The sequence below is a fragment of the Nodosilinea sp. AN01ver1 genome, from assembly GCF_050565655.1.
Classification (GTDB): domain Bacteria; phylum Cyanobacteriota; class Cyanobacteriia; order Phormidesmidales; family Phormidesmidaceae; genus Nodosilinea.
In genome coordinates this window covers 1-57,177 of the sequence record NZ_JBNXVS010000004.1, presented here as the reverse complement: position 1 = coordinate 57,177, position 57,177 = coordinate 1, and the positions used below count along the sequence as shown (strand labels likewise).

Sequence of the window (57,177 nt, the reverse complement as noted above, 5' to 3'; positions counted from 1 at the left end):
GAGCTCGAAAAGCTGATCCACGAACTCGACAAGCAGCAGCGCCGATTTGAGGCCCTGGGCGGCTACGGGCTAGAGTCGCAGATCGAAAAGATTTTGCCTGAGATGGGGTTTGAGGCTAGCGATGGCGATCGCTACGTCAGCGAGTTTAGCGGCGGCTGGCAGATGCGCATGGGCCTGGGCAAAATTTTGCTGCAGGCTCCCGACGTGCTGCTGCTCGACGAGCCCACCAACCACCTCGACCTCGACACTATTGAGTGGCTGGAGGGCTACCTCAAAAAGCTCACCACCCCCATGGTGATCGTCTCCCACGACCGCGAGTTTCTCGATCGCCTCTGCACCCAAATTGTGGAAACCGAGCGAGGGGTCTCCACCACCTACCTGGGCAACTACACTGCCTATCTGACCCAAAAAGAAGAGAATCTGTCTGCCCAGCTCAGCACCTACGAGCGCCAGCAAAAGGAAATTGCCAAGCAGCAGGCCTTTGTCGATCGCTTTCGGGCCAGCGCCACCCGCAGCACCCAGGCCAAAAGCCGCGAAAAGCAGCTCGACAAGGTAGAGCGCATTGAGGCCCCCACGGGCAGCGTGCGCACCCTGCACTTTCGCTTTCCGCCCGCTCCCCGCAGCGGTCGTGAGGTGGTTACCATTAGCGATCTCACCCACAGCTACGACGACAAGATCTTGTTTTTAGGGGCCAACCTGCTGATTGAGCGGGGCGATCGCATTGCCTTTTTGGGCCACAACGGCTCAGGCAAATCGACCCTGCTGCGGCTGATTACCGGCCTCGAAACCCCCACCGATGGCCAGGTCGAGCTGGGCCACCACAACGTGATCCCCAGCTATTTTGAGCAGAACCAGGCCGAAGCCCTCGACCTGGAGAAAACCGTGATTGATACCATCCACGACGAAGTGCCCGACTGGACCAACGAAGAGGTGCGTACCCTGCTGGGGCGGTTCCTCTTTACGGGCGATATGGCCTTCAAGCAGGTCAAGGCCCTCAGCGGTGGCGAAAAGGCCCGCCTGGCCCTGGCTAAAATGCTGCTGCGCCCGGCCAACCTGATGATGCTCGACGAGCCCACCAACCACCTTGATATTCCCGCTAAGGAGATGCTGGAAGAAGCCCTACAGCACTACGACGGCACCGTGCTGCTGGTCTCCCACGATCGCTACTTTATCTCCCGCGTGGCTACCAAAATAGTAGAAATCCGCGACGGCGAGCTGCGGCTGTACCGAGGTGACTACCATTACTACCTTGACAAGGTGGCTGAAGAAGCTGAAGCTGAACAGCAAGCCGCTTTAGCCGCCGAGAAAAAGGCTAAAGCTGAGGCCAAGCGCAAACAGCAGCAGGCCAAACGCAAAACTGGCGCTACAAAATAACGCCTTTGTGGAGTAATATGCCTTTTATAAAAAAACTTTCTTAAGTTAATCCCATACTCAACCATAGGGTCGATGAGCGGGTTTAGATTGTGAGAGTCCGGCTCTCAGGTGAGGCTACACCCTCATCGGTAAGGTTTTAAACTATTCCTCCAGCGCGGTTTTCAATCTGCGCAATTTTTGGATTTGCCATTCCAACTCTGCCCTGGCTCAGAATCGGGGCTAATTTTCTGGATGGTATGATTGCTGAGACGTTAGTCCAAATCCCAAGGATTTTTACCCATGAGTCAAGCGTCAATCCCGCCGATGGTGTTAGTTATTCTCGACGGTTGGGGATATCGGGAAAATGCCGACGGCAATGCTGTCGCTGCCGCAAAGACTCCGGTTATGGATAGTCTGTGGGCTGCCTATCCCCACACGTTAATTCGCACGTCGGGTAAAGATGTAGGGCTACCCGAGGGCCAAATGGGCAACTCTGAGGTGGGCCATTTAAACATTGGGGCCGGCCGCATTGTGCCCCAAGAATTAGTGCGAATTTCAGATGCGGTAGAAGACGGTACTCTGCAAGAAAATGAGGCTTTTCTGGACGTGTGTCAGTCGGTGCGCTACCGCAGCAGCAAGCTCCATTTAATTGGGCTTTGCTCTGAAGGTGGGGTGCATTCTCATCTGTCGCACCTGTTTGGGCTGCTAGAGATGGCCAAAGCCCAGGATATTGAAGATGTCTGTATTCACGTCATCACCGATGGTCGCGACACCAAGCCCACCGAGGGTAAAATAGCGGTGCAAAAAATTCAGGACTACGTCGATCAGCTGGGGTTAGGTCGCCTGGTGACCCTCAGCGGTCGCTACTACGCCATGGACCGCGACAACCGCTGGGATCGGGTTGAAAAGGCCTACCGCGTGCTCACCGACCCAGGTGAAGGCAATGGCCAGACGGCGATGGAAGCGCTGCTGAACTCCTACGATCAGGACATCAACGATGAGTTTGTAGAGCCGGTGCGGCTGGCCCCCGGCGCGATCGCTCCCGAGGATGGCGTGATCTTCTTTAACTTTCGTCCCGACCGGGCGCGGCAGCTGACCCAGGCGCTGGTCGATCCCAACTTTAAGGGCTTTGGGCGGGAGATGATTACTCCCCTGAGCTTTGTCACCATGACCCAGTACGACCCCGATCTGCCGGTGCAGGTGGCCTTTGCGCCCCAAAACTTGAGCAACATTCTGGGCGAAGTGGTGGCTAACCACGGCCTCAGGCAGTTTCGCACCGCCGAAACCGAAAAGTACGCCCACGTCACCTACTTCTTTAATGGCGGCCTAGAAGAACCGCTAGAGGGTGAAGACCGAGAACTGGTGTCGAGCCCCATGGTAGCCACCTACGACAAGGCTCCGGCGATGTCGGCAGAGGCGGTCACCAAGACGGCGATCGCCGCCATTAAAAAGGGCATTTACTCGCTGGTGGTCATCAATTATGCCAACCCCGACATGGTGGGCCACACCGGCCAAATGGACGCGACCGTGACCGCCCTGCAGGCCGTTGACCATCAGCTGGGTCTGTTGATTGACAGTATTGGCCAGGCGGGAGGCACCGCCATTATCATTGCCGATCACGGCAACGCGGAGCTGATGTGGGACGAAAACCACAAGCCCTGGACCGCTCACACCACCAACCCCGTTCCCTTTATTTTGGTGGAAGGGGAGCGGCTCAAGGTGCCCGCCTACGGTGGCGACGTCAATCTTAGAGAAGACGGGCGGCTGTCTGACATTGCCCCCACCATTCTGCAAATTTTGGGATTGCCCCAGCCCCAGGAGATGACGGGGCGATCGATGTTTCTCCCGGCCGACGTGGAGGTTCGCAATAACCGGACGCCGGTAAAACTCTCTCGCTAGGCCTTCAGCAGTCTGTCGGAGGGCCGCCTCACTGGTGCTCTGACCCTTAGGGTATAGTGAGGATTGGGATGTAAGTTTGTGCCAACCCAATGAGTGCTCAAATCAGCGATCGCCCGCTGATGTTATATCACCGCCCACACCGTTTTTTGCGCAGGTTAGTCTGAGAACGCGATGCTAGTTATCACAATTTTGAAGGTTATCTGGATGGTTTCTGCCGTTGGTCTGACGGCGTTGGTGCTGCTGCACAGCCCCAAGGGCGACGGCTTGGGAGGGCTAGGAGGCCAGGCCCAGCTGTTTACCAGCACCAAAAGCGCTGAAACGACCCTTAACCGTGTAACCTGGACGCTGACCGTGCTCTTTATGGGGCTGACGGTGGTGCTGAGCGCTGGCTGGCTCAACGTGGCGGCAGCCCCTGCGGCCCTTTAGGTAATTCCCATTCGGCTTTAGGTGTTGCTTAGTCAGACTTTTGCTGAGTTTGGGTTGTGTCAATAGGTATCTGCCTGAGTGCAGAAAGCTGAGTCGGCCATTCCACAAAGCTTAAATTCTTGAACCCAGGCTTAAACAAAGCCCCTGGTTGCTACAACCAGGGGCTTTGTCATGGGGTTCTAGCTGATGTCGCCCTACCAATCGCCTGACATGACCGCTAAGGCCTGACCGGTGGTGGTAACGATGTTAAGCGGCAAACCCTGGCCGCTTTCTCGCCGGGGAAACTGCACTAGCTGAAGCCCGGTATCGGTGGGTTCAACGGTGGCGAGGTACTGGTCATTCTGCCATACCAGCCCCACTAAGCGGTGGTGCAGCAGCCATATTTCCGCCAGTTCACCCTGGTTAATTTGCTCAGGCTGGTTGCCGCTGTAGCAATCCCAGGTATTGTCTATGGCGGTCCAAACTCCAGACAGGTAGAGGGGATCGGTGCGGGCGCTGAGGCCGTAGGTCGTGAACGAAAAGATCTCGTGGTTCCACCAGGTTTTGACCATCTCCGCCAGGGGATCGCTCTGGATTGCTGCGCCGTAGGTGGGCATAGCCTCTAGCTGCTTCATCTGAGCCAGGTCTGAGGGACGCTGCCAGTCGGGTAGATTGACGCAAATATCGGCCGCAATGGCTTCGCCTGCCTGGGTCTGTCGGGTTGAATCTGAGGGCGACTCGACCTGAGCCAGATAATTGGTCAGGGCAGACTCAGCCGCACCAGAGTTCAAAAGGCCTGCTCGAATTGGGCTGGCGCTAGAAGAACTGGCTAGGGTGGGCTGGTGGGCCGCCATCAAGAGCCCTACAGAGCCAGCACCGAGGGTAAGTAGCAGGGTCGTGGCAAACAGGTGATCCATGCAAGAAGACGAAGGGCGTGAACATTGGGAAGGGCAGGCGAGGGGCGATCGCCAGAGGCCTAGATTAGCCCGAGCGCGATCGTCGAGCGATATGCCCGACGATCAACTCGATCGGTTTGCGATCGCCAGTTAGAAGCTAGAGCGTTGGCGAGCTGTGGGGGGAAAGCTCGCGATCGATAACCGGGTCTTGGACGGCAAATTAAGCGCCCGATTTTGGGTCACTACGCTAGCGCCGCTAACCTTGTTCTGGCAAGACTTTAGCCTATTACTAAGATAGCGGCTGAGGCCGTTTCTGAACCAGAAAATTGCCACTTCTTTGGGATCACTACAACTGTCCTAAGGCCTATTCAGGGGTACAGCCTATGGGGGTAGTTCGCTGTCGGGTGGCGGTGCTTCAGCCGCCCTAGGCACGGAGGGTAGGGGATCATCGCCGTAGACTGGTTTGACCGACACCAGCTCCAGCTGATGGGGGCGCTGAGACGAAGGCTGCACCCCCTGACGGCGACGGCTGGAAATCGCTTCTTCGGTGGTTTCTTCGGCTACCACCTCATAGAGTACGGCCTGCTTATTGCCGCTGCCCTTACGCAAGATGCGCCCCAACCGCTGCACGTACTCGCGAATTGAACCGCTGCCCGAGAGCAAAATTGCCACTCTGGCCTCAGGGACATCTACCCCTTCGTTGAGTACGTGGCTGACTACCAGGGTAGGGTACTCGCCGCTGCGAAACCCCTGGAGTACCGCATGGCGCTCTTTAACCGGCGTTTGATGAGTAATAGCGGGGATCAGGAACGTCTCGGAGATTTGGTAGACGGTGGCGTTGTCGTTGGTAAAGACGATGGTGCGATCGGGGTAGTGCTGAGCCAGCAGATCGGCCAGCACTCGCAGCTTGCCCTCGGTGCCCAGGGCGATCGCCCGTGCCTCCCGGTGGGCCAGCATGGCTCGCCGCCCCCCAGCCGACTGGGCGCTGGCCCGCACAAACCGCTGCCATCCCTGGGCTGAGCTGAGCCAGATGTTGGCCTCCTGCAAAAAGCGATTGCGCTGGGCGATTAGCTGGGTGTAGCGCGATCGCTCCTGGGCTGAGAGCTTGACCTTAATCGGCACAATCTGAAACGGGGCCAGGGCATCGCCAGACAGATCCGCTGCCGATTTGGCATAGACCACTGGCCCCAGCAGGTGGGTGAGGTCGTCGTGGCGACCGTCGGCGCGGTCGGGGGTGGCGGTCAGCCCCAGCCGGTAGGGCGCGATCGAGTATTCGGCAATCACCCGGTTGAAGTCGCTGGGCAGGTGGTGGCACTCGTCGCAAATTAGCAAAGCGTACTGGTTGCCCAGGCTCTCGGCATTAATAGCGGCGCTGTCGTAGGTGGCCACCAGAATGGGGGTGCGATCTTTTGATCCCCCGCCCAGCAGCCCCACCTCCACATCGGGGAAGGCGGCGGTCAGGTGAGCGTACCACTGGTGCATGAGGTCGAGGGTAGGCACCGTGATCAGCGTCGATCGCGGCGTGGTCTGCATCGCCAGCTGGGCCAGGTAGGTCTTACCGCTGGCGGTGGGCAGCACCACCACGCCACGCCAGCGCTGGGCCGTCCAGGCCTGAAGCGCCTCCCGCTGGTGGGGGTAGGGCTCCAAACTGACCTGGGGATCGAGGTCGAGGGGAGCAAAGGTTTGGGCCTGATCGTTGAAGGGCACCTGCTCGGCCCGCAGGGTTTCGACCAGATCTCGATACTGCTGGGCCGGAATGCGAAATTTCTCGATGCGATCGTCCCAGTGGGCAAAGTCAACCCAGCATTTACCGCGCGGCGGCGGGTGCAGGATGAGCGTGCCGCGATCGTAGGTCAGCGTTGGCGTGCGCCCCATAGTGGTCCATGGTTACTGGGGGTATTGTAGCGAGCCTCACCCTCTCATTTCCTCGGCCACCGAGGCGGAGGTGTACTGTAGGCAATCGAGCCGACTGGCGGGCATGGTGAGGTAGAGCACATCGCCATCGGCCAGGGTGACGTCGAGCAGGTCGTAGCCGTGCAGCGTGCGGTGTTGACTCTCAATGTATAAAGGCACGAGCTGGGCCGTTTGGGCCACGGTCTGAATCGGCTGGTTGTAGAACGGATGGTGGGGCGTGATCAGCGTGGCGATCGCTACCCACAGCAGATCGCCAGCCATACCGTTGCCGAGAATGCGCCCGCCCAGGGCAGCGGCGGCAAAGGTGGGAGCCGCCAGATCCATCGGGCTGAGCACCTGGTCAAACTCGAAGACCTGCTGCACCTGCTGGGCAAACTCGGCATCGTAGATGCGCACCACGGCGGGCACCTGGGGGCTAATGCTGCGGGCGGTAAGGGCAATTTCTAGATTGACGGTGTCGTCGCTGGTGACCACCAGCAGGGCCTGGGCCGAGGCCAGGTTCACGGTTTCGAGGGTAGAGGTCAAATTGGCATCGGCAATCATGACCGGAATTTTGAGCGCCTTGACCGCCGGCAGAAAGCGGTTGTTGACATCCTGCTCAATGACCGCAACCTTGTGCCCGGTTTGGTGCAGATGGATGGCCGTACGATAGCCCACGCCCCCCAGCCCGCAGACAATATAGTGGTGCTGGCGAGGCATGCGGGCTACGCTCCACAGGCTTTGGAAGTGGGATCCTAGAATAAAGTCGTTCAGGAGGGCATAGCAGATGCCAATCACCCCAGCCCCCACCAGCATCATCACGGCGGTAAAGACTTTAATCGCAGCAGAGGACTCTTCAGCCACCTGTTCCTGACCGCCAGCCCCGGTGATCATGCCCACGGAAAAATAAAGGGCATCGACCCAGCTGGTGTTGAGGTTGTGCCAGAGGTAGGTAAAGGTGGCCAGGCCAATGGTAATCAGCAGCGCCAAAATTACCATCAGGGTGGCGCGGGCGCGGCGGCGACCGTGGTCGAGGGTGACCAGCAGCCGCTGCCAAAACTGAGCCACATGGCGAGACTTGAGCATGGGCTGCTGGGGCTGGGTAGCCACAACAATGCGATCGCCCACCTGCAAGACCTCGCCCGTTACCACCGCCGTCACCAGATCGATCGGTCGGCGGGCCGAGTGGTAGTGAATCAACAGCTGCGATCGGTTGTCCCACAGGGCCTTAATCGGCTTGCCGTACCAGGGGTGAGCGGCATCGATCACCTCTTCGTACATGGGCCAGGTCTGCTCAAACAGGCGCAGCTGACCGATCGCCCGATTGCCCCGCGCCGCAAAGGCAAACAGCGGGGCCGCCAGCGCCGCCGAGCTAAGGCTGACGTGGTGGGGCAGGGTGTGGTCGAGGCGCTCGCCCAGGCTGATGTTAAACAGCCGGTTAATGATGCGAATGTTGGGGTTGAGAATGCGCGCCTGGGTGAGAATCGCCAGGTTGAGGGCGTCATCGGAGGTGGCCAGCACCAGAGTTTGGGCCTGGTAAATACCGGCCTGAATGAGGGTTGTGGGCGATCGCAGCTCCCCCACAACCACATCACCGCCCGCCTCGGGCATCGGGTGGTAGCTCACCCCCACCACCCGCGCCCCCTGCTGCCGCAGCAGGCTAAAAATGCGCAGCCCGGTGCGGCCCAAGCCGCAAACAATAATCTGGGGCTGCTGGGGCGAGGGTAAATTCTGAGGCGTTAAGGATGTTACGGCCATAGCCAGCAACCACAGAGACTATGCTCTGTTGTCGAGGCTGTAGCCTAGAAACGCTGTAGCCTGAGGCACGTTGTCGTAAAAGTTTGAGCAATGGGGAAATCAAAGTAAAGTTCAAAATTTTGAACTTTGAACTTTGATTTTTCACCCCCCTCACCCTCCCCTTCGACTCCGCTCAGGAACCGGCTCATCTTCCTCACCCGCTCAATCACTGCCCCGGCGGATCCCCAATCTCCTCACTCTTGCCGCGCACCGGGGGCAGCTTTTCGACCAGGCCCATTTCAAAGGCGGTGTCGGGCAGATCGCCTGCGATGTACTTGCCCGGCTCAAACACGCGACCGGGGGTAAAGCACATCTGCCGCAGCTCCACAATTTCGGTATTCAAGAACATATCGCGCGATAAACGTCGTTCCAGGCCCATAGCGGTCTCCTATTCGTCTAGCTGCCAGAGTTCACGGTTGTAGTTTTCGTCGAGAATACGCTTGGGCCGCAAAATCAGGATGATTTTGCCCAGAATGGGGGTCTCAATTGGGCTGGGCGACCAGACCAGGATGAGCCGATCGCCCTCGGCAGTGAGAAAGTAGCCGTCGTCTTCCCAGGTGCGATCGCTGCGATCGACCACCACCAGCACCGTCTCATCGGCGGCATCGGCGGGATAGTTGGGCAACTGGCGAGACTGGGTCAGCAGGCCCACCGGGTCTTCGGCCCGAAAAATCACCTGCCAGCCGGGCACCGCAATCCAGGCGCTGGCACCATTGGCGCTGACCATGCTGAAGGGTTCTTCGGGCACCACCACTGGCACGGCCTTGAGGTCATCCATGGTTAACGGCATCTGCCCCACCACGGGGATCACGCGCGGCAGCTCGCTTTCGGTTTCGAGCCGGTAGAGGGGCAGCCGGGGAGCGGGGCGGCTTTTGACCACGGTAAAGTCGGTCAGCAGCTTCTCGATCTGCTGACGGGCGGTGGGGCTGTCGGCAAAGCGCAGCCCCTGGGCAATCAGTCGAGAGCGGTCTTGCAGGTCGTCTTTTTGGCGGGCCAGCTTCCAGAAGTGGTAGGCGATCGCATCTCCCGGCCCATCGCCAAAGCCCGGTGGTTTTTCCTTGCGGTAGGAATATTCTTTAACGGGCTTCACCAGATCGCGCACCTCGTCGGAGTCGAGCCCGTGCTGCACCGCAAAATCGGCCATAGCGGCGCGATCGCCCTGGGAGAGCACCCGCAGTTCGTAGAGCGAATCGCTGCCCTGCCGCGTGAAGTGGGCTTGGGTAGCGTCTTTTACCCCGGCTTTGAGCGCTGACTGGTAGACCTGCTCGGCCACCACAATCTGGTTTTGCTGAATCGGCTCAAACCCGGTTTCTTCAAAAATTTGCTGGGGGGTAAAGCGCGCCTTTTGCAGCGCCTGGCAGCCCTGGGCCCAGTTGACCCAGGTACCTTCCTTGCGCCGCAGCGACCGCAGAATGTCCTGCACGGCAGCGGCATCGGGGGGAGAAGAAGAACCGGGAAAAACCATTGCGATCGCCACGTCAACACTACATTCTCCCTGACTCTATCGCGGATGGCCGCCCTTCACCGCTACCCGGAGACAAAACTTGGGCCGAACCAGAAGCAAGACTTGCGCTAAAAAATAGGGGTTGACGATAGTACCCCCCTTACGTCACTATTATTGATGCGCTCAACGCTAAGATTGATGCGCTCGGGTAACTCACTCGGGGCTATAGCTCAGCTGGTAGAGCACTTGCATGGCATGCAAGGGGTCAGCGGTTCGAACCCGCTTAGCTCCATACAACGTCTCCACATACAAAAGAAAAGGGATCGGTGGACAGGCCGCCGATCCCTCAATTGCTGGTTTAGTGCCGCTGGTTTAGAGCGGCTGGCTGACAGGCGGTCTAGGGCCTAGAAGGTGTAGCCCAGACCAACAGAGCCGTTGACTTCGGTGTTGTCGTAGAACGACACGTTGACAGCACCATTGGCGACGATGCGCTCGGTGATGCGGTAGTCAACCCCACCGGTCAGCATAGGGCCGACGGAGGTAGAGCCTTCGGTCGAGACCGACAGGCCACCGCCCAGGTAGGGCAGCAGACGACCGTTGTCGGTAACGGCGTTGAAGTCGTAGGTCACGGGCAGCAGAAAGACGGTTTCGCCATCGTCGCCATTAAAATCGAGGTCGCTGATGACGCCGGGGCGCACCGAGACGTTGTCGGCGACAGTCACCTTGCTGTTAATAGAGAGGCCGACATCGTCACCGATGCCGACGCCTGCGCCGACGTAGTTGTAGTCGGTGCTAGCGTCTTGGGCGTTAGCGGCCATAGGCAGAGCAGCCATAGAAGCGGCGGTGATACCCAGGGCGATCGCGGCGATAGAACGGATTTTCATAGTCATTCTCCAATGCAAACTGTGTGTTGTTGACTGTGTTGTTGAACGGCCCACCCAAACGGCCAACGCGATGTGAGAGTCAATCCATTCGGTCAGGATGGGGATGGCGGTGAAGCAGTTGTCTTCGCTTTCGCCATGACACTGTTGTAGCGCTGGGGCCTAGGTACCCTTTAGCAAGGCCATGACACTTTGTGTAGTGGGTGATACGAGCTAAACAGTTTGGGAAATGCTACAAGTTTCTCAAGCCCTTAACCAGCAAGGGTTTAAGAGGTTAAAGCGGGAGGTGAGACTGCGATCGCCGCTGCTCCAAAAGTCGGCAACAGGGCCGTTTTTGGCAGGCAGCACCCCAACTGGCACATTCAACTGGCATAGGCTTCGGCCAAGGCGCTGCCCTGCTGTTCGGGCAAATAGAGTTTAGGCCGACAGGGGATGAGGCGAACAGGGTAATACCAAGTCCGAATCGCATAACCCCGACTTTAAACAGGCAACTGGCGTAGGGGCAGAGGCGCAGCCAGGCCGCTACGGTGTTTGCCCAGCCCATCCTGGGGTAGCCAAAGCAGATGCAGTAGTAGGTATCGAAACCGCGCAACCGGTTGAATCGTTTCTTCCCTGGTCCCAAGCTGGAATGCGTAGCGAGAGCCAATAAAACGGTTGGGTTGAGGTCTGTTAGCCAGTCTGTGCGGTTTGAGGGCCTAGCGGTGCTGCTTTTAGCCGGTAACTTAATGAGACGGCCGCAAGCTTCAGGTTTACTTCCAATTTGCCCCTATTGGTCGCTGCATAAAGGACTCATAAAGTGGGAACTATCACCTTAGACAACGCGATGTTGTCAAATTTTTGAGAAACGGTCATTTGCTGTGCACTTAAGCCAAATTCAAGTCTAGATGTGACCTGTTGTCAGCAGGAACTCCCCCATCTCGATCTGGACTTGGCACTGTAGGCCACCAGCCGCGATCGCAAACCTAGGTGACTTCACAGTTTTACTCCCAGCAGGAGCCCTGCTACAGCTAAAAAACAAGACTATTGCACCGGCAGCTTTCTAGCTAAAACCTCTTAGGCTCAATAGTCGCGTGCATTTAATAGCCTGTCCGTCTCACGTTTGTTGACAGAGCCTGGGCTACAGGTCTTACTCTTTTGCCTTCTTCATCTCAAAGCTGAATGTTATGCGGCGATTTTTTCCATCCTGGGTCAATATCAGCTTGGGGATACGCTTAGGCATTGCCTTCAGCAGTATTACGCTTTTCTTTTCCCTGGTTTTAGGGGTGGTAACCGGTGTTGTCGCCCAAAAACAAATAGTGCACGACATGGGCCAACGCCTGGCGCTCATGGCTGAACAGCTGACTAACGAAGTCGATCGCAGCTTATTTGAGCGCTACCGCGAGATTCAGATCATTGCCGAATTTGAGATAGTGCACGGGTTTGCCCAGGCCAGCGTTAACCAGCGGGCTCTGCTTGAACGCCTTCAGAATACCTACTCTGCGTATACCTGGATTGGCTTTGCCGACGAGCAGGGTGTGGTTCAAGTCAGCACCCGGGGTTTGCTCGAAGGGGTGAGCGTAGCTGAGCGAGACTGGTTTGTGAAAGCCAAAGACCAGCCCTTTGTTGGCGATGTGCACGAGGCACTGCTGCTGAGTAAGGTGCTATCCCGCCAGCCCGATCAGCCCCCGCTGCGCCTGCTCGACATAGCGGCTCCTGTTTACAGTGCCCAGGGTGACCGTCTGGGCGTCTTGGGCGCTCACATCACCTGGGATTGGGTGGAGGGCGTGGCGGCCTCGCTGCTCGATCGCTCTGCCAGCAGCAGTCGGGAGATCTTTGTTGTCGATGCCCTGGGGCAGGTGCTGCTGGGGCCTGGGGCTTGGCAGGGGCAGCACTTAGACTTGGCAAGCCTGCGCCAGGCCCAAACCCAGCCGGAGGGCTACACCATTGAGCGCTGGCCCGATGGTCGGCGCTACCTGATTGGCTTTGTCAACAGCCAGGGGTACAACAGCTATCCCGGTCTGGGCTGGACCATTTTGGTGAGCGAGCCCGTGGCCACGGCCTTTCGCCCTGCTCAAGCCCTATTCTGGAAAATTTTGCTGGGCGGTATGGGCTTAGGGAGTGGGTTTGTCGCTATTGGCTGGATTGCGGCCCAGCGCATTACCAAGCCGCTGCTGCAAATCTCAGCGGTCGCCGACCAAATTCGGGAGGGCAACCGTAGCGTGGTGCTGCCCTCGCCCAGAGGTCATAACGAGGTGACTCGGCTAACCGAGGCATTTTCGCAGCTCATGGCTAACCTGTTTGCCCAGGAGACCCAGCTGCGCCAGAGCAACGCCGAGCTGCAGTGTCAGCTAGAGGAGCGACGGCGGATGGGGCAGTCGCTGTGGCGCGGTGAAGAACAGCTGCGCCAGATTGTAGACGGGATTGAAGACTCGCTGCTGCTACGAGAAATCAGCACGGGCGAGCTGATTTACTCTAACCACCGCTTTGCCGAACTCTACCAGGATGTGGTGGCCGACAACCACCTGCCAGGAGCCTGGCTGCAGTACGTTCACCCCGACGATCGCGATTGGGTAGCCGAAAAGTTTGCGGCAGAGCTGCAGGGCAAAGCCTTTTTTGATGATGAGTACCGGTTTGTTGGTGCCGATGGAGACATTCGCTGGATCTGGAACCGCTCGTTTCCCATTCGCGATGAGCGTGGAGATATTTATCGCTACGTTGTCATTGAGCGAGACATTACTGAATTTAAGCAGGCCACGGCTGCCCTACAGCAGCTCATGGCTGGCACGGCTGCCGTCGTTGGGGAGGCATTTTTTCAGCAGCTGGTCGGGCATCTGGCCTCTGCCCTGGATGCCGACTGCGTCTATATATCCGAACGCGGGGCTGAGGAGATGCGGACCCTGGCTTTTTGGTGTGAGGGCGAGCTACAGCCCAACATCGCGATCGCGTTGACGGAGTTGCCCTGTGCTCTAGTGTTTGAGCAGGGTGTTCACCGCTGCCCCAAACAAGTGGCCCAGGCATTCCCGAGCAATCCCTTCCTGCAGCAGCTGGGGTTAGAGGGCTACGCAGGGGTGACGATGACGAATGGCGCGGGTCAGGTGCTGGGGCTGCTCTGCATTATGAGTAAGCGCCCCCTGCGCGATCGCATCGACTACATCACCATTCTGCAAATTTTTGCTAACCGGGCCGCCGCCGAGCTAGAACGCCAGCGGGCTGAATCGGCGCTGCAAAAGAGCGAGTCTCGCTTTCGGCTGCTGGCCGAAAATGTCAAAGACCTGGTCTGTCTGCACGACCTGACCGGTCGGTTTCTCTACCTCAGTCCTTCCTGTCGGTCGCTGTTGGGCTTTGAGCCCGAAGAGCTGATCGGCAGCAACCCCTACCGCCAGTGCCATCCAGAAGATCGGCCCCTGATTCGGCCTCAGTTTCAGCAGGCAGTTGAGGACCCCGCCTCGGGGCCAATTACCTACCGGGCGCGGCGCAAAGGGGGTGGCTATGTCTGGCTCGAAAGTTTGGTTAAAGTCGTCTACGAGCAGGGGGTAGCCACGTACCTGCAGGTCAGCTCCAGAGATATCACCGACCAGATGCGGGTGCAGCAGCAGCTAGAGCATGACGCCACCCACGACGGCCTGACCGGGTTGCCCAACCGCAGCCTGCTCTTAGAGCGCCTAAATCTGGCCATCAGGCGGGTGCAGCGGGATGATGAGGTCAGCTTTGCGGTGCTGCTCATCGATCTCGATCGCTTTAAGGTGATCAACGACAGTCTGGGTCATGAGGCGGGCGATCGCCTGCTCAAGCTGATTACCCAGCGGCTGGGGACGGCGATCCGGGGGATTGACCTGGCGGCGCGGCTGGGCGGCGACGAGTTTGTGCTGCTGCTGGAAGACACCGATGGCCTGGCGGCAGCGGTGCGAGTAGCCGAGCGCATCTTAGCGAGCTTTCAAACGGCGTTTGCCCTGGGTTCTGAGGCGGTGGTGGTGGGGGCCAGCATTGGCATTGTGCTGGGCGATCGCAGCTATAGCGACGGCATGGATATCCTGCGCGACGCCGAGATCGCCATGTATTCAGCTAAGCAAAACCACCACTCGGGCTACGTTATTTTTAACCAGGCCATGCACCAGCAAGCCCTGCAGCGCCTAACGCTAGAAAACGCGCTGCGCGTGGCCCTAGAGCAGCAGGAGTTGGCCCTGCGCTACCAGCCCATTGTCGATCTAGCCACCGGCCACCTGGTGGGGTTTGAGGCGCTGGTGCGCTGGCAGCACCCCGAGAAAGGCATGATCTCTCCGGCCGATTTCATCCCCATCGCTGAAGCCACGGGGCTGGTGGTGCCTCTGGGGGCGTGGGTGCTCAAAACCGCCTGTCAGCAGTTAGCCGACTGGCAGCGCCGCTTTCCCGGCACGGCGGCCCTCAAAATGAGCGTTAACCTATCTGTTCAACAGCTGCAAGAGGCCAACCTGGTGGCCCAGGTACAGCAGGTTCTCGCCGACACAGGGCTGGCGGGGCAGTGCCTGGCGCTCGAAATTACCGAGAGCATGTTTATGGCCGATATTGAAGCCATCAACGGTCGGCTGCAGCAGCTCAATGACCTGAATGTGCAAATCAGCATAGACGACTTTGGCACCGGCTTTTCATCGCTTAGCTACCTGCATCGCCTGTCGGTCAACAACCTCAAGATCGATCGCTCCTTTGTCAGCAACTTGTTCGAGAGCCAGCGCAATCTCAACGTCGCCAGAACCATTGTCAACCTGTCTCAGCACCTGGGGTTGACCACCATTGCTGAAGGCATCGAAACCCCCGAGCAACTGCAGCAGCTGCAGGCGCTAGGCTGCCAGCTGGGCCAGGGATATTTGTTTAATGCCCCGGTCACTCAGGCGGTGGCAGAAAGCCTGCTAGCTGAGCTAACCGTGGTTCAAGTGGCCGAAGCCTAAGACTTGTTGGGCTTGCCGGTTAGGTGAAACGAAGCGGAACTCAACAGCAGTCAGCCTTGTTGGGTTCTGCTATCGCGCCACCCAACCTGCGGACTACCGACCCCTAAGGTCTGCCCTGGCTGTTGATGGCGGCGTTGATCTGGGTAAAGATTTCCTCAAACAGCTGAGGCGGTGCGCCGCCCGGAATCAGCAGGTCATTCATGATGAAGGAGGGGGTGCCCTGGAGCTGAAGCTGTTCGGCCAGGGCCAGGTCTTGCTGAATGGCGGCTTCGGCTTCGGCGCTGGCGCGATCGCGGTTAAACTGCCCCATATCTAGCCCCATCGCTTCGGCCAGCTCAAGGTAGAGGTCTTCGCCCAGGCGGTTTTGGTTCACAAACAGGCCGTCGTGGTAAAGCCAAAACTGCCCCTGCTGCCCCGCCGCCCAGGCCGCCCTGGCCGACGGCATCGCCTCTGGGTGAATTTGGGTGAGCGGAAAATGCTTGTAGACGTAGAGAATGTCGTTTTCGTGGTTGCCGACAAACTCCTTCATGTGGCCCGCCGCCACGGCGCAGTAGGGGCACTGAAAGTCTGAGAACTTAAACAGCACAATCGGCGCGTTGGGGTTGCCCTTGGTGGGCGAAGACCCAATCAGGCTGGCCCGATCTTTCGACATAATCACGTCGGTAACGATAGCCTGGTGGGCTTCAGGGCTATCGGGGGGGCTGGCCTGGTTGCGGCGAGGTACCAGCAGCAGCAGCGGAATCAGCAGACCGACCACCAGAACCCCAGCGATGCCCCACATCAGCCGCTTGGAGTTACGCATCCGCGTCAGAAGGTTGTCCATGGCCGGTGTCCCCGTGCTAGCGCCACCCCTATCATGCCGCTCTGGGGAACACCCTGCCACTGCTAACCGCGCTACCGCCCTCGCTGGCTCAGCGGTGACGGTTTGCCCTGGGTAGAGGGTGCACTCAGTCGGGGCACCTCCTGGCAGATACTCTGCCAAAAAATATCTCGCAGGCGGCGTCTCGCCCGCGAAGCCCGCTGGCGCAAAGCAGCTTCTGTGGCGGCGGCGTGCCCCTGGGCAAGGAGCCACTGGCTGATTTCGCTCCACGACCAGTCGCGCACGGTGCGCAGATAGAGCAGACAGGTGCCTTCGGGGTCTTCCTGATGGAGCAGATGCAGGGCCTGATAGAGCAGATCCAGCTCTTCGACGATGATCTGCTGCTGCATCAGGTTGAGGCGCAGGTCGGGCAGGGCCGCCTCCATCACCTGGGGGTCGGTGGCGCTAGCCCGGTGCTTGCGCTTGCGTTCGTAGATGACGTGAAACGCGGTTGCCTTGAGCCAGGCGTAGGGGTTGCGAATCACCTCCCCCGCCTGGAGCTTTTTTTTGCCCCGCAGGTAGGCCTCGTGCAGGATCTCGTAGGCCTCGTACTGGGTGCTGAGGTGATACTGGTTGAGGGTTCTCTGAATCGCGCTTAGGATGGTGTAAGTATAGGGATTGTCTTGGCCGAGAATGTCACTCAGCGCCTGATCGAAAACGTCTTGGGCTGGAGCATCGGCGGGCAAGCGGAACTCATTAAAACCACTAGTGTCGTCGGATTGGCTCATATTCCCTTTGGCGTTAGGTGAGGCATCACTCACTTAATAGGTGATATGAGCTGCTCCAATGTGACAGCGCAAATTACGAAAACTGCCGCCAAAAAAGGTTTTAAGAAACGTAACGCTCCCCTGTCACAACCCTGAGCCTCAGATCACTAACACACTAGCGCGGCGATCGCTGGGCCTGGTTCATTAAACCGGTTTGGCTGGCTGGCGCTCTGAGCTTCTAAACGGGTTTACCCTGGCTAGGTGCTCGGTGGGTTTGTGCTTTCTGCTTTCCCTAACCAAAGGCACGCGAGGAGTAATGAACACAGAACGCGCAACGGCACTCTCAACAGCACCCCTAGACGATCCGCTGATGGTAGACGATTCTGCGGATCCGGGTTCTACGCTGGCGGCTTTGCTGCAGGCCCAGGGAGAGAGCCCTTTCGACAGGCTGGGGCAGGCGTTGCGGCAGCACCGCTCTACCCTAATCGACTACTGCACCCTGGCGCTGCAGCCCACCCTCTCCACCGACGATGAAACCCGTTTGGGCCAGATTTTGGCCCAGGCGGTAGATGACTCCCTGCTCAGCTTTTGGCTCGATGAGGCCGACGGCTGGGTGGGCGAGCAGCTCAAGCTGCTGCCTGAAGACGCGGTTAAGCAGCAGCAGGGTAAGCTGCGGCGAATGATTGGTCAAACCTGGGTCGATACGCTCTGGCACGATTTGCAGCACCGAACCAAGGCGCTACAGGCCTACCTCAAACGGGTGGGGGTCTACAGCGGGGCCATCGACGGCATTCTGGGACCCAGGACCCAGCACGCGATAGAATCTCTCAAGATGGAACCCTTCAAAACAGAATCTCTCCAGGCAATATACTCCGACGATTTGCCGTTGGAATACCTTTAGACCCTGGCTATTGGCAGCAACAGGAGCAGCATGAATCAGGTAGCGGTAGAGGCGGGCAGGCTGCGGCAGGCGCTGATGGGGCTGGTGCTGGGTCTGGTTATGGTTTTGGCCGTTACTCTGGGCGGTGGTGGGATGGGCGGTGGTGGGGCGATCGCCGCCGCTGCCCCAGCCGACTCCCTCACCGTTCACCTCGGCACCGCTGACGGTGGCCTGCGCTTTGAGCCCAGCCAGCTGCAGTTTGTGGTCGGCCAGCGCTACAGGCTGGTGCTCGATAACCCCAGCCCTGAGAAGCATTACTTCACCGCCAAAGACTTTGCCGACGGCATCTGGACCCAGAAGGTGCAGGCCGCTGGGGTAGAGGTCAAAGGCGCAGTCCACGAGCTAGAGCTAAAGCCAGGGGCGATCGCCGAGTGGGTATTTGTGCCCGAGCGCCCCGGTCGGTACGAGCTGCACTGCGCGATCGCAGGCCACGCCGAGGCCGGTATGGTTGGTCAGCTCGACATTGTGGCCGCCAGCCCTTAACGAGGCTCGACCCAATTGCTCGACCCAGGGCAGCGTTTTGAGGCAGCTTGAGGCAGCCTTCAGATCCAGGCCAGACAGTGGGGCGGCCCTGGGTGCCCGTGTTTTAATAGAAGCAGGCCTGGGTTATGGTTGACAGCCCTCGCCGCCACAACAATCAGGGACACCGCATCGCTACTGTGTCGCCCCTACCCCTGCCTGGAGATGACCTTTTCAAGCCCTTCTGGCGCTCCTTTGCTCAATACTTCCAGCCGTCGCCTTACCCTGCAAGCGGCGCTCAACCAGGTGGTGTCGCAGGAGGCGCACCGCAATGAGCTACTGCTGGCCTACGTGCGGGCTGGGGTGCTGTTTATTTCGCTGCTGCTGGATGTAGCGGTATTTTTGTTTCCGCAGGTGCTGCTGGGCAAAGACTCCGTGCCCCCCACGGTGGTCATCATCAGCATCTGTGCCAACCTCTTTGCCCTGGGGCTGGTGGCCATCTTGCGCCAAGGCCTCTCTATGGAAGCCCTGCAGCGCTGGCAGGTAATCATTCCCATTTTTGACAACCTGCTGCTGTGGGCGTTTATCACCAACATTTGGCGAGTGCTGGGGGCAACCCAGCCGCTGATTGTGACCAACGTGGTGGCTTTTTGCAGCCTGGTAGCCGTGTCTGGGGGGCTGCGGCTCAGCCGTCGCGCCGCCTTGCTCACCTCACTCTTGGCCCTGGCTAACTTTGGCTATGCGGCGGCGCTGTTTGAGCTCAATCTGGCGCTGGCGCTGTTTGCCGGCATTACTGTTTTTGGCACGGGCTTTTTGGGTATGCGGATAGCGGTGATCGTGCGCCGCCACGTCAAAAACGAGTCGGGGCGGGTGCTAATGGCCCAGTTTTTGCCCAAAGCCGTAGTGGAAGCCGCCTTTGAGTCGCCGCTAGATTTGCTACAGCAGCCCCAGAAATGCAGCGTGACCGTCGTGGTGACCGACCTGCGCGAGTTTACCCGCTTTGCTGAAGCCCTAGAGCCCCAGGCCGCGCTCGATTTTCTCAATCGCTACCAGGGGGTGCTGGCTACCATCGTCGAGCGCCACGGCGGCTGGGTTGATAAATTTATGGGTGACGGCATGCTGGCGGTATTCGGTGCCCCCGACCCGCTAGAGAACCACGCCCGCAGTGCCCTCACCGCCGCCACGGCTATGGTGCGAGAGGTGAAGCAAATTTCACCGTTGGCTATGGGAGTAGGGGTACATTCGGGGCCGGTAGTGGCGGGCTGTCTGGGGGCTGTCGGGCGGCTAGAGTTTACGGTGATTGGCGATACGGTCAATGTGGCGGCCCGGCTAGAAGCGTTGACTAAAACCCTGGGCCATTCCCTACTGGTCAGCGAAACAACTCAGCAGCAGGCGGGCTCGTTCCCGCTGCGGTCAATTGGGCGGCATGCCCTGCGCGGTCGGGCCCAGACCCTGGAGCTATTTACGATGAAATAAATTGCTGGACGCTGACCAGTTTGCTCAGGCCAGTTCTGACCGTCTGTCGCCAAGCCTAGGGCCGAAAATTGGCGTATAGCCGTTGCCCATAAGCTGCTGGCGCAGCCGTTTTACCGTTGTGGCAATGGCTATGCTAATACTGGTGCACTAAGCTAGAGAGCTGAAGCTATTCCCTCAGATAGAGGTTCGTGGTCGGCTGCTGTGGCATTTCTAAGATTAGGTTCCGTCTCCCTAACCGTTTACTCCTTACTTGCCGTTGCGTCTCGGCTGTACCGCTGGGTTTCGGTATCTGGAGTTCTCGGTACTATAGCGATAGAGCACCGCACCGATAGTCCTAAACTAAAGAATGCCTCCGGATCCTTCCCATGAACCTTTCGCTATTCTGGCTGTAGACGACTCTTCAGACAACCTGTTTCTGATCGAGTCCATTTTAGATGACCCTGAGTACCGCATCACCTGCGTACAGAGTGGTCAGGCGGCTCTAGAGGTCGTGGTACAAACGCCACCCGACGTAATTTTGCTCGATGTGATGATGCCGGGGCTCGATGGCTATGCTGTCACCCAGCGTATTCGAGACAATTCTAGCCTGCCCTATATTCCCATTTTGCTGATTACGGCCCACGACCAGTCGAGCCTGGTGCAGGGCCTAGATGCCGGAGCCGATGATTTTATTCGCAAGCCGGTGGATGTCAACGAGCTGCGGGCTCGGGTGCGATCGCTGCTTCGCCTCAAGCGCAGTATCGATGCCCAGTCGAATATGATTCGCCAGCGCGACGACTTTGTGGCTCGCCTTACCCACGACCTGCGTACGCCGCTGGTGGCCGCCAACCGCATGCTGAAGCTGTGCGAGGGCGATGCCTTTGGCCCCATGCCTGAGGACGGCAAGCATGCGATCGCCACCGTGGTTGACAGCAACCGCCACCTGCTCAGCATGGTAAACACTCTGCTGGAGGTGTACCGCCACGAGGCGGGGCACAAAGCGCTAACGCTGTCGCCGGTTGACCTGTTTAAGCTGACCGAAACGGTAGTCATGGAGCTAGCTCCGATGGCGGCTGAAAAAGGGCTGACCTGCCTGCTCTGCCGCTCCGACTGGGTTGATGCCGTACCGCCCATTGCCCATAGTGACCTGCGATCGCCCGGTGCTGGCTCAGGGGTGACATCCCCTGAGGCGACAACATCCCTAGACAACGCTGCGGGGACGGCGACGCTGGAAAGCGACGCTTTTGTGGTGATGGGTGACCATTTAGAGCTGCGCCGAGTGATTACCAACCTGATCGGCAACGCGATCAAATTTACCGACTCCGGCAGTGTGACGGCCACCCTGGGCACCACCTCACGCCCCCCGGATGGGGTAGATCTGCCTGACTCCGACAGTCTGGCCTGGGTTTGGGTCAGCGTCGCCGATACCGGCATTGGCGTGCCTGAGGCCGAACAGCAGGCCGTGTTTGAGTGGTTCCGCCAGGGTAATCAGGCTCGCTCAGGCCACGGCCTGGGTCTGCACCTGTCGCAGCGAATTGCTCGGCTCCACGGCGGTATCATCACGCTAGTCTCTGAGGTTGACCACGGCAGCTGTTTTACCCTTTATCTGCCGAAGTCGTCGGAGAGTTGAACCGTCGGGGGCCAGGTATCTGTACTCAGCATAAAACGTAGGCCAACTGCGCCCTCAGCCCAGGTTTAGTAGCATAGGGGAAGATCCCGTCATCTATGCAGAGCAACACTATGCGCATTGGCCTGCCCAAGGAAATCAAAGATCAGGAGTTTCGCGTTGGGTTGACCCCGGCAGCGGTGCAGAGCCTTGCTCAGCAGGGGCATCAGGTGATGGTTGAGACAGGGGCCGGGGCCGGTTCTGGCTTTAGCGATACTGACTATCAGCAGGCGGGGGCTAAGCTAGTCGCCGATGCCGCCACCGCCTGGGGGCAGGAGATGGTGGTCAAGGTCAAAGAGCCCCAGCCTTCGGAGTACGGGTTCTTTCGCTCCGATCTGATTTTGTTTACCTACCTGCACCTGGCGGCAGAGCGATCGCTGACGGAGGCGCTGATGCAGAGCGGTATCGAGGCGATCGCCTACGAAACCGTGGTCGGCCCCGACGGCAGACTGCCCCTGCTTACCCCCATGAGCATTATTGCCGGTCGCCTCTCGGTCCAGTTTGGGGCCCGCTACCTGGAGCGGCAGCAGGGTGGGCGAGGGGTGCTGCTGGGCGGTATCCCTGGTGTGGCCCCTGGCACCGTGGTGATTTTGGGCGGCGGCGTGGTGGGCACCGAAGCCGCCAAGATGGCCGTCGGCCTGGGGGCCAGGGTGCAAATTATCGACCTCAACGTCGAGCGGCTGGCCTACCTCGAAACCCTATTTGGCTCCCGAGTCGAGCTGCTCTACAGCAGTTCTGCCCAGATCGCTACTTCGGTGCCCCAGGCCGACCTGCTGATTGGGGCGGTGCTGGTGCCCGGTCGCAAAGCCCCCACCCTGGTTTCTAGAGACCTGGTAGCCACCATGCGCCCCGGCTCCGTAATTATCGATGTCGCGGTCGATCAGGGCGGCTGCATCGAAACCCTGCGTCCCACCTCCCACAGCCAGCCTACCTATGTCGAAGCGGGCGTGGTGCACTTTGGTGTACCCAACATGCCCGGTGCCGTGCCCTGGACGGCCACCCAGGCGCTCAACAACGCTACCCTGCCCTACGTGCTCAAGCTGGCGCACCAGGGGATGGCTGCCCTGGCCACCGACAGCGGTTTGCACGGCGGCCTCAATGTGTCGGCGGGGAAACTCGTTCATCCCGCCGTGCGCGATGTTTTCCCCGATCTGGCTGCCCAACCTGCTGAGCTGGCTGCCCTTTAGAGGTCGCCTGCATGAACCCTGTATAAACAATGTTGATGTGATTCGCGAACTCTAAAGGGCCTTTCGCGATCGCGACTACGACGCCTCTCTCAGCATCACCACGCCAGATCTGGAGTGGATTCAAAAGACGGGACTCGATGACCTGATTCGGCGTTTGAGGCCTCATGTAGGCTCAGTTCACCACCGCGCTGCCGTGGGCGCGAGGGTCATCATTGACCGCGCTTCTAGATACAACATCGCCCTCGATCGCCGACAGGCGGCCAAAGTTTTGCTGGTGGGGCAGCGGAGCCTCGGCAATCAGGGCGTCGAGATTGTCGCTGAGAATCTCGCGGGGCTGCTCACCGATGGCTACCGCGATCGGGCTACCGTCAGCCCTGGAGTAAACAAAGTGGGGAATGCCCTCGACCCGGTAGGTCAGCATTTCGGGCAGCCACTTGTTGTTGTCGATGTTGAGCATGACAAAGTTGACGCGATCGCCGTAGCTGTCGCGCAGTTCGGCCATGTCGGCGGCCATGGCCTGGCAGCTGGTGCACCAGTTGGCGTAGAACTCCAGCAGCGTCGGTTTGCCGTTGGTCTGGGCCTCTTCAAAGGGCACCGCGCTAGCCGCCAGCGCGCTCAGCGAGGGCACCGCCGACTGGGTGCGAATGCCCAGGAACATAGCGGCGGCCAGCACCACGGCGGCCACCGCCACAATCAGGTTGCGAGCGCGGCTGGGGGCAACATCTGACGTTACAGGCAGGTTGTCTGGCATAGGACGAAAACTTTAGTTGGCTAAGACTGGGGGTTAGAACTGGGCTGCAGAATGACGTGGCTAACCGAACTCTCCGGTTAGGATAGAAACAGCCCGCTAGTTTTAGTGTAAAAGAATCGCGGTGTTGAGTCGGCGATGAAAAAAAGAGTCAAGCTGATTTTCCCCAAGCGATCGGTGCATATGCCGATCACCTATCGGCTGGCCAAAGACTTTAACATCGCCGCCAACATCATTCGGGCCCAGGTTGCGCCCAACCAGGTGGGCACCCTGGTGGTCGAGCTGTCGGGCGATATTGACCAGCTCAACGACGCCATTGACTGGCTCGAAGTGCAGGGTATTGAGGTGTCTGGGGCCAGCGGCGAAATTGTGGTCGATGAAGACCTGTGTGTGCACTGCGGTCTGTGTACGGGGGTATGCCCAACCAAAGCCCTCACCCTCGACAGCGAAACCTACCGGCTCACCTTCTCGCGATCGCGCTGTATTGTCTGCGAGCAGTGCGTGCCCACCTGCCCCGTGCAGGCTATTTCCACCAATCTGTAGCCCGGCTGAGGCGCGATCGCCATGCAACAAGACCGCTCACTCCGCACGCTGATCAAGGTTCACTGGCTCTCCTGGACGCTGATGGTCCTGGCCCACGTCACCTACGGCGGGTTTTTGCACGATCGAAACGCCGGACCCACGGCCTGGGCCGTCAGCGCAGTGCTAGCCATCTGTGGAGCCGGTGCGATCACTCTATTCTGGCCGCTGATTCGCCGCGTCATTTTGCTGGGGTTTCAGTCAGATATGGGCTACTTTGTGATGGCTCTGAGCGTGGCCTCCCTGGCGGTGGTGGCCGTGACGCAGTTTCAGGTGTTTGCCTATTTCGCCATGCTGTTGGCCGTATCGCTGCTCGCCCGGGTCGACAATCTGATTTTGGGCCTAAAAGATACCGCGGCTTTTTTCCTGCTGGCGGGGCTGGCCCTGCTGGGGCTGGCCCTGAGCTGGCTGCCTCAGCTGCTGTGGGTGGCTGACTAGGGGAGCGATACCGCTGGAATCGGTTCAGGCCTATTGCCGCCCTCCAGAATCGCAATGGTGTGCTTCGTTGCCCTGCCCCCGTCCCTGTGTAGGATGGTTAACAGGTCTTGTCTTTGTATACAGCGCCAATGGTATACAGCGCTAAAGCGAGAGGGCTAAGCCAGGGCTTGATGCCCAAACTGATGTAGGGCTAAGACCGTTTTATTGACGCTAGTTAAGGGGTTTACGCATGACGGCTGCCAGCACGCAATCGATTCCGGCCTTTTGTGAGGGCATTCAACATTTCGGGGAACTGCCCCCCGAGTTCGCCGCCTATGGGCAGGCGGCGGCGATCGCGCCCGAGCAAACCGCCATCACCTCATCCAGCGACCCCGCTGCCGTCTATCAAACCCTGCTGGCCGCCGATGCCCTGCGCTACCTCACCCTGCAGGTGACCGCCAGCAAAGAGTCGGGCCACCCCGGCGGGTTTGCCAGCATTGCCGATGCGATCGCATCCCTGGTCATGCTGGGCCACAAGAATATCGTCACCGAAGTTGGCCACCACGCCCCCGGCTTTTACAGCAACGTGTTCTTAGACCGCTCCCTAGAGGCTATGGGCATTGAAACTGTGCAGCAGTTATGCGATCGCTTCCGCGAAACCCACGGCCTGCTGGGCCACCTGTCGGGTCAAATCCCCGGGCTGCTGGCCCCGGCTGGCCCCCTGGGTCAGGGGCAGCACTTTGCCATGGCGGGGGCCAAGCTCCACCCCGGTGTGCTCTTCCCTGTCACCATTGGCGACGGCGGCCTGGGTGAGCCCTACATCATGAGCAGCTTTGGCCACTTCAACACCGCCTACCCCAGCGTCACCAACTTCCTGCCCATCCTGGTCTGGAATGGCTTCTCCCAGGAGCACCACAGCATGGTGTCTACCAAATCAAATCAGGCCATGATCGACTACTGGCGCGGCAATGGCTTTCAAGAAGTGGTGCTGGTCGATGCCAAAGACTACGACGACGCCAACCAGCCCGGCGACTACGTCGACAGCACCGCCTTTTCGTTTCCCCAGCGGTTTGCCTTTACCCAGGCGGTGCTAGAGGCCACCGACAAGGCCGCCACGCTAGCCCTAGGCGGCACCCTCACCGTGCTCATCGTGAAGCAGCTCAAGGGCGCAGGTGTCCACAAGCGGGGAGCCCAGTCCCACAACCTCTACCCCGGCGACTCGCTGCAGCGCGACTACATCGTCAGTGCCCTGACCAGCCGCGCCCTGCACCCCGACGCCTGGCACCTGGTGCGCACCAATTACGAGCGCTCTGGGGGTGGCCCCGGAGCTAAAACAGCGGTGACAGAAGCGGTCTTACCCCTGGCCGACCTGGGCACCCTGCCCCTCAACGAGTTTCCGGTCGGGGGCGATAAGCAGGTGGCCACCACCGCTATGGGCGCGCTGGTCGGCTATGTGGGTCAAAAAGACGCCCAGTTTGTGGTGACCAACGCCGATGGCAACGCCGCCTCTGGCATCAACAACATCAACCAGGCGCTCAAAATCATTCACCCGACCGCCGATGACACCTACTTTCAGCAGCCCCACGGCCAGGTCTACGAGCCCCTCAGCGAAGACGCCTGCGCTGGCTTAGCGGCAGCCCAGGCCCTCTTTGGGGGCCGCACCCTGTGGTGCTCCTACGAATCGTTTGCCGTCAATGGTCTACCCATTTGGCAAACCGTCACCCAGGCGATGGCCGAACTGCGCCGCCCCACCCCCTCGACCATCACCCTGTTTACCGCTGGTGCCCTTGAACAGGGCCGCAATGGCTGGACCCACCAGCGCCCTGAAATCGAAAACTACTTTGCCGGTATGATGCGCAACGGCAACGTGTATCCCCTATTTCCCACCGATGCCAATAGCATCCAGGTCTGCTACGACTGGGCTCTGGGCACCCGCAATAAAGGCGTTACCATTACCGCCAGCAAGTCGCCCCTGCCGGTACGCACCACCTTTGAGCAAACCCGTCAGGCGCTGGCCGAAGGAGCTGTTGAACTAGCCACCTGGCCCGGCGACAAAACTGTGGTGTTTGCCGTCGTCGGCGACATGACTCTGCTGCCGGTGTTTGAAGCCGCCGAGCAGCTAGCCGCCAGCGGCATCGGCAGCCGCATTGTGTCGGTTGTTAACCCCCGCCAGCTCTACCGCCCCACCGATGTCGCCTGGGACCTGTGTGCTGAGCCCGACGACACCTTCCTGAGCGATGCCGGGTTTACGCGCCTGTTTGGCGGCGACGCGCTGATGGGGGTAACCGGCGGCTCCAGCGCCGTGCTAGAGCCCGTCATGCTGCGCAGCACCGCCCCCCGCGATACCTTTGCCTGGAAGCGAGGCGAAACTACCGCCAGCGCTGGGCAGATTATGGCGCTCAACGGGCTGACGGCCGCTAATTTTGTCGCCAGGGCTAAGGCGCTGCTGCCCTAACTTCATAGATTAATCGCTACTTGAGCCCAAGAGTCAAGAAAGCGGGGAGGCATATGCCTCCCCGCTTTCTAAGTAGCGCATCTACCGTGATGCTTTAAACGCGATGCTGAACCCCTGACTCAAACGTCTGGATGGACCATTAGGGTTGAGGAGGTGCTTCGGCTTCCTGGGCGCGAATGTAGTTCAATACCTCTGTGGACGGAAACAGCCGCACCTGATCTAGCTGAGCGTCGAGTTCTGGGTCGTCGTTGCTGGTCATGGTAGCCAGCAGCCACTCTAAAGAGAGCACCTGAACCACCACGTTGTCGGCTGCCTCAGCGTTGGTCTCTTGATAGCGATCGAGCAGGGTCTGCAAATCGTTGCGCGAGAAGAACATGGGTAACGAGGCTTCACCGTCTTGATTGATAGTCAGATAAGGACCATCGGCACCCTGGCGGGCAATAAACAGTGGCACCCCCTGAAAATCAGACTGCAGCTGGGTTGCCGTCTCTAGCTCACCGCCAATGGGCAGATACAGTAGGGGCACTTCCTCACTATCGCTGAGCACGGTTTCCTGGTAGAGCGTACCCAGGTCAACCAGAGCCACTTCAGCGCTAGGGTCTTCTTCTTGAGCGCGGGCTAAAAATTCTTCAGCGGCGGCCCCGTCGATAAATACAACTGGCACTTTCACTTCTTGGTCATTGACCTCAGCGGCCGCCGTGAGGGGTTGGCCATCGGAGTTCAAAATAATGAAGACTGGCACCTGTTCGAGCTTGTCGACAATGGCCTCTTCACCTAGGGCAACGGCGGGCAGGGGCATTACCAGGCCACCCCCTAGCAGGCTGCCGCTAACCAAGGCGGTAATCAGGGGGAGAGGCCGTAAAAGGGAGGAAAATAGCTGTTGCATAGGGATTTCGTCGCAGTTAACGGTAAGGGGGGGTGGGCGGATGAGCGTCAATATGACTGAATTACTGACTATAGATACTACAGACTAGAGGCTGTTTGCATAGCGATCTGTGCCAGTCGTGCTAACCGCCCAGGCCAAACCCCTATATTCAAAATCGGGATGACAGGATTTGAACCTGCGACATCCTGCTCCCAAAGCAGGCGCGCTACCAAGCTGCGCTACATCCCGTAGTTCACGTCACCAGTATAGCCTGCTTTTTTGCTCAACCGTCATCGCCGATAGCTGTTCCCGCTGACGCTGCTCTGTTTGTTACGATGGGCCTATGGCTATTTCTGCTTACCGCTTAGATCAACTGCCTGGCCTGAGCCCCACCCATGCCCACAACATGGCTCAGCTGGGCTTAACCAGCACTGATCATCTCCGTCGCTATGGAGCTTCTGTGACGCGTCGCCAAAACCTGGCGCAAAAGATGCAGGTGCCGCTGCGCTATGTCACGAAGTGGGTGATTTTGGCTGACTTAGCCCAGGTGCCGGGGGTGGGTTGTCAGTTCAACGGGTTGCTGCTACATGCCGGTATCATGTCTGTGGCTCAGCTGGCAGACTGTACCGCTCAGGGGCTCTACACACGGCTGCGGCGACTACATGTGGCTACCCTACAGCGCAATGACCTTTGCCCCAGTGCCGACCAGGTCAGTCTGTGGATTCAGCAGGCCAGGGCCATTGCTAGAGTGTCTTGAGCGCTAGTCCGGGTACCAGAACATACCTTTAATGCCTTCGGGATCGGGCATAAAGCCAAGCCCTTTGTAAAACTCGACGACCTGAGGGTCGGCAAACAGCGTTACGTTGCTGATGTCTTCGCTGCGCAACTTTTTGATCAGCTGGCGCATGAGTTCTTTGCCCAGGCCGCGCCCTTGAAAATCAGGGTGCACCACCACATCCCAAATGGTGGCGTTGAAGGCGTGGTCAGAGGTGGCGCGAGAAAAGCCCACCAGACGGCGGCGTGAGCCCCGCTGCTCCCACATGGTAACGACGAGATAGCTGTGCTGAATCGCTTTTTTGACCTTGCGGATAGGACGCCGGGCCCAGCCCACGGCATTGCACAGCTCTTCAAGCTCGTAGAGGTCGAGGTCGCGATCGGTGCTAAATACAATAGCGGACCCTTCCCCTTGCTCGGGTAGGGCCTCTAAAACGGTACTCGCCGACCTTGTCTCTCCAGCCGAAGCGTCATCAGACCCGACAAAAAGACTTTTCCAAAAACCCATGCAGGCCCTTTCTGATAGTGAAATGGGACAGCGTTCGTTGGCACCAGCTTAAGCCTCTAAATAACGCCGCACAAAAGCTACAGCTAAGGCTAAACTTAGGGCTGAACACCGTTTCTCATAGTATATCTCCATAAAAACCCGATGCCTTCGATGAGATCGAGATTTGTGCAGACCGGCTTGGGGAAGGGTCCTTCTGTTCACTCTAGGGTGCGATCGCCCCAACGACTGACGGGTTAGAGATGCTCGGCCCCTGAGTGGATTGACGGGTAGAGTCAGACCTTAGAAATCCCTGAGGATCAAGTAGATAGGGCGATCAGCCTGGGCGTTTTCTCTGTCGACAGCGGCTGCTAAAAGCGTTACGACGGGGGTATGTTATTGCTTGGCTAGGGTTTCCTGATGCGGCAGATGCTAACGTTACCTCCATGGAGTTCCGTCCTTCCAACCATGGCCGCTGGCTTAAACCCCTCTACGGTTGAGCTACTGAAGCGTTTCAACCGCGCCTTTCCGCAATTCTATGAGCAGTTTGTCAGCAGCGAGATTCAGCTGCAGAATCTGCGCTTGGCCTACCAGCTTTACAAGCAGCGCAAGGCTGTTCTTGACATCAAGCCCGAGGGCAGCAAGAGCGCGCTGCACTTTGTCTACCGCAACCAGTCGTTTTTGCTCAGCGATATTTTTGGCGTATTGGCCGCCTACGGCCTGACAATTCATAACCTCAGTCTCTATGGGCAAATCTATCCGCCCATGCTGGTGTTTATCAAGCTGGTGGTATCGCGGGGTGGCCAGGCGCTGAGTCCTAAAACGACTGAAAATGTCTGTCGGGCGATTCAAGAAACTCTGGCGGGGCATTTCGAAGTCGAAGAAATGCTGACCGTAGAATTTAATTTGGATGCGGGCCTGGAGCGAGTAGAAACTGAGTTTTACGTCGATCCAGTCTTTCATTTGCCAGCTCTGCTGATTGAGGCCGATAACCAACCAGGCCTCTTCTATAAGGTGATGTACGCCATTTGGCAGGAAGATTTGCTGGTGGTCAACGCCAACCTGCTGGTATGGCGGGGGCGTACTCGCCTGATTCTGTATCTGCTGGGCCCTAACGAGAGTCTAATTCCAGACTATCTGGGCCAAAAAATTGCTGAGGGCATGCGCTACCGCCTCATGGGCTAGGGTACGATGGTCAAAGACCGGCCTCAGAGGGCATTGGCCCATGGCTACTACTACAGTTTTTGGCGTACCCCACTATTACGAGCTCACTGCCGCCAGGAAAACTCCGGCACTGGTCTTCATTCATGGCTGGCTGCTGAGTCATCGGTACTGGCAGCCTGTCATCGAGCGGCTAGCACCTGACCACACCTGCTTGGCCTACGACCTGCGCGGGTTCGGCGAATCGCGCTACGGGCTCGACCAGTACAGACCTGGATTACCTGCTGAGGTTAAAGCTCTGGGGGCTTCGGCCTCGCCCTACGGGCTAGGGGCCTATGCTCGTGATCTGGCGGCGCTGCTAGAGCAGCTCGATCTTGGTCCGGTATGGCTGGTGGGCCATTCGCTGGGAGGCAGCATTGCGCTCTGGATGGCTCACTGCTACCCGCAGCAGGTGCAGGGGGTGGTTTGCCTCAATGCCGGCGGCGGTATTTATCTGGAGCGCGAGTTCCAGCAGTTTCGCCAGGCGGGCCAGTACATTGTCGGCTGGCGGCGTGCCTGGTTGCGCTACACCCTGCTACCGCTGCTGCTGACCCGGATGATGGTGCATCGGCCTTTAGACTACAGCTGGGGCCGCGATCGCTGCCTTGACATGCTGCAGGCCGATACCGCCGCGGCCTTGGGCACCTTGCTAGAGTCAACTACCGAGGCGGAGGTTCACCTCCTGCCCAGACTCGTAGCGGCCCTTCAGCCGCCAGTGTATTTTGTGGCCGGTCGCCAAGACCAGGTGATGAATTTACGCTATGTGCAGCACCTAGCAGGCTATTTGCCGACCAGGCCGGGCCATAGCCCAGTGATTGAGATTGAAAACTGCGGCCACCTGGCAATGGTAGAACAGCCTCAGGTCGTGGCCAAGGTGCTGCAAGATCTGCTGCACACCGCTTCATTGTTGTCTTTAACCTAATCCTTAATCTCAGCTGTAGTAATCCAGGCTGTAGCTCAGCACATAGATTTGCGGAGCAGTTGGCGTTAACTTAACTACGCTTGGGCAGCTATGAAGCGGGCTACCCGACCAACAGGAATAATCTAAAACTTAGCTACAAAACAAAAGAGATGCCGACGACTGGCCGTGTTTCGTCTCGGCATCTCTTCTGGTTCGCTCCTCACACAATTGAATTATATGATCAGGGTGAGGGAATGTCACCCCTAAAAACTACTTTGAATGAACAGTATTTCTTATGAGAGACGGGCTTCAATTGGGGCCAGGGCTACACTGGTCTAAACCGGGCGCTTTAGCTAAGGTCTTCAATCCGCTGCGGTGATCACTGAAGCGGATCACTGTCACTTTAAGGATCCAAAGTTGACTCTGGTTCCTGAGAAGGGCTCCAAAAAATACGGGATCTCTGTATTAGTATTGGATGGTTTACGTAGCTTTCACGATGACAAATCTCTGAAAACCAAGTAGATAAGCTTTCTTTGGTCGTGGCGGGAGTCCTGCTTTGGGGCTGAACTCTGGTCTCAAAGGGTGAGTCGATAAAGGCTACAGGGTCGTCTTTGACTGAACGAGGGGTATGTCTACCTGGTCTGCGCGGCTGATTTGGTTTATGATGCTGCGATTCTGTGCGATCGCGCCTTCTCCCTAGCGTTTACCCCATGGTCATGGTCTGTACCGTCTAACCCAGCTATTGCTATGCAATCATCCCAACGCCCCGATCATGCCCGACCGTTCTTGACCTGGCAACGCATTACCGACTGGGCCCACGCCCACTACCGGGCCAGAACCTTCAATAAAGACGAGCGTATTCCCACTCGGTCTGGGCTGTTGTATTTGGTAGAACGCGGTGCCGTACGCCTAGTCGGTACGGCTCAAGGAGCCACTCCAGATTTGGTCAGCCCCGACCTCGACGACGTGACCGATGAAGAGGGGGCTACCTCCCTAGCTTTGGGACTGAGCGAAGAGGCTTTCTTGGGTTTTGTTGGAGCGGGTCAGCCCTTCGAAATCGTGGCTCAGTCGCCTTTCCTGTTGCAGAGCTTTGCCCACGTCGATCAAACTACAGTTCTCTGGCTCTACTGGAGTGACTTAGACAACTGGCCGCACTTTCGGCGCGAGGTGCTTGACGCCTTTCGCTACCAGCATCAGCGTAAGCTGCTGTGGCTCAGCACCCTGGGGCAGCGCCGCACCATCGATCGCCTGCTGGGCTTTCTAACCCTGCTGATTGAAGAGTTTGGCGAACCCTGCGAGTCGGGCTACTACCTGCCCTGGTCGCTCACCCACGCTCAGATCGGCAGCGCCATCGGCTCTACTCGGGTCACCGTGACTCGCCTGATGGGCAAACTCCGCCAGCGCAAGCTCATTCATATCTACAAAGATGGGCTGATCGCCATTCCCAGCGATCAGAGTACAGCCCGTGAGGCTTTGGGCTAGGGGGTAGGGTACAGGGGCTCGGGAGGCAGCGACGTCGGCTTGACCCCGTTCTTGTCGGCCCCATTCTTGTCAGCGCCGATGGGCTTGAAGTTGAGGGGCAGATTGGTAAACTGCGGCAAAATTTCGGCGGTAAAGGCGGCAGCGGCCTTGGAGCGGTAGCGGTTGGGGTTGAAAATGACCGAGAGGGTGCGGTTGACCACCACCGAATCAATCTTAGCCCGGTGCAGTACGCCCATCTGTAGCTCTTTCTCGATCGCAGAGTTAGACACAAAGGCCACCCCCAGCCCCGACTGCACTGCCGTTTTGATCGCTTCAATGGAGTTCAGCTCCATCTCAATTTTGAGGCGACGGGTTTCGATGCCGCAGCGGGTCAACACCTGGTCAATTACTTTACGAATGGTCGACTGGGAGTCGAGGGCAATGAAGTGCAGCTTGTAGAGGTCTTCGCGCTGAATCACCGCCTGACTGGCCAGCGGGTGAAACATCGGCATAATCAGTGCGAGTTCGTCCTCGGCGTAGGGCACTCTCTCTAAAGAGTCCTGTAGCTCGGGAGGAAGCTCACCACCAATAATGGCCAGGTCAACCTGACCATTGGCCACGCTCCAGGCGGTGCGGCGAGTGGAGTGTACGTGCAGCTGCACTGCCACGTCGGCGTACTTTTGCCGAAACATACCAATCATGCGGGGCAGAAGGTAGGTGCCTGTGGTCTGGCTAGCACCAATAATCAGGGTGCCGCCCTGTAGGTTCTGGAGGTCTTCAATGGCTCGGCAGGTCTCCTGGCATAAGCTGAGAATGCGATCGCCGTAACTCAGCAGCAAATGCCCCGCTTCGGTGAGCTGTGCCCGCCTGCCACCTCGGTCAAACAGCGGTACATCCAGCTGGCGCTCCAGGTTTTGCACCTGCAGGCTAACCGCTGGCTGAGAGACATACAAACTGTCTGCCGCTCGTTTGAAACTGCCCTCCGCTGCAATGGCCTTGAGAATGCGCAGTTGGTCGAGCGTAAAAGGAAGGTCAGACATGGGCATTAACCCTAACGTACGATAATCCTGGGATGCCAACAAACCATGATAGTAGTGCAGGCCAGCCCCTGGCTGTCATCGCAACAGATGTCGCCGTAACAACCCTAGATAGACTCATGGCCTCAAGCCTAGTGTCGAATGAAGTCTGCCATCCTTAGATTACTTGGTTCAGGACATTCGACAACAAAAATTAGAGCGAGACCCCAAGGATTTATGAAACGTCAGGTGATCCAGAATGTCCTAAACTTACCCGGCATCTCTGGGATGGCGCTGATTGATGGGCGCAACCGACCCTTCTTTTTTGGGCCAGACATCAGCCTCAACTCCCATCAGCAGGATGCTCTCGCCCAGGGTATTCAGCAGGTGGTCGACACGACTCCGGCCCATTTCGATACCTTTTCGTTTCGGTTTGCCAACCAGCTCACCCACATCTATAAGCTTGAGCAGGGGTTGATTCTGCTGGTGCTGGTCACCGATCAAATGCCCCTCACCGACTACCGCACCGCCATCGGTCAGCTGAAGGCTACCCTGATCGAAGCTCCCCACAACGCTGTACCTACCTTTCGGCTGCTGGCTGGCTGCGTTACCCTGGGCAGCAGCGCTAGCACCACCGACCCCGCTGCGGCGCTTTCTCCGTCCCTCTCCCCTGCTGAGGGAGCTCAGCCTGAGCCAGCGGGCTCTAAACCGGGTACCCTAGCTCCAGGCCTACAGGAGGTGATAGCGGCCCTCAATCATCTCAGCAATGGGGCTACTCAGTATCTGGGCAAAACCATTGTCATCAACACCTGGAAGCAGTCTCGCCCGGCCCACCCCTGGCTAGAGCAGTTTGAGGTTCAGCGAGATGGCTACTTCGCCGCTGCCGCCCAGGGCCAGCTGCCGCTAACGGCGGAACAGCACCAGTGGATTAAGGACTGGGTTGCGGCCTTTATGGGGCGTGGTGGCAGAACCATCCGCAATTTTCAGGCCCTGGCGAGTAGTCGGCTTACTTCCCAGGAACAGGCCCTTTTGCTCGATCTCCCGTCTTCCCAGGACGGCTGAGCTTCAGGTGAGCCAGTGGCTCCGAGGTGGTGCTACCGCAGCCTGCCCAGGTGTTTCGTCTAGTCCTTATAACCCCCTTCTACCCCATGGCTAAAACCGTTCGCCTAGAGCCCATCGCCCAAGAAACCTCCGTTGAAACCAACGGCAACCTGCTATCGGTCTTGCTCAACAAAGATCTAGATGTGTTGAAAGAGTGTGGCGGTCGGGGCATGTGCGCCACCTGCCATATCTATGTGCAGTCGGGTATGGAGGCGTTGACCCCCATTAACCGCCGTGAGCAGCGGACGCTGGAAGTGATTACCTCCTGCAAGCCCAACTCGCGGCTGGCCTGCCAGGCCCGGGTGGTCGCCAACGGGGTGGTGGTCGAGCTGCCGCCGGGTATGTACGTTAACTCGCTGCAGGACATCGAGGCGTTGATTGGTCGGCGGGCCGATCAAGATCTGCTGCACCCGATTACAGGCGAGGTGCTGGTTGAGCAGGGCAAGCTGATTACGCGATCGGTGATTAGTCAGCTAGAGAAAACGGCTAGCTTTAAAGTGGGTGAGTTCTTTAGCCAGAGCAAAGATTTATAGGTCTACAGTTCATGGCCGAACCCCATAGAACATCTGTTATGGTAGGGCAATGCCGTAGTTGAGTTTTATACCAACCCCCTATGGACTCTGCTCTTTCCCTGAGTGCTCGCCACGAGCAGGTGCTACAGGCCACGATTCGTCACTATATTGCTACAGCAGAGCCGGTTGGGTCGCGGGCCTTGGCCCAGGAGTACGACCTGAAGGTAAGCCCAGCGACGGTGCGCAACACCATGGGCCTGCTGGAGAAATACGGCCTCCTTTACCAGCCCCACACCTCGGCGGGGCGAGTGCCTTCGGATTTTGGCTATCGGCTGTACGTTGATCGGCTGATGTCGCCCTCCACGCGGGTGGGGCGGCGGGTGGATGCTGCCCTGTCGGAGGAGCTGGACTGGGTGGGGCGCAGCCTGGAGTCGCTGCTGCGATCGGCCACCCAAATTTTGGCCCAAATCAGCGGCTATTTGGCCCTGATTACGGTGCCCCAGTCGAGTAGCGCGATTATTCGCCACATTCAGCTGGTGGCGGTAGATGGGGAGCAGGTGCTGATGGTGGTGCTGCTCGACTCGCTGGCGACCCAATCGGTGGTAGTGCAGCTGCCGGCGTTGCTGGGAGAACCGACTCAGCCGACGGAGGAACTGGGCCGTCGTCACCTCGAAATTTTGTCGAATTTTCTGAGTCACCACCTGCGGGGAAGGCCGCTGGCCGATGTGGCTACGCTGAACTGGGGCGATCTCGATGCTGATTTTCAGCACTACGGAGCGCTACTCTGCCAGGCGCTGGACAATCTGGCGCGGCGATCGCGGGCACCAGAAACGCCCCAGCTGGTGATTAGCGGTCTGTCGGAGGTGCTGCGCCAGCCCGAGTTTTCCGATGCCCAGCGAATTCAGTCGATTGTGCGGCTGCTGGAAGAAGGCCAGTCGCAGCTGTGGCCCCTGTTTTTTGACACTCCGCCCGTGGCAAGCCAAACGCTCAACGGCGTGGATGTGAAGGTTTGGATTGGGGCTGAGAACCCGCTAGAGCCCATGCAGGGCTGTGCGCTGGTCGTGTCGAACTACACTCGCTGCGACGCTTCTGTGGGCAGTGTGGGTGTACTGGGCCCCACCCGCATGGTCTACGAAAACGCTGTGGCCGTGGTCAAGGCGGCGGCAGACTACCTATCGACTGCCCTCAGCGCGTAGGGGTATCCCGAGTATGGCCCCAGTTGGGCAGGGAATGCCGTGATTATCACTGAACTGCTGGCAATTTTGTCGATCGCGGCGGCGACGGGGCTACGGTTGGCCCTGCCCCTGCTGCTGATTGGGCTGATGTCTGGCCCGCAGCTCTGGTCTAACGTGCCGCTGCTGTCGCGTCTGCCCCCAGCCCTGGTGTTGGGGATACTGGCCATCTGGTCTATGGCCGAGCTGATGCTGTCAAAAGATCGCTACAGCCAGCGTTTCTTTCAGATTCTTGAGCTGTTTTTGAGTCCTGGGGTAGGTGCCCTGGCCGGTTTGGCCGTAGCTAGAACCTTTGGCCTAGACGGCTGGATTAACCTGCTGATTGGCCTGATTAGCGGTCTATTAGCCCTGGTCATTCAGCTGCTGCAGGTGGGCTGGTTCTACCGCCCCCGCCGCCCGCCGCTGTGGCTTTTCTTTGTGGTAGATGGGCTTTGTATTGTGCTGGCGGTGCTGGCCTTTGATGCTCCTAACCAGGGGGGGATTATTGCGCTGCTGCTGCTGTGGCTGGTGATTCGAACGTCGTACCTGTGGCGGCACTGGCCGCGACGCTCAAAGCCGAAGCCCTAATACGGCTAGGGCATCAGGGCCTGGGGTTAAACGGCATGAGATGTAATGGTCCGGGGCACAAACCTTAGGGCGTACCACAATTGTGGCTAAAAGCTCGGTACATCAAGCCTTGCCACGCCCGACCAAAACGACAAGCTAGGGGCTGTAACCCTTGATTTTGGAACGTTTAGCAGCCATTTGATGACAGTCCTTAGAGAATGCCCACGAAGTGCAGGGGGCCGCGACCGCTGACCAGCTCCAGCAGTAGGGCTAAAAAGCCCACCATAGCCAGACGCCCGTTCCACACCTCGGCGACGGGGGTGAGGCCCCAGGCCGATCGCTCCTGGGGGTAAATCTTGACCTTTTTGTCGGGGTGCACCACATCGGAGAAAAGCTGGCGGGGGGCGGCCAGGGCTTCATTGACCATATCGGCCATATCGGTGATAAATCGGGGATGGGTGTTGAGGGCCGGCACCCGATGGAAGCCCGGGATCCCGGCCTCGTGGGCAATCTCCCGGTACTCCATGTCGATTTCTTGCAGGGTTTCGATGTGCTCGGAGACGAAACTGATGGGCACCACGACCAGGTCTTTAACGCCCTGCTGGGCCAGCTGCTCGATCGCATCTTCGGTGTAGGGCTGGAGCCATTCCACTGGTCCCACCCGGCTTTGATAGGCCAGGGTGTAGGGGTTGGGGCGATCGAGCGCCTGCATGATCAGCTCGGTGCAGTGCTGAATTTCGCGCTGGTAGGGGTCGCCCGCCTCTTCGACGTAACTCACGGGTACACCGTGGGCGCTAAAGAAAATGTGGGCCTGGTCGGGATTGTCGAGCTTGTCGAGCTCTTTGGCAATCAGGTCGGCCATGGCCTCGGTATAGCCGGGGCGATCGTACCAGGAGGGGATGGCGGTGTAGACAATGCGCTGCAGGGCCGGATCTTCGAGCCAGAGCCGCTCTAGCAGGCGAAAGCTGGAGCCGCTGGTGCTGATCGAAAACTGTGGGTATAGGGGCAGCACCACCAGCTTCTCGATGCCGTCGCGCTTGATCTGGGCAACGGCCTCTTCGGTGAAAGGGTACCAGTAGCGCATGCCGATGTAGATATTGGCCTCGGTGCCCTGGTCGGCTAGCACCTGCTTGAGGGCCTCGGCCTGTTCTTCGGTAATGCGGCGCAGGGGTGACCCACCCCCGATCTGCTGGTAATTTTCTTGGGACTGCTTGGCCCGCGAGCTAGAAATCAACCAGGCCAGGGGCCGCTGTAACCAGGGGAAGGGCAGGCGAATAATCTCTGGATCGGCAAACAGGTTGAACAGAAAGGGACGAACATCGTCGAGCTGTTCTGGCCCCCCTAGATTTAGCAATAAGACCCCGACACGACCCATGGCACTGTTGTGGTTTTAAAGTAGGTACTCATATCTGACAATATTCTACAAGCTGGATGAACGGTTTCCGACCCCGATGGCTGTCTCTGCCTCTCTCGATCGCGCGATCGCAGCGCTAAACGCCCGTTTTAAAGCGGCTCGCCTGGGGCTACAGGTGGAGTGCCGGGGCGATCGCCTCAGCCTGCGGGGCACCCTGCCGCCCCGCCCCGACAGCACCAAGACCCGCCCCTACCAGCAGCGCATTCCCCTCAAGCTGCCCGCTACCGCCGCCGGGCTGAAGCAGATTGAGCGCGAGGCCAAGGTGATTGCTGCCCAGCTGATCGAGCGGCGGTTCAGCTGGGCTGATTATCTGCCTCAGACCGCAGCACTTCAGCTCGACCAGCTGCCCCTAGACGAGCGGATCACTCGGTTTGAGGCCCATATGCTGGCCCAGTCTGACCCCGGTGCCGCCGCCCTGGCCTCGCGCAAGACCACCTGGGAGAAGGCCTATGCTCCCTACCTCAAAAAGCTGCTGGCCCAGGTCGAACAGCAGCCGCGACAGGCTCTAGACGCCGCAATTGTCGCCACGCTCGCAGCTCTGCCGTCCCACTCGCGCAGCCGCCAGGTGGCCTGTACGGCCCTGAAAGCCTTTGCTGAGTTTCAGGGGATAGCGCTGCCTGAAGATATTGATAAGCTGGGCGGCCAGTACGGCAGCAGCAAGGCCCAGCGACGGTTGCTGCCCTCCGACGAGGTGATTGTCGAGTGGTGCGATCGCATCCCTAACCCGGCCTGGCGCTATGTGTATGGGGTGATGGCCACCTATGGCCTGCGTAACCACGAGGTGTTTTTCTGCGACTATCAGGAACTGCGTCAGGGCGACCCTGAGGGCCGTATTACCGTACTCGAAACCACTAAAACAGGCCTCCATGATGTCTGGCCTTTTTACCCCGAATGGATCGATCGCTTTGGCCTGCGCCAGGGCCAACTGCCGCCTATCAATACCGATTTGACCACGACGACGCTTCAGCGGGTGGGCCAGCAGGTGGCGATTCAGTTTAAGCGCTACGGAGTGCCTTTTGCGCCCTACGACCTGCGCCACGCCTGGGCGGTGCGCACCATCCATTTTGGTCTGCCCGATACAGTCGCGGCCCGCATGATGGGTCACTCGGTTGCTATTCACAACCGCACCTACCACCGCTGGATTACTCACCGCGATCAGCGCCAGGCCGTGCAGACGGCCCTGCGAAACCGCCCTTGATAGCGGTAAATGTGCCCTGGCAACCGCCAGTTGAGCTGGGCATACACCGCCAAGCGACCTGGCTGCTAGCACTCTTGCCGCAGATGCAAGCCACTTTGGGTAGAGAAGATGGAAGCTTAACGATATGCTAAGAAACATCACAGGGTAGTTTGCGCCTAGGGCAAGGCCTAGGCAGGCCGACGCGTTGGCTCTGTTGAGGAACTCTGCGCCATCCTAGGCCCACGATGCCATCGACACCTTAGGGATGTGCCTCACCATGAAAATTTTGCTTGTTGAGGATGACCTAGCCACTCGGGATCTGCTGGTGTTTCACCTGACGGCGGCCCGCTACACCGTTGAACAGGCTGCTGATGGCATTACTGCTCAGGAGCTGGCGGCGCTGTGGAACTACGACCTGATTTTGCTCGATGTCAATATTCCGCGCCTGGATGGCCTTAGCCTGTGCCGCCAGCTGCGGAAGCAGGGTGTCTCGACACCTATCTTGATGATCACGGCCCAGGCTGGGGACGAGGACGTGATTACCGGGCTGGATGCTGGCGCTGACGACTACGTGACCAAGCCCTTTGAGGTGTCGCAGGTGCTGGCCCGCATTCGCGCTCTGCTGCGACGAGGGGCACGGGCCGCGATGATTCCATCGCTGGTGTGGGGCCAGCTGTGCCTCGACCCTACCCTGGCCCAGGTTACTTATGGTGGCCAGGTGGTGCCCCTAACCCCCAAAGAGTACAGCCTGCTGGAGCTGTTTTTGCGCCATCCGCAGCGGGTGTTTAGTCGTAGCACTATTCTCGACCACCTGTGGACCATTGACGACTCGCCTACCGAGGGGGCGGTCACTAACCTGGTCAAAGACCTGCGCAACCGCCTCAAGCGCAGCGGCGTGGTTGAAAACGTGATTCAGACCGTGTACGGCTTAGGCTATCGCCTGCGTGACGTGCCCCCAACGCTGGTGGCGGCAGCTTTACCGTCCCAGAGCAATGACGTCGGTGGGCTCAACGGAGACCATGGGCCTAACCGATCTTCTGCCTCTGCTCAAGCTGAACAGATACAGGGGCTAGCGTCGGTGGCGGTAGCGGCCGAGAGGGCTGCGGTACCCCAGGCGTTAGAGGCGATCGCGGCTCGGTTTCAGGCCTCGCTACAGGCGCGGCTGACGCTGGTGGAGGCGGCGGTGCGATCGCTGCAAGCGGGCAACTTGCCCCCTCAACAGCGCGTCATTGCTCAGGACGAAGCCCACCGCCTGGCCGGCGGGCTGGGCACCTTTGGCTACGAGGACGGATCGACCCATGCTCGCCAGATTGAGCGCCTGTTAGGCGATTGCGATCTGCAGGCGGAACAGAGTGACCAGCTCTCGCGATCGCTGCTGGCCCTGAAACAAACCCTGACGTTGACTTCTAACCCCCTAGAACGGGTGCCAGAGCAAACGCCCAATTTGGTCGCCAATAGCGCGGCCAGTACTGCCCCAGCGCCCCGCCATTGGGGGGTAGCGCTGTCGGTGGAGCCCGAACTGCTCAATCGGCTGCAGGCCGACGCCGCTGACTGGGGCTGGCACCTCGATCGCGCTACTAGCCTGGCCGAACTCATGCAGGTGCTGGCCCAGGGTAAGGCCGAGGCGGTGATTATTACCCTTGATCAGGGGGTGGCCCTGGCCGAGAAGCTGGCTCCCCTGCGGGAAGTGAAGCATCGCTACCCGCGGCTGCCGGTGATGGTATTAACCTGCCACGAAAGCCTGGAGGAGCGCGTTCAGGTGGCCCGACTACAGGGCGATCGCTACCTGGTGGCCCCGGCCACTCCGCGTCAGGTGTTCGACTGCCTCGATCAGCTCTTGCCCGATGCCCAGACCCCCGAGTCGCAGGTCATGGTTGTGGATAACGACCCGGTGACCTGCGCGGCCATTACCGAACTGCTCACCCCCTGGGGACTACAGGTCACTGAGCTAGACGACCCCAGCCAGTTCTGGGAGGTGCTGCGGCAAACCCAGCCCGACCTGCTGCTGCTGGCCCTTGAAATGCCCACCTTTAGCGGTATCGACCTGTGTCAAGTGGTGCGCCAAGACTCGCGCTTTGGCAACTTGCCCATTCTAATGGTGGCGGCCCATCCCGATACGGTCACTGTGCGCCAAGTGTTTGAAGCGGGGGGCGATGACCTGATTGGTAAACCGATTGTGGGGCCAGAGCTGGTGACGCGGGTGCTGAGCCGAATTGAGCGATCGCGGCTGCGCCAGCAGATCGAGCAAATGAGCCACCGCCAGGCCCTCTACTGGGATCAGCAAAACACCACCGACTCCCTCACGCAGGTGGCCAACAGTTCCCATTTCGACGCCTTTTTGCAGCAGCAGTGGGAGCGCCACCGCCAGGATCAGGCTCCTATTTCACTCATTTTGTGCAGTCCTGACCACCTGCGAACCTACTATCAGATTTACGGCCAGCAGTCCGGAGACGTCGCGCTGCGCCGCATTGCCCGCACCCTGTATCGCACCGTCAACCCCAATATCGATCTGGTGGCCCGCTGCGGCGATGAAGAGTTTGCGGTGGTGCTGCCCAACACCAACCTGGATGGCGCGCTCCGGGTCGTTTCGCGCATGCAGCAGGCGGTTAGCGACTTAAAAATCCCCTGCCCTGCGGCCACCGCCAAGCACATTACCCTCAGTCTGGGCATTGGGGGCACCACGCCCACCAAAACGCTGTCGAGCGATCACCTGCTTAAAACCGCCGATCAGGCTCTGCAAGACGCCAAAGTACGAGGCGGCAACACGTTCTGCCTCTATCCCATCTGCTGACTGGGGCTCATTTGATTCTGAGTCATCTGAGCTGATGCTTTCGCTACGGCATTGAACTAAACCACCCTCGACATGAAGTTCTCCCTGCGAAATTTGCTGATTGTTCCCTTTCTGCTGCAGATTATCGGCATTACTGGGGTGGTGGGCTACCTGTCGTATCGCAGCGGTCAGCGGGCGGTGCAGGCGTTGGCCAGCCAGCTCATGGCTGAAACCAGCCAGCGGGTTGAAGAAGGCCTATTGGGCTACCTCAAAACGCCTCAGCTGATTACCACCGTGAATGCCCATCTGGTGCAGCAGGGGCAGTTTAGCAGCACCCGTTTAGCGGCTCTAGAGGGGCACTTTGTTCAACAGCTTCAGCTTTTCTCTGAGCTGGAGGGGCTGGCTATGGCCAACCAGACCGGCGCTTTTTTAAATGTTGCCCGTCTAGCCAATGGAGATTTGATCCTGCGCCGCCGTAACATCACGAGCAATGACGGAGCCCTTTACCGCTATCGCATCGATCGCGACGGGCAAAATTTAACCGCTTTAGATTCGCCCCGGTTTAACTACGACCCTCAGCGCGATCCCCCTGACGATCCGTGGTACAGCGCTGCTCAGCGATCTCCCGCAGGGCTCTGGCGTCTGGTGGTCTCTCTCAGCCAGGGGGCTGAGCAGCCGCAGCTGGTCATGGTGCGGTTTATGCCAATTTTTGACCAGTCGGGGCAGACAGCGGGGGTGATAAGCACTGGCGTGTCGCTGACAGAGCTCGGCAATTTTATGCAAAGCAGAGCGGCTGGGCTGAGGGGCCAGCTGTTTTTGATAGAACCCAACGGCGACCTGGTCGCCACCTCTACCGGCGAAGTGCCCTTTGACCTTCAGGCCAAGGCCGACCACGCTGAAAATGTCGCTGTGCAACCCCGCCGCATGTCCGTGACCCAGAGCCGTAACCGACTGACTCGCGCTGTCGCCCAAACCCTGGTAGAGCAGCACCAGGCCCTAAACCAGATCCAGACGCCCGCTTTTGCAAAACTGCGGCTGGAAGACCAGCGGTATTTTGTCAAAGCAACGCCCCTGGGGGGAGAACTGAACTGGATTTTAGTCACTGTCATCCCCACCTCAGAGTTTATGGTCAACATCTATGCCAATGTCGCTCGGACAGGGCTGCTGTGCGTTCTGGCGCTGATGGGGTCGATTGGGCTGGGTCTATGGACAGCGGGGTACATTACCCAGCCGATTCTGTCGCTCCAGCGGGCTACCCAGGCGTTTACCAACGGCATGGCGGTAGTGCCCCCCACTCAGCCCAGTCGCATTCAGGAAGTAGAGGCGCTGCGCCAGGGGTTCGACCATATGGTGGGGCAGCTGGTGGGGTCGTTTCAGAACCTCAAAGATCGCGAAAACACCCTGGCCACCTTTCTCAACGGCGTGCCTGTAGCGCTTAGCGTCCACGACCAGACCGGGCAAATGCTGTTTCTCAACGCTAAGGGTAAAGAGCTTTTGGTCAATGGCATTACCCTGGCCAATGCTGAGCAGCTGGCGGAAACCTATCGCCTCTATCGGGCCGGTAGCGAGGATCTCTACCCTACGGACGAACTGCCGGTGGTGCGAGGACTGCGGGGAGAAACCGCCGACATTGACGACATTGAGGTCGATACTGGCGAGCGGCGGATTCCGTTGGAGGTGCACACAATTCCGGTGTTCAATAGCCAGGGGCAGGTGATCTACTCGATCAACACCTTTCAAGACATTACCGAACGGCGTCAGGCTGAGCAGCTGCGGGCCAACTACCAGCGCGAGCTAGAGCAGCAGGTGGCCGAGCAAACGGCCTCGCTGTACGCCAGTGAAATTACCAAGCAGGCGCTGATTAACGCCATTCCTGATTTGCTCATGCGGCTGGGGCGCGACGGCCTGCCGCGAGAAATCTACAATCTGGAAGCTGTGCACTGGATTGGCGACACCGCTCAGCCCTACACGGCCACTATGTATGACAACCTGCCCCGGCCGATCGCCCAAGAGCGTCAGCATTGTGTGGAACAGGCTCTGGCTACGGGCACCATTCAGCGTCAGGAGTACGAATTTCTGCATCAGGGTCAGGTCTTTTGCGAAGAGGCGCGGATTATTCCGGTCACGGAGGATGAGGTACTGGTGGTGGTGCGCGACATCAGCGATCGCCACAAAATCGACCGACTCAAGGATGAATTTATCTCTATTGTGAGCCATGAGCTGCGGACGCCCCTAACGGCTATTCGCGGTGCTCTGGGCATTTTAGAGACGGGAGTACTGCAAAATCGGCCCCAAAAGGCCCGGCAAATGCTGCATATGGCGCTCAATAACACCGAACGGCTGATTCGGTTGGTCAATGACATTCTCGACCTAGAGCGGCTCACCTCGGGCCGCATAGACCTCAAGCTAGAGCCCTACCCCATGGCTGACCTGATGGCTCTGGCCGCCAGTGGCGTAGAGGCGATCGCCGTAGAGGCCGGTGTAGAGCTGCGGGTAAGGCCCATTGACGCTACGGTCATGGTGGCCCCCGATGCGATTGTGCAAACGCTCACCAACCTGCTGAGCAACGCGATCAAATTTTCGGAGCCGGGGAGTAAAATCTGGCTGATGGCAGAGACGGTTGCCCCACCAAATGGCGAAGCTGGGCAAGCACCGCTTGAATCTCTACCAGAATTTCTGCGGGTGGCGGTTCAAGACCAGGGTCGGGGTATTCCGGCCGATCGGTTGGAGATCGTTTTTGAGCGCTTTCAGCAGGTGGATGTGTCAGACTCGCGCCAGCGGGGCGGTACGGGGTTGGGGCTGGCGATCTGCAAGCAGATTGTTGAGCAGCACGGCGGCAAAATTTGGGTGGAGAGCCAGCTCGCTCAGGGGAGCACGTTTTACTTCACCCTGCCGCTGAAGGGGGTATGAGCAAACGTATTTTAGTCATTGACGACGAGTTGGATATTCGGGAGGTGGTTTGCCTGTCGCTAGAGGAGTTTGGCGGCTGGCAAACCGACAGTGCGGGCTCGGGCCTGGCCGGTGTAGCAAAGGCGGTTGCCTGGCCCTGGGACGCGATTTTGCTAGATGTGTCGATGCCGGATATCGACGGGCTTGCCGTATATAGCGAGCTTCAGGCTCGCCCCAAGACCCGATCCATACCGGTCATTTTGCTAACGGCCAAAGTTTTGCCCAGCGATCGCGAGCGGTTTGCGACTTTGGGCGTAGCTGGGGTAATTGCTAAACCCTTTAACCCCGTCACGGTGTGGCAACAGGTGGCCCAGATTTTAGGCTGGGCCACCTGAGCTAGATTAATGATCGGTTATCGAGCCGCTGAACCGGGGCACACAGATAAATACCCACCTCCAGCAGGGGCCAAAACCGTTTCTCCCTGCGCGGGTTTGCCCTTATGCGGGGGTAATCATGAGGACCAGGGCCTTTTTGTCAAGGGCCTGAACTTTACCGGCGTCGCCGATGTCCTTCACGATTCTGTCGAGCAGTTCTCCAGCGCGATCGCGGTGCTGGTGCTCACGTCCGCGCAGGCGCACCAAAAACTTAACCGAGTCTCCCTTCGAGAGCCACTCGATGGAGCGCCGAATGCGGAGCTGGTAGTCAGACTCACCCACATTGGGGCGCAGCTTGACCTCTTTCAAAGACGGCTTGGAGCTTTGCTTCTGCCGCTTACTCTGCTGGTACTGAAGCTTGCCGTAGTCCAAAATTTTGGCCACAGGGGCATCTTTGCCGTTAGAAACCACCACCAGGTCAAGCCCTGCATCCTCGGCTAGCGTGAGTGCCTCACGAGTATCTATGAGACCCCGATTTTGGTTCTCCTGGTCGATGAGGAACACCTGGGGTGAGCGAATTTGCCGATTTACCAGTTGCGTCTTAGAAATAAGTCTTTCCTCTCAAAACTCGACAGGCGGCCAATGGCCAGGGCGGAGATGCCCTGGGGGCTGCTTTGGCCGAGCAGCCATACACCCAGCAAGGGTATTATCCATCAAGATAATCATAGAATAGCTCAGCTTTTGGGCCAGAGCTGTGTCTAAATATCCGGTCTTAACAAATTGGTAAATGCCTTATCAAGCCTGGGTTTGATCCGCCGCTCCAGGTCATCTAGCCAAGGGCAGAACGCAACACTTTTACGCAACATGTCTAGAGGAGGCCCGATGGCCACGTATTTCGCTACCGTCGCCCGTGGGCTAGAGGCCTTAGCCGCCACCGAACTGAAAAATTTAGGGGCTCAGCAGGTCGAGCCGGGGTTCTGCGGGGTGGCCTTCGAGGGCGATCGCGCCCTGCTGTACCGGGTCAATTTGTGGTCGCGGCTGGCCTTTCGGGTGCTGCTCAAGCTGGCCGAATTCCCCTGCTGCGATGCCGACGATCTCTATAGCGGCATTCAGGCGATCGACTGGCGACCCTACCTACCGCCCGAAACTACCTTTGCCGTCGATGCCACTGGCAAAAATCGCCGCCTCAACCACACCCATTTCACCGCCCTACAGGTCAAGAATGCGGTGGTCGACCAGCAGCGCCAGCACTGGGGCGATCGCTCCACCATCGACACCCAGCACCCTGAGGTGCGGCTGAACGTGCACCTGCAGGCCGATACCTGCACCGTCAGCCTCGACAGCTCGGGCAGCAGCCTGCATCGGCGTGGCTACCGCCCTGCGGTCGGGGCCGCGCCGCTCAAAGAATCGCTGGCCGCCGCCTTGGTTAGCCTCACCGGCTGGTCGGGAGATGTGCCCCTGCTCGACCCCCTCTGCGGGTCGGGCACGCTGCCCCTGGAAGCCAGCCTGATGGCTTTAAACATGGCCCCTGGCCTATTTCGAGAAGAATTTGGCTTTCACACCTGGCCCGATTTTGACGGCGAGCTGTGGGATCAGCTTTATCAGGAGGCCGAAGCGAGCCGCCAGCTAGAGCTGGGGACCTGGGTGGGAGGGTGCGATCGCGACCCCGCCGTTATTCACCAGGCCCGCATCAATGCTCAGCGCTGCGACCTGGCCGAGCAAATGAACTTTTGGGCCGAAGATTTGGCCGATCTGGAGGCCCCCGCCGACAGCGGCTATCTGCTCTGCAACCCCCCCTACGGGGAGCGGCTGGGGGCTGACGAAGATCTAGGAGCCTTCTACAAGCTACTGGGCGACGTGCTGAAGCAGCGATTTAAGGGCTGGACGGCCTTTGTGCTCAGCGGCAACAAGGCACTCTCTCAGCACATTGGGCTGAAGTCGGCCCAGCGGGTGGCCGTATACAACGGCTCCCTGCCCTGCCAGTGGCTCAAGTATGAGCTCTATTGAGCAGCTGATCTAAGCTGTGGCCCAGCTTGTCGGCCATACCTGCCACCCAGGCTTCGTCCTGACGGGTGTAGCTGCGGGGGGCATTGGCGGCTAAAATCAGTGCCCCATCCTGGCCCATGGGCTGGCAGATCACGCCCTGGGTGTTTTCGGGTAGGTAGTCAAACTCGACTCGACCCGGATAGATACTGAGTTTGACTAAGTACACGGCTTTGCCGGTTTCGAGCACCCGCTGCAAAATAGGGCCGGGGGTAACCTCAGCTTTGGCGGCTAAAATACCGCGTCGCAGCAGAGTCTTCCCCTGGTGGTAAACCACGACAGAACGAGTGACGGTGTTGGTCAGCAGCAGGTGAGAGGCCCAGGCCAGCTCGGTCTTAATCTCGTCGGGGAGAGCGTCGTCTAGCTCAAACCCCTCGTCGCCCGCCAAAATGACGGCTTCTGGGGCGATCGGCTGCACCCGCTGCCACAGCAGACCCGTCAAAATGAGCAGCGCGCTTAAAATCACGCCCATGACGTCCGATCGCGCCTGCGACTCGGTCAGGGCGGGGGTCAGCACGCGGTTGAGCAGCAGCAGGGTGCCCCCCAGGCCGCCGGCAACCAGCGGCAACAGCCGCAGCACTCGGTTTGGGTCGTTTTGCGCCATCTTTTGCGCCACTGGGCTTTCCGCCATGGTTTAGAAACACTTCTTGACTGGGCTCTTACCCAATTCTAGGGCGTGGGGGACGATGACAGAGCAGTGAGATTTGGACCAGGGGCTACCCGGGGCACAGTTCTACGGCCTGCTAAGAGGTCAGAGGACTCATTTAGGGATCGCCAGGGTCACACAGTAAACTAAGAGTATCGGTCGTCTCTGTGCTGCCATGACTGTTTTTTCCCTGCCTCAAGATACCGCTGCCCAACCGCTGCTCGCGATCGCCCGCGCCAGTCGCCAGGCGGCCCAAACCCTGGCCAGCCTCTCTGCTGACGACAAAAACCGCGCCATTGAAGCGGTAGCCGCCGCTCTAGAAGCCCGTGCCAGCGATATTGTGATGGCGAACAAGGCCGACTGTGAGGCAGCAGAGGCCAACAACCTGGCCAAGCCCCTCTACGGACGACTCAAGCTCGACCGGGTGAAGCTGGCCGGGGCGATCGCCGGGGTGCGCGATGTGGCCCGTCTGAGCGACCCGATTGGCATTGTGCAGCTGCACCGCGAGCTAGACGAGGGCCTGGTGCTGAAGCGGGTATCGGTGCCCCTGGGGGTGCTAGGGGTAATTTTTGAGTCGCGCCCCGACGCCGTCATCCAAATTTCGGCCCTGGCGATTAAGTCGGGCAACGCGGTGATTCTCAAGGGGGGCAAAGAGGCGATCGGCTCGTGTATTGCGCTGGTGCAGGCGATTAAACAGGGCCTGGAGCAGGCGGGAGTAGACCCGGCGGCGGTGCAGCTGCTCACCACCCGCGAAGAAACCCGCGCCCTGCTCGACCTGGATGGCTACGTCGATCTAATTATTCCGCGCGGGTCCAATGCTTTTGTGCGGTTCGTGCAGGAGAACACCCGCATTCCGGTGCTGGGTCACGCCGACGGCATCTGCCACCTGTATATCGATCGCGAGGCCGACCTGGAGCAGGCGATCGCCATTGCCATCGATGCCAAAACCGCCTATCCCTCGGCCTGTAATGCGATCGAAACCCTGCTGATTCACCAGGATATTGCCGCTGAAGCTCTGCCAACTCTGATGACCGCTCTGCGAGAGGCCCAGGTCGAGCTGCGGGGCGACGAGCAGGCCCGTGAAATCGTGCCGTACTTGGTGCCGACCACCGAAGAAGACTGGAGTACGGAGTACAGCGACCTGGTGCTGTCGGTCAGGGTGGTAGAGTCGCTGGAGGCCGCGATCGCCCACATCAATACCTACGGGTCGCGCCACACGGAGGCGATCGTCACCCGCAACCCCGCCACCGCCGCCTACTTTATGGATCGCGTCGACGCCGCCGGGGTCTACCACAACTGCTCGACTCGCTTTGCCGACGGCTTTCGCTACGGCTTTGGAGCTGAAGTGGGCATCAGTACCCAAAAAATGCCGCCCCGTGGCCCTGTGGGTCTAGAGGGGTTGGTGACCTACAAGTACCAGCTGGTGGGCGATGGCCATGTCTCGACCACCTACAGCGGCAGCGAGGCTAAACCCTTTACCCATCGAGATTTGCCCTAGGGCGCGTCGTTGATTGCTGCTACAGTCCTTATCTCACCAGCGCGGCCGCGTACAAAAAACCAGGCTGGGGGCTGTAACCGCTGATTCTCAAGCATCAACAGTTAATTGACGACAGTCCCTAGCTCCCCAGCGCTTGATCGAGAATTTGGCGAGCCTCCTCTGCCTGAGCGCGGGCTTCTTTAAAACGCAGATTGCTCTGGGCAAACGACTTGAGCACTTTAAAGCCATCTTTCAGCTCGGTGAGCTGTTCTTCACTCATGGGGTCGTCAGTAAACAGCAGATCCACGAGCTGCCGCACCTCCAGCGCTTCGTCTCGGCTAGCCTGCACTTTCACTTTGAGGGTGGCCAGCTGGTTTAGCACCTGAATGGCCTCGACGACAGAGTCTTCCTGCTGCTGCACGGCGGCTGAGGTGGTGGTAGCCTGAATTTCGACCAGCTGCTCGGCGCTAAAGCCGTCTGCCAGGGCGGTAGGAAGGGCTCCCTCATCGAGCAGGGCCATGAGCTGGTCAAGCGCCTTTTCACGGGCTTTGCGAGAATCTTTGCCGGATACTGTCAGAACAACATCTGGACTCTGGGCCAGGGTATATTGAACCATTGTGCTAGGCCATGCGTACTATTCCATAGTATACGTTACCTGGCTACCCTCGCTATGCACTATTTAGTCGCTAGCTAGATTTAGTCGCTAGCTAGATTTGGTCGCTCGGTCTGGAAGTTACTCTCGCATGCCGCCCTGCACCACGGCTCGCAGCCGCTCGTGCAGCTCTGACTCGTCGCGCCGGGGCACAAACGTTTGAATGACCTCGATCTGCGGCCATCGCGAGGCCCCATCGGATTCGACCGGGCGAAAGTTGGGAACCGTGCTGTCAGGCCCGTCGGCGGTGGTGCTATTCCCAGGCGCGTCGTGACTTAGGGGCTCGGCTAGGGTGGTTTGCTCTTCGCCAGCAGCAGAGTCTTCTGCCACCGGAGGCTCGTCTACAGTCTTGAGCACCCTCGCTGCGTTAGAGTCGCTGGGGGTATCCTGGGCGGCTGGAGCGGGATCTTGGTCGGTTAGGTCTGCCTGATCAGGTTCTGCCTGGGTGGGTTCTACAGCGATTGACTCTGGTTCTGGAGCGGATGGTGGGTCAGGCGTGGTCTCTGGAGCCGCTGGGCGGCGCAGCGTAGACGGCTCGGGCCTATCGCCATAGCCGGTGGGATAAAGCAGCGTTTGACCCAAAATAATGGACTCAAACTCGCGGTTGAAGTGACGAATGGGCTGCCCCCGGCGCTGCCAGAGCTTGAGAATTTGATCGATAGAAATAAGTTTGTAGCGGCCCTGATAAAGGGCCTCGGTAATGGCGTGGCTGACCCAAACGGGGCCAAATTCGGCTAGCCAGTCGGCTACTATGGCCTTGGTTTGGTAAGATTCGACCTCAAAGCTGTAGCTGGTCAGCAGCTGATGAACAGCCTCAATGTCGGCAATATGGCTAGATTGAATCATAGTGAATGCCTATGCGTTAAACCCACATCGGCCACGGATTAAAAAGGGTTTTCTTTTAGCTTAATCATAAGCCGAGGCAGCGGCCAGCATCGTAAGGTTTATTACCGTTAACGGGCGGCTATTGCACCAATACATCACTGGGGGTGCCGGGGGCAGCATCGAAGGGGGCGGTGCGCCCTACCCAGTCGAAGGCGCTAATGCGAAACCCTAAAAAGCCGGTCTCTTGCTTGGGGCTGTAGGTGAACAGCAAACCGTAGGCGCGGCGACGATACTCAAAGATTAGATTGCTGTCGATGATGCGGCCGTTGTCTAGGTTAATAGCGGCTTGAAAACCCGCCAAAAAGGGGCCATAGATCTGCTGAATAACGCCGCCCGACAGCACGGTTTGGTCAACCTGGCGATCGAAGAGAAAGGGAGAGGTGGCCCCGCCAAAGATGTTGTGGCTAAAGCCAATGTTGAACTGAGTGTAGTCGAAGGTGTTGCGCTGGAGCCGACCAAGCTGTCCTGCTAGAGAAATTCTCCCTTCAAGCGATTCTCGCAGGTCGTCGCTGCTGTAGTAGGTGGCAACTCCGCGCAGACCGAGCCCCAGCACCAGGTTGGGTACCAGAGGACGAGGTGAGTAGCGCAGCCCTTCGGTTTGGGTCGCAGGTAGAGGCTGCCCCTGCCACAGCAAAAAGCCGCGGCTGAGGTCAGCCGAGCCCTGAAATCGAAAGAGGCTTGCCAACCCAATGGTTTCGCCTGGGCTGAGCAGGTCCAGCCGATCGGTGTTGGCGGTAACGTACTGCCCCGAAACCTGGTAGTTGAGGTTGAGGCCCGTGTTACCCAGGGCAATATTGGGCGACTCTAGCAGCAGCCCGAGGCTGCTCTGTACATCTTGAAAGCCTAAAGAGCCGTTGAAAAGGCGATCGCGGTAGCTGTACTCAAGGTTAAGCCGGTGGGTACCCACCAGTCGCTGTGCCCGAAAGCTGGCCCGCAGGCGATCGCTCAGGTTAGCCAAGTCAAAGCCGGCCAGGCTGAGGGTGCCTCTGGCGGTAGTGCGCGGGCCTAGAGCGCCGCTAATGCTGGCGGCCAGGCCAAAGTTGGCGGGGTCAGCAATATTGTAGTTGGAGCTGCCCAGCCAGCGCGAGACCAGAAACTGAGGGGCAAGAGTCACGTTGAAGGAGCCTATGCCGCCAATCGGTATGGGGGCCTCAACATAGAGCCCATCGCGATCGCGGCCATCAATGCCGATGCCGGCGGGGAGAAGGTTTAAGGCATCGGCTGGCAGCTGCCCCTGGGTGAGCACAAAGCGATTTCTAAATAGTGGAATGCTCAGCCCCTGATTGAACACTAGCCGGGGGTTCTCAAAAACCAGCTCTTCTTGAACTTCGTTGATGGGCGTGAGCCTGGCGGTGTTGGCCCTAAACTCCAGGTCGGGCGGCGAAAAGGGGTCATTGGTTAGCCGAACGCCCTCGGCATACCAACCATCGGCATCAAAGGAAACCTGGTCGGCCTCAAACCGCAGCCGTTCAATGTTGCCCCCCTCACCCCCTAGCAGTAGCCTAGGGTCGCCCGTGGCCAGGGCAATACCGCCGGGGCTGGTAGCCTGGGAGATGGTGGGTTGGCTTTGAAGACGATAGTCGAGGGGCGCGCCAGCAACGGGGCTAGGCGGCAGCGTGGAAAAGTCATCATCTAGGGTTGATAGCTCCAGCTCGCCACGGCTTTCGGTAATGGTGCCTGCCCCCTGCAGCAGGCTATAGGTCGCTGTTTCGCCCTCAATAATTTGGTCGTTGCGGTTGAAGAACACATTGCCTTCGGCCCGCAGGTAGCGGTTGGCCAAATTGGCCCACAGGCGATCGGCGGCCAGCTGGCCGGTGCCAAACTGCACCAGTACGTCGCCGCTGGCGGTAACAATCTGCCGTACAGGCTCAAAAACCTGTTGATCAGCCCGCAGAAAAATTGAGTTAGCGGTCTCTGGCTGTGCCTCTGGCGCGGTCTCTGGCGATGCCTCTAGCGGAGCACTTGGGGAAACCTCGGCGTCCAATTCTGGCTCTGGCTCAGGAGATGGGGCATCAGAGTTACTCTCTGACGGGGGAGACTCTAAAGATTCTGTGTCTGGCGGTCCTGGGTGCAACGGCTCTGCTGTGTCGGAAGGAGCCCCAGGGGCGGGTGAAATCTGGGCCAGGGGAAGCAGCAGGTCAGCTTGACTCAGGTAGATGGGGCCAGGAGCAACGGGCTGAGTAGATGCGATCGCCTCTAAAGACTGGTTTTCAACCACCGCTGAGCCAGGTTCTACAGGCTGACCCGCCTGAATAGTCGCCGACGCCAGCACGACTTCAGCCAGCTGCGGGGACGGCGGCACAGAGGGCAAAATCGGCGGCAGAGGCATGGGCTGGCATTACCAAAGCAAAAACAAAGCCCGACTCGCGGGCTCAACTAGGCTGTGGTTAACCGCTAAATGCCAGTGCAAACTGAAACTAGCGTGAACCGTCCACCTATATATATCTGGCGACAGCTTAGTTAACTGCCGCCAGACTAAAGACCAACTGAAAGGTCTTAAGTTCCGCAGGGGTTAAAGGCGACAGGCTGAGCCAGGTCGTTGACTTGACGATCGCTAGCCTGTGCGAGCAGCCCACGTTTGCGGATGTAACCCATGTCCAGGCCCTAGTCCATATCCTGCCGACCGGGGTTGCGGGAGGGGTCGCCGCTCAAAAAGCCAAACACAAACAAGGCCACAAAAAACGTGACCACGAGGTAAACCACAATCTTGAGGGTCAGCATGAGTTAGGTCTCCAAACCGCTAGCAGAGTAGGCCCCAGACCTGCCCCAAACAGCATCAGCGTTCTTCGGTAGAAACAGCTTCGGCGCAGGACTAAGCTTGCACTATCATATCGCCAAACGCTCGCCTATCTAAATGCTCTGAGCATTACCACTGCTTTTTCAGCCAGCTCCACAGGCCGCGCAGCCAGGTTTCAATCACGTAGAGCACCCAGTCTAAACCCCGCAGCACAGCGACCAGCGGCGCGTCGATGTAGTCGACCTGAGTGACCTGGGCCTCTATGGCGCTGCTAGCAACAAGCTGCCGCTGGTCGCTGTGCTGTGTGCCCAGGGCAGGTGAATGCGCCGCTGAAACGGTGACGCTGCCTGTAGCGGTGGCTGGCCGTAGCGCGGTCTGCGCCCCCTGTGCCTCAGCGATACCCAGTGGGGATGACAGATGCTCTACTACGGCCCGGGAGGGAGCTATGGTCAGGGCTGCGGTTTCGGTTTTCGATGGGCTGGCGGGAAGATGTTTAAGGGTTGGTGTGCCATTCAACTGAGGTGATCGGTAACCTGGAATGCCCCTACGCAAGCTAGCCCCAGGGTCGAATCTCACGGCTGGCGCTGTGGCGGGGGGGGCGGTAGGCATCGGGCAGCGTTGGGCGATTGCCTGAGCTTGTCTGGCTTCGCCAAACAGGCTGGTAGCGGCTGCCAGGGGGCTGGTTTGCAGCCAGCGCAAGGCCACCGGCAGCCAGCGCAGGGGCGGTAGGGCGGCAGGTTTAGGCTCGGGCAGGGGCAGCCAGGGCTGCTGAAGCGTGTGGTCTAGGGCGTGGCGACGGCGCAGGCGGCTATACTCCGCCAGCATCAGCACCATAGCCTGCTGTAACCGCTGACGCTGATCGCTGGTTAGCCCGGCAAAGATGTCGTTATCGACGGTGACCAGAACCACCTGCCGAGTTGCTAGGTCTGAGGCAATGCCGCGAATGGGAGCCTGAAATGGAATCAGGTGCCACCGACCAGGGGTGAGCACGGCCCCGGCCCGCGACTGCCTGAGCCACTGACCATATCGGTTGACCAGACTTAGCCCTAGCGGTGGTCTTGCTGAAGCCTGCACAACCGGGGGCTGAATGATAGACAACAGAGCGCGAATAGGCATATCGGCCTCTACCAGCTCCGGGCTTTGTTTGCCGCTAACCTGCGCCCACAGCGGCTGCCAGGGATGGGCGGCTCGCAGCTGCCGGTAACCCATTCTCAAGCCCTGCACCGCGACGTAGAGGGGGTAAACGGCCACCTGCAGCCCCCAAACCGCCGCCGTGCGCCCCTGCCGCAGCCAGTGCCCGGCACCGCGAGCCATCTGTCGATAGCCCGCCACTAGGCGAGCTACGGTCTGGCTTTGAAACGGGCGCGACGAAGTGGCCATAACTCTGCCTACACTTCTGCCTAAACTGGGGGGATTGCTTTTGATCATACCGGAGCTATGTCCCTCGCCACCGTTCGCCCCGTACTGCCGCAGTCGATTTTAGACGCCCTCGATCGCCTGCGTGCCCTGAGCCAGAAGGATGTGCGAGATAGCTGGCACCAGAGTTTTTCCCTGCCGGAGATGCAGACCATCCCCAATGGGGATGTTGGGCAAATCTGGCCCTTAGCCACCCTCGACGATCGCAGCTACATTACCTGGCCCCGAGGCAACGTACCCCTGTGGCTGCACCAGCGCTTTACCTGGCCCACCGACCTCAACGGCTACCCCCTGGAGGGGCTGACGGCGCGGCTGGCGCTGCGGTGGTGGGCCAACCAGGCCGATATTTTTGTCAATGGCCAGCATGTTCAGGCGGGGGATATTTTTAACTGCTGGACGCGCATTGTACTCAGCGATCGCGTTGTACCAGGAGAAACAGTGGATGTCTCCCTGAAGCTGCTCAGCCCTGGCCATGACGACGGGGCGCTGGTGCAGGCGCAGCTGGTGTTTGAAACAGTCGAGGGCAACTGCCCGGAACCGGGCTTTGTGGCCGATGAGGTGGCGGTGCTGGCCACCTACCTGGCCCAGTTTGAGCCCGAAAAGCTCGATTACGTGACGGGAGCGCTAAGCCGTATTGACTGGAGCCCGATCGGCGATTCTGTGCCGAATTCGGCTGCTGAAGCGGATTGCGATCGCCGAGAAAAGCGCGTTCGCGGAGCGTCTCTGCAAGAGAAAGCGTGTGCAGCGCGCGATCGCTTCCATCAATCCCTGCTCGCCCTGCGAACCTCCCTGGCTCATTTCTCCCCCTGGCTAAAGCAGCGCATGATGCACTGTCTAGGCCACGCCCACCTCGATTTGGCCTGGCTCTGGCCGGTGGCCGACACCTGGCAAGCCGCCGAAAGTACCTTTCGCTCGGTGCTGGCCCTGCAAAATGATTTTCCTGAACTCACCTTTAGCCACTCGTCGCCAGCGCTCTTTGCCTGGCTCGAAGAGTATCGCCCTGATTTGTTCGCCACCATTCAGCAGCAGGTGAAGGCCGGGCGCTGGGCCATTGATGCTGGGCTGTGGGTGGAGCCCGACCTGAACCTGCCGGGGGGCGAGGCGATCGCCCGCCAGATGCTCTACGGCCAGCGGTACTGTGCCGAAAAATTTGGGGCTATCAGCGCGATCGCCTGGCTGCCCGACACCTTTGGCTTTTGCTGGCAGCTGCCCCAGCTCCTCATCCAGGGCGGCATTCGCTACTTCGCCACCCAGAAGCTGCGCTGGAACGATACCAACCCCTTTCCCCATGACCTGTTTACCTGGCAAGGGCCAGACGGCAGCGAGATTACTGGCGTTACCTTACCCCCCATCGGCACCGATATCGACCCCGTGGCCATGGCCCAGTACGCCTGCCAGTGGGAAGCCAACACCGGCTGCACCAGTGCCCTCTGGCTGCCCGGCGTCGGCGACCACGGCGGCGGCCCCACCCGCGACATGCTACTCAAAGCCCGACGCTGGGCCAACTCCCCCTTCTTCCCCACCCTCACCTTCAACCACGCCGCTCCCCTATTCGACACTCTCACCCAGCCTTCTGCGGATAGGGATGCAAAGCCTCCCAAAGCTACAAGCAGTCACTCCCCATCCCCTCATCCCCTCATCCCCTCATCCCCTCATCCCCCCAC

Annotated in this window: 47 protein-coding genes, 2 tRNA genes and 1 pseudogene (1 of these 50 only partly in view); 29 read left to right on the top strand and 21 right to left on the bottom strand. The window is 59.1% G+C overall.

Translation table 11 applies throughout. The features are described 5' to 3' along the window. From ACQ4N7_RS05460 to secG, 3 genes are all read left to right on the top strand, one after another. Positions 1-1,374 carry the 3' portion of an ABC-F family ATP-binding cassette domain-containing protein gene (locus ACQ4N7_RS05460; protein ID WP_430710600.1) on the top strand. It extends 336 nt beyond the left edge of the window, so the window shows 1,374 of its 1,710 coding nt (coding positions 337-1,710); the start codon falls outside the window, past its left edge; it ends in the stop codon at positions 1,372-1,374. 279 nt (positions 1,375-1,653) lie between these two features. Continuing rightward, positions 1,654-3,252 (top strand): 2,3-bisphosphoglycerate-independent phosphoglycerate mutase, encoded by a 1,599-nt coding sequence (gpmI, locus tag ACQ4N7_RS05455; RefSeq protein ID WP_430710599.1) that lies wholly within the window; start codon positions 1,654-1,656, stop codon positions 3,250-3,252. A 171-nt stretch (positions 3,253-3,423) separates the two neighbouring features. Continuing rightward, entirely contained in the window at positions 3,424-3,678 is a 255-nt protein-coding gene (gene secG / locus ACQ4N7_RS05450) for a preprotein translocase subunit SecG (RefSeq protein ID WP_430710598.1), read from the top strand. Between the two features lie 194 nt (positions 3,679-3,872). Here secG and ACQ4N7_RS05445 read toward each other — a convergent pair whose 3' ends face one another. Beyond that, positions 3,873-4,574: a hypothetical protein gene (locus tag ACQ4N7_RS05445; protein ID WP_430710597.1), complete on the bottom strand. Its 702-nt coding sequence runs from the start codon at positions 4,572-4,574 to the stop codon at positions 3,873-3,875. On the opposite strand from ACQ4N7_RS05445, the gene ACQ4N7_RS05440 reads away from it, so the two are divergent. Next, a complete protein-coding gene (locus tag ACQ4N7_RS05440) occupies positions 4,573-4,707 on the top strand; it encodes a hypothetical protein (RefSeq protein WP_430710596.1) in 135 nt (44 codons plus the stop codon). The two genes, ACQ4N7_RS05445 and ACQ4N7_RS05440, sit on opposite strands and share 2 nt — an antisense overlap. Positions 4,708-4,934: 227 nt before the next feature. Here ACQ4N7_RS05440 and ACQ4N7_RS05435 read toward each other — a convergent pair whose 3' ends face one another. The 4 genes from ACQ4N7_RS05435 to ACQ4N7_RS05420 all read right to left on the bottom strand — a co-directional run bounded on the left by ACQ4N7_RS05435 (position 4,935) and on the right by ACQ4N7_RS05420 (position 9,708). Beyond that, positions 4,935-6,428 carry a DEAD/DEAH box helicase family protein gene (locus tag ACQ4N7_RS05435; RefSeq protein WP_430710595.1) on the bottom strand — a complete coding sequence of 498 codons (1,494 nt, stop codon included), beginning with the start codon at positions 6,426-6,428 and terminating at the stop codon, positions 4,935-4,937. Positions 6,429-6,464: 36 nt separating this feature from the next. Then, positions 6,465-8,204, bottom strand: a complete 1,740-nt coding sequence (locus ACQ4N7_RS05430) for a potassium channel family protein (RefSeq protein ID WP_430710594.1) — start codon at positions 8,202-8,204, stop codon at positions 6,465-6,467. A gap of 205 nt (positions 8,205-8,409) precedes the next feature. Continuing rightward, positions 8,410-8,622: a hypothetical protein gene (locus ACQ4N7_RS05425; protein WP_430710593.1), complete on the bottom strand. Its 213-nt coding sequence runs from the start codon at positions 8,620-8,622 to the stop codon at positions 8,410-8,412. 9 nt (positions 8,623-8,631) lie between these two features. Further along, positions 8,632-9,708 carry a RuBisCO accumulation factor 1 gene (locus ACQ4N7_RS05420; RefSeq protein ID WP_430710592.1) on the bottom strand — a complete coding sequence of 359 codons (1,077 nt, stop codon included), beginning with the start codon at positions 9,706-9,708 and terminating at the stop codon, positions 8,632-8,634. Between the two features lie 198 nt (positions 9,709-9,906). Here ACQ4N7_RS05420 and ACQ4N7_RS05415 point away from each other — a divergent pair. Then, positions 9,907-9,979, top strand: a tRNA-Ala gene (locus ACQ4N7_RS05415). A 112-nt stretch (positions 9,980-10,091) separates the two neighbouring features. On the opposite strand, the gene ACQ4N7_RS05410 is transcribed toward ACQ4N7_RS05415, so the two are convergent. Continuing rightward, entirely contained in the window at positions 10,092-10,571 is a 480-nt protein-coding gene (locus tag ACQ4N7_RS05410) for a hypothetical protein (RefSeq protein ID WP_430710591.1), read from the bottom strand. Positions 10,572-11,872: 1,301 nt separating this feature from the next. Here ACQ4N7_RS05410 and ACQ4N7_RS05405 point away from each other — a divergent pair. Beyond that, positions 11,873-15,469: an EAL domain-containing protein gene (locus ACQ4N7_RS05405; RefSeq protein WP_430710590.1), complete on the top strand. Its 3,597-nt coding sequence runs from the start codon at positions 11,873-11,875 to the stop codon at positions 15,467-15,469. A 103-nt stretch (positions 15,470-15,572) separates the two neighbouring features. Here the strand turns inward: ACQ4N7_RS05405 and ACQ4N7_RS05400 are convergent, their stop codons facing one another. Next, entirely contained in the window at positions 15,573-16,292 is a 720-nt protein-coding gene (locus ACQ4N7_RS05400; protein ID WP_430710589.1) for a DsbA family protein, read from the bottom strand. 71 nt (positions 16,293-16,363) lie between these two features. Next, entirely contained in the window at positions 16,364-17,056 is a 693-nt protein-coding gene (locus ACQ4N7_RS05395) for an RNA polymerase sigma factor (RefSeq protein ID WP_430710588.1), read from the bottom strand. A 295-nt stretch (positions 17,057-17,351) separates the two neighbouring features. Here ACQ4N7_RS05395 and ACQ4N7_RS05390 point away from each other — a divergent pair, with 295 nt between their 5' ends. From ACQ4N7_RS05390 to ald, 5 genes are all read left to right on the top strand, one after another. Then, positions 17,352-17,936: a peptidoglycan-binding domain-containing protein gene (locus tag ACQ4N7_RS05390; protein ID WP_430710587.1), complete on the top strand. Its 585-nt coding sequence runs from the start codon at positions 17,352-17,354 to the stop codon at positions 17,934-17,936. A gap of 30 nt (positions 17,937-17,966) precedes the next feature. Then, positions 17,967-18,458: a multicopper oxidase domain-containing protein gene (locus ACQ4N7_RS05385; protein WP_430710586.1), complete on the top strand. Its 492-nt coding sequence runs from the start codon at positions 17,967-17,969 to the stop codon at positions 18,456-18,458. 201 nt (positions 18,459-18,659) lie between these two features. Next, positions 18,660-19,910, top strand: coding sequence for an adenylate/guanylate cyclase domain-containing protein (locus ACQ4N7_RS05380; protein ID WP_430710585.1), 1,251 nt, complete (start codon positions 18,660-18,662; stop codon positions 19,908-19,910). A 346-nt stretch (positions 19,911-20,256) separates the two neighbouring features. Then, positions 20,257-21,519, top strand: a complete 1,263-nt coding sequence (locus ACQ4N7_RS05375) for an ATP-binding response regulator (RefSeq protein ID WP_430710584.1) — start codon at positions 20,257-20,259, stop codon at positions 21,517-21,519. Positions 21,520-21,629: 110 nt separating this feature from the next. Continuing rightward, complete coding sequence (ald, locus tag ACQ4N7_RS05370) at positions 21,630-22,742, top strand: alanine dehydrogenase (RefSeq protein ID WP_430710745.1); 1,113 nt, start codon at positions 21,630-21,632, stop codon at positions 22,740-22,742. A gap of 172 nt (positions 22,743-22,914) precedes the next feature. Here ald and ACQ4N7_RS05365 read toward each other — a convergent pair whose 3' ends face one another. Continuing rightward, positions 22,915-23,493: a thioredoxin family protein gene (locus tag ACQ4N7_RS05365; protein ID WP_430710583.1), complete on the bottom strand. Its 579-nt coding sequence runs from the start codon at positions 23,491-23,493 to the stop codon at positions 22,915-22,917. 135 nt (positions 23,494-23,628) lie between these two features. Between ACQ4N7_RS05365 and ACQ4N7_RS05360 the strand changes: the two genes are divergently transcribed. The 3 genes from ACQ4N7_RS05360 (at position 23,629) to ACQ4N7_RS05350 (ending at position 26,941) form a co-directional block, all read left to right on the top strand. Next, a complete protein-coding gene (locus ACQ4N7_RS05360; protein WP_430710582.1) occupies positions 23,629-24,033 on the top strand; it encodes an NIL domain-containing protein in 405 nt (134 codons plus the stop codon). Positions 24,034-24,054: 21 nt separating this feature from the next. Continuing rightward, positions 24,055-24,507 carry a hypothetical protein gene (locus ACQ4N7_RS05355; protein ID WP_430710581.1) on the top strand — a complete coding sequence of 151 codons (453 nt, stop codon included), beginning with the start codon at positions 24,055-24,057 and terminating at the stop codon, positions 24,505-24,507. Between the two features lie 229 nt (positions 24,508-24,736). Further along, on the top strand, positions 24,737-26,941 hold the full coding sequence (locus ACQ4N7_RS05350) for a phosphoketolase (RefSeq protein ID WP_430710580.1): 2,205 nt from the start codon (positions 24,737-24,739) through the stop codon (positions 26,939-26,941). A 139-nt stretch (positions 26,942-27,080) separates the two neighbouring features. Here the strand turns inward: ACQ4N7_RS05350 and ACQ4N7_RS05345 are convergent, their stop codons facing one another. Together ACQ4N7_RS05345 and ACQ4N7_RS05340 are read right to left on the bottom strand one after the other, a co-directional pair. Continuing rightward, positions 27,081-27,827 carry a Tic22 family protein gene (locus ACQ4N7_RS05345; RefSeq protein WP_430710579.1) on the bottom strand — a complete coding sequence of 249 codons (747 nt, stop codon included), beginning with the start codon at positions 27,825-27,827 and terminating at the stop codon, positions 27,081-27,083. A 154-nt stretch (positions 27,828-27,981) separates the two neighbouring features. Beyond that, positions 27,982-28,055 (bottom strand) — tRNA-Pro (locus ACQ4N7_RS05340). 94 nt (positions 28,056-28,149) lie between these two features. On the opposite strand from ACQ4N7_RS05340, the gene ACQ4N7_RS05335 reads away from it, so the two are divergent. After that, entirely contained in the window at positions 28,150-28,563 is a 414-nt protein-coding gene (locus tag ACQ4N7_RS05335; RefSeq protein ID WP_430710578.1) for a DUF4332 domain-containing protein, read from the top strand. Positions 28,564-28,566: 3 nt separating this feature from the next. Here the strand turns inward: ACQ4N7_RS05335 and ACQ4N7_RS05330 are convergent, their stop codons facing one another. Next, the gene (locus ACQ4N7_RS05330; protein WP_430710577.1) at positions 28,567-29,088 is read right to left on the bottom strand and encodes a GNAT family N-acetyltransferase; all 522 of its coding nucleotides are present in this window, start codon (positions 29,086-29,088) and stop codon (positions 28,567-28,569) included. A 444-nt stretch (positions 29,089-29,532) separates the two neighbouring features. Here ACQ4N7_RS05330 and ACQ4N7_RS05325 point away from each other — a divergent pair, with 444 nt between their 5' ends. From ACQ4N7_RS05325 to ACQ4N7_RS05315, 3 genes are all read left to right on the top strand, one after another. Next, positions 29,533-30,249: a hypothetical protein gene (locus tag ACQ4N7_RS05325; RefSeq protein ID WP_430710576.1), complete on the top strand. Its 717-nt coding sequence runs from the start codon at positions 29,533-29,535 to the stop codon at positions 30,247-30,249. A 40-nt stretch (positions 30,250-30,289) separates the two neighbouring features. Beyond that, positions 30,290-31,186, top strand: a complete 897-nt coding sequence (locus ACQ4N7_RS05320) for an alpha/beta fold hydrolase (protein WP_430710575.1) — start codon at positions 30,290-30,292, stop codon at positions 31,184-31,186. A gap of 726 nt (positions 31,187-31,912) precedes the next feature. After that, a complete protein-coding gene (locus tag ACQ4N7_RS05315; protein WP_430710574.1) occupies positions 31,913-32,647 on the top strand; it encodes a Crp/Fnr family transcriptional regulator in 735 nt (244 codons plus the stop codon). Here ACQ4N7_RS05315 and ACQ4N7_RS05310 read toward each other — a convergent pair. Then, the gene (locus tag ACQ4N7_RS05310; protein WP_430710573.1) at positions 32,644-33,666 is read right to left on the bottom strand and encodes a LysR family transcriptional regulator; all 1,023 of its coding nucleotides are present in this window, start codon (positions 33,664-33,666) and stop codon (positions 32,644-32,646) included. The two genes, ACQ4N7_RS05315 and ACQ4N7_RS05310, sit on opposite strands and share 4 nt — an antisense overlap. 264 nt (positions 33,667-33,930) lie before the next feature. Between ACQ4N7_RS05310 and ACQ4N7_RS05305 the strand changes: the two genes are divergently transcribed. The 4 genes from ACQ4N7_RS05305 (at position 33,931) to ACQ4N7_RS05290 (ending at position 37,054) form a co-directional block, all read left to right on the top strand. Next, positions 33,931-34,704 carry a hypothetical protein gene (locus ACQ4N7_RS05305; RefSeq protein WP_430710572.1) on the top strand — a complete coding sequence of 258 codons (774 nt, stop codon included), beginning with the start codon at positions 33,931-33,933 and terminating at the stop codon, positions 34,702-34,704. Between the two features lie 86 nt (positions 34,705-34,790). Beyond that, a complete protein-coding gene (locus ACQ4N7_RS05300; RefSeq protein WP_430710571.1) occupies positions 34,791-35,276 on the top strand; it encodes a 2Fe-2S iron-sulfur cluster-binding protein in 486 nt (161 codons plus the stop codon). Positions 35,277-35,356: 80 nt separating this feature from the next. Continuing rightward, complete coding sequence (gene hrcA / locus ACQ4N7_RS05295; RefSeq protein ID WP_430710570.1) at positions 35,357-36,451, top strand: heat-inducible transcriptional repressor HrcA; 1,095 nt, start codon at positions 35,357-35,359, stop codon at positions 36,449-36,451. 39 nt (positions 36,452-36,490) lie between these two features. Further along, positions 36,491-37,054 (top strand): DUF4126 domain-containing protein, encoded by a 564-nt coding sequence (locus ACQ4N7_RS05290; protein WP_430710569.1) that lies wholly within the window; start codon positions 36,491-36,493, stop codon positions 37,052-37,054. Between the two features lie 190 nt (positions 37,055-37,244). Here the strand turns inward: ACQ4N7_RS05290 and hemH are convergent, their stop codons facing one another. Continuing rightward, entirely contained in the window at positions 37,245-38,408 is a 1,164-nt protein-coding gene (hemH, locus tag ACQ4N7_RS05285; protein WP_430710568.1) for a ferrochelatase, read from the bottom strand. A gap of 76 nt (positions 38,409-38,484) precedes the next feature. Between hemH and ACQ4N7_RS05280 the strand changes: the two genes are divergently transcribed. From ACQ4N7_RS05280 to ACQ4N7_RS05265, 4 genes are all read left to right on the top strand, one after another. Then, positions 38,485-39,645 (top strand): site-specific integrase, encoded by a 1,161-nt coding sequence (locus tag ACQ4N7_RS05280; RefSeq protein ID WP_430710567.1) that lies wholly within the window; start codon positions 38,485-38,487, stop codon positions 39,643-39,645. A gap of 256 nt (positions 39,646-39,901) precedes the next feature. Continuing rightward, positions 39,902-42,415, top strand: coding sequence for a response regulator (locus tag ACQ4N7_RS05275; RefSeq protein ID WP_430710566.1), 2,514 nt, complete (start codon positions 39,902-39,904; stop codon positions 42,413-42,415). A gap of 72 nt (positions 42,416-42,487) precedes the next feature. Continuing rightward, positions 42,488-45,304, top strand: a complete 2,817-nt coding sequence (locus ACQ4N7_RS05270; RefSeq protein WP_430710565.1) for an ATP-binding protein — start codon at positions 42,488-42,490, stop codon at positions 45,302-45,304. Beyond that, complete coding sequence (locus ACQ4N7_RS05265) at positions 45,301-45,678, top strand: response regulator (protein ID WP_430710564.1); 378 nt, start codon at positions 45,301-45,303, stop codon at positions 45,676-45,678. The genes ACQ4N7_RS05270 and ACQ4N7_RS05265 overlap by 4 nt, the downstream gene beginning before the upstream one ends. Before the next feature lie 102 nt (positions 45,679-45,780). Here ACQ4N7_RS05265 and infC read toward each other — a convergent pair whose 3' ends face one another. After that, a complete protein-coding gene (gene infC / locus ACQ4N7_RS05260; protein ID WP_275331732.1) occupies positions 45,781-46,251 on the bottom strand; it encodes a translation initiation factor IF-3 in 471 nt (156 codons plus the stop codon). A 288-nt stretch (positions 46,252-46,539) separates the two neighbouring features. On the opposite strand from infC, the gene ACQ4N7_RS05255 reads away from it, so the two are divergent. Next, entirely contained in the window at positions 46,540-47,664 is a 1,125-nt protein-coding gene (locus tag ACQ4N7_RS05255; protein WP_430710563.1) for a THUMP domain-containing class I SAM-dependent RNA methyltransferase, read from the top strand. Here the strand turns inward: ACQ4N7_RS05255 and ACQ4N7_RS05250 are convergent. Beyond that, positions 47,645-48,304, bottom strand: a complete 660-nt coding sequence (locus tag ACQ4N7_RS05250) for a cofactor assembly of complex C subunit B (RefSeq protein WP_430710744.1) — start codon at positions 48,302-48,304, stop codon at positions 47,645-47,647. The genes ACQ4N7_RS05255 and ACQ4N7_RS05250 overlap by 20 nt on opposite strands. A gap of 217 nt (positions 48,305-48,521) precedes the next feature. Between ACQ4N7_RS05250 and ACQ4N7_RS05245 the strand changes: the two genes are divergently transcribed. Continuing rightward, on the top strand, positions 48,522-49,844 hold the full coding sequence (locus ACQ4N7_RS05245; protein WP_430710562.1) for a glutamate-5-semialdehyde dehydrogenase: 1,323 nt from the start codon (positions 48,522-48,524) through the stop codon (positions 49,842-49,844). 118 nt (positions 49,845-49,962) lie between these two features. Here the strand turns inward: ACQ4N7_RS05245 and ACQ4N7_RS05240 are convergent, their stop codons facing one another. The 5 genes from ACQ4N7_RS05240 to ACQ4N7_RS05220 all read right to left on the bottom strand — a co-directional run bounded on the left by ACQ4N7_RS05240 (position 49,963) and on the right by ACQ4N7_RS05220 (position 55,477). Further along, positions 49,963-50,439, bottom strand: coding sequence for a hypothetical protein (locus ACQ4N7_RS05240; RefSeq protein ID WP_430710561.1), 477 nt, complete (start codon positions 50,437-50,439; stop codon positions 49,963-49,965). A gap of 117 nt (positions 50,440-50,556) precedes the next feature. Further along, the gene (locus ACQ4N7_RS05235; protein ID WP_430710560.1) at positions 50,557-51,321 is read right to left on the bottom strand and encodes a hypothetical protein; all 765 of its coding nucleotides are present in this window, start codon (positions 51,319-51,321) and stop codon (positions 50,557-50,559) included. Between the two features lie 118 nt (positions 51,322-51,439). Further along, complete coding sequence (locus ACQ4N7_RS05230; RefSeq protein ID WP_430710559.1) at positions 51,440-53,689, bottom strand: DUF3769 domain-containing protein; 2,250 nt, start codon at positions 53,687-53,689, stop codon at positions 51,440-51,442. 275 nt (positions 53,690-53,964) lie between these two features. Continuing rightward, the gene (locus ACQ4N7_RS05225) at positions 53,965-54,081 is read right to left on the bottom strand and encodes a photosystem II reaction center protein I (RefSeq protein WP_106870448.1); all 117 of its coding nucleotides are present in this window, start codon (positions 54,079-54,081) and stop codon (positions 53,965-53,967) included. Between the two features lie 145 nt (positions 54,082-54,226). Next, positions 54,227-55,477 carry a hypothetical protein gene (locus ACQ4N7_RS05220; protein WP_430710558.1) on the bottom strand — a complete coding sequence of 417 codons (1,251 nt, stop codon included), beginning with the start codon at positions 55,475-55,477 and terminating at the stop codon, positions 54,227-54,229. 57 nt (positions 55,478-55,534) lie between these two features. Here ACQ4N7_RS05220 and ACQ4N7_RS05215 point away from each other — a divergent pair. Continuing rightward, positions 55,535-57,177: pseudogene (locus ACQ4N7_RS05215) on the top strand (alpha-mannosidase); the annotation flags it as partial.

Coding starts and splice junctions, on each gene's coding strand:
- ACQ4N7_RS05375 (WP_430710584.1), top strand. CDS start 20,257: ATGCCTCCGGATCCTTCCCATGAACCTTTCGCTATTCTGGCTGTAGAC.
- ACQ4N7_RS05220 (WP_430710558.1), bottom strand. CDS start 55,477: ATGGCCACTTCGTCGCGCCCGTTTCAAAGCCAGACCGTAGCTCGCCTA.
- ACQ4N7_RS05230 (WP_430710559.1), bottom strand. CDS start 53,689: ATGCCTCTGCCGCCGATTTTGCCCTCTGTGCCGCCGTCCCCGCAGCTG.
- ACQ4N7_RS05265 (WP_430710564.1), top strand. CDS start 45,301: ATGAGCAAACGTATTTTAGTCATTGACGACGAGTTGGATATTCGGGAG.
- ACQ4N7_RS05365 (WP_430710583.1), bottom strand. CDS start 23,493: ATGCCAGACAACCTGCCTGTAACGTCAGATGTTGCCCCCAGCCGCGCT.
- ACQ4N7_RS05435 (WP_430710595.1), bottom strand. CDS start 6,428: ATGGGGCGCACGCCAACGCTGACCTACGATCGCGGCACGCTCATCCTG.
- ACQ4N7_RS05275 (WP_430710566.1), top strand. CDS start 39,902: ATGAAAATTTTGCTTGTTGAGGATGACCTAGCCACTCGGGATCTGCTG.
- ACQ4N7_RS05255 (WP_430710563.1), top strand. CDS start 46,540: ATGGCCACGTATTTCGCTACCGTCGCCCGTGGGCTAGAGGCCTTAGCC.
- ACQ4N7_RS05320 (WP_430710575.1), top strand. CDS start 30,290: ATGGCTACTACTACAGTTTTTGGCGTACCCCACTATTACGAGCTCACT.
- ald (WP_430710745.1), top strand. CDS start 21,630: ATGCGCATTGGCCTGCCCAAGGAAATCAAAGATCAGGAGTTTCGCGTT.
- ACQ4N7_RS05240 (WP_430710561.1), bottom strand. CDS start 50,439: ATGGTTCAATATACCCTGGCCCAGAGTCCAGATGTTGTTCTGACAGTA.
- ACQ4N7_RS05280 (WP_430710567.1), top strand. CDS start 38,485: ATGGCTGTCTCTGCCTCTCTCGATCGCGCGATCGCAGCGCTAAACGCC.
- ACQ4N7_RS05315 (WP_430710574.1), top strand. CDS start 31,913: ATGCAATCATCCCAACGCCCCGATCATGCCCGACCGTTCTTGACCTGG.
- ACQ4N7_RS05235 (WP_430710560.1), bottom strand. CDS start 51,321: ATGATTCAATCTAGCCATATTGCCGACATTGAGGCTGTTCATCAGCTG.
- ACQ4N7_RS05380 (WP_430710585.1), top strand. CDS start 18,660: ATGACCTTTTCAAGCCCTTCTGGCGCTCCTTTGCTCAATACTTCCAGC.
- ACQ4N7_RS05325 (WP_430710576.1), top strand. CDS start 29,533: ATGGCCGCTGGCTTAAACCCCTCTACGGTTGAGCTACTGAAGCGTTTC.
- ACQ4N7_RS05270 (WP_430710565.1), top strand. CDS start 42,488: ATGAAGTTCTCCCTGCGAAATTTGCTGATTGTTCCCTTTCTGCTGCAG.
- ACQ4N7_RS05350 (WP_430710580.1), top strand. CDS start 24,737: ATGACGGCTGCCAGCACGCAATCGATTCCGGCCTTTTGTGAGGGCATT.
- ACQ4N7_RS05310 (WP_430710573.1), bottom strand. CDS start 33,666: ATGTCTGACCTTCCTTTTACGCTCGACCAACTGCGCATTCTCAAGGCC.
- ACQ4N7_RS05395 (WP_430710588.1), bottom strand. CDS start 17,056: ATGAGCCAATCCGACGACACTAGTGGTTTTAATGAGTTCCGCTTGCCC.
- ACQ4N7_RS05445 (WP_430710597.1), bottom strand. CDS start 4,574: ATGGATCACCTGTTTGCCACGACCCTGCTACTTACCCTCGGTGCTGGC.
- ACQ4N7_RS05250 (WP_430710744.1), bottom strand. CDS start 48,304: ATGGCGCAAAACGACCCAAACCGAGTGCTGCGGCTGTTGCCGCTGGTT.
- ACQ4N7_RS05425 (WP_430710593.1), bottom strand. CDS start 8,622: ATGGGCCTGGAACGACGTTTATCGCGCGATATGTTCTTGAATACCGAA.
- ACQ4N7_RS05330 (WP_430710577.1), bottom strand. CDS start 29,088: ATGGGTTTTTGGAAAAGTCTTTTTGTCGGGTCTGATGACGCTTCGGCT.
- secG (WP_430710598.1), top strand. CDS start 3,424: ATGCTAGTTATCACAATTTTGAAGGTTATCTGGATGGTTTCTGCCGTT.
- ACQ4N7_RS05360 (WP_430710582.1), top strand. CDS start 23,629: ATGAAAAAAAGAGTCAAGCTGATTTTCCCCAAGCGATCGGTGCATATG.
- ACQ4N7_RS05390 (WP_430710587.1), top strand. CDS start 17,352: ATGAACACAGAACGCGCAACGGCACTCTCAACAGCACCCCTAGACGAT.
- ACQ4N7_RS05385 (WP_430710586.1), top strand. CDS start 17,967: ATGAATCAGGTAGCGGTAGAGGCGGGCAGGCTGCGGCAGGCGCTGATG.
- ACQ4N7_RS05225 (WP_106870448.1), bottom strand. CDS start 54,081: ATGCTGACCCTCAAGATTGTGGTTTACCTCGTGGTCACGTTTTTTGTG.
- ACQ4N7_RS05430 (WP_430710594.1), bottom strand. CDS start 8,204: ATGGCCGTAACATCCTTAACGCCTCAGAATTTACCCTCGCCCCAGCAG.
- ACQ4N7_RS05345 (WP_430710579.1), bottom strand. CDS start 27,827: ATGCAACAGCTATTTTCCTCCCTTTTACGGCCTCTCCCCCTGATTACC.
- hemH (WP_430710568.1), bottom strand. CDS start 38,408: ATGGGTCGTGTCGGGGTCTTATTGCTAAATCTAGGGGGGCCAGAACAG.
- ACQ4N7_RS05335 (WP_430710578.1), top strand. CDS start 28,150: ATGGCTATTTCTGCTTACCGCTTAGATCAACTGCCTGGCCTGAGCCCC.
- ACQ4N7_RS05245 (WP_430710562.1), top strand. CDS start 48,522: ATGACTGTTTTTTCCCTGCCTCAAGATACCGCTGCCCAACCGCTGCTC.
- ACQ4N7_RS05400 (WP_430710589.1), bottom strand. CDS start 16,292: ATGGACAACCTTCTGACGCGGATGCGTAACTCCAAGCGGCTGATGTGG.
- ACQ4N7_RS05440 (WP_430710596.1), top strand. CDS start 4,573: ATGCAAGAAGACGAAGGGCGTGAACATTGGGAAGGGCAGGCGAGGGGC.
- ACQ4N7_RS05410 (WP_430710591.1), bottom strand. CDS start 10,571: ATGAAAATCCGTTCTATCGCCGCGATCGCCCTGGGTATCACCGCCGCT.
- ACQ4N7_RS05300 (WP_430710571.1), top strand. CDS start 34,791: ATGGCTAAAACCGTTCGCCTAGAGCCCATCGCCCAAGAAACCTCCGTT.
- ACQ4N7_RS05405 (WP_430710590.1), top strand. CDS start 11,873: ATGGGCCAACGCCTGGCGCTCATGGCTGAACAGCTGACTAACGAAGTC.
- hrcA (WP_430710570.1), top strand. CDS start 35,357: ATGGACTCTGCTCTTTCCCTGAGTGCTCGCCACGAGCAGGTGCTACAG.
- ACQ4N7_RS05305 (WP_430710572.1), top strand. CDS start 33,931: ATGGCGCTGATTGATGGGCGCAACCGACCCTTCTTTTTTGGGCCAGAC.
- ACQ4N7_RS05420 (WP_430710592.1), bottom strand. CDS start 9,708: ATGGTTTTTCCCGGTTCTTCTTCTCCCCCCGATGCCGCTGCCGTGCAG.
- gpmI (WP_430710599.1), top strand. CDS start 1,654: ATGAGTCAAGCGTCAATCCCGCCGATGGTGTTAGTTATTCTCGACGGT.
- ACQ4N7_RS05355 (WP_430710581.1), top strand. CDS start 24,055: ATGCAACAAGACCGCTCACTCCGCACGCTGATCAAGGTTCACTGGCTC.